69 protein-coding genes, 2 rRNA genes and 2 other annotated features (2 of these 73 running past the window's edge) are annotated in these 57,179 nt (G+C 39.9%); all 71 genes read right to left on the bottom strand.

Annotation, left to right across the window (positions count from 1 at the left end; genetic code table 11):
• Positions 1-752, bottom strand: the 5' portion of a protein-coding gene (locus NKR74_RS00855) for an Mrp/NBP35 family ATP-binding protein (protein WP_253628366.1). The gene continues 310 nt to the left of window position 1, outside the view; the window shows 752 of its 1,062 coding nt (coding positions 1-752); it begins with the start codon at positions 750-752; its stop codon lies beyond the left edge, outside the window.
• A 151-nt stretch (positions 753-903) separates the two neighbouring features.
• A complete protein-coding gene (gene cwlD / locus NKR74_RS00850) occupies positions 904-1,617 on the bottom strand; it encodes an N-acetylmuramoyl-L-alanine amidase CwlD (RefSeq protein WP_098310019.1) in 714 nt (237 codons plus the stop codon).
• Positions 1,618-1,683: 66 nt separating this feature from the next.
• On the bottom strand, positions 1,684-2,112 hold the full coding sequence (locus NKR74_RS00845; RefSeq protein ID WP_098310018.1) for a DUF2521 family protein: 429 nt from the start codon (positions 2,110-2,112) through the stop codon (positions 1,684-1,686).
• Positions 2,113-2,279: 167 nt separating this feature from the next.
• A complete protein-coding gene (gene rpsI, locus NKR74_RS00840) occupies positions 2,280-2,672 on the bottom strand; it encodes a 30S ribosomal protein S9 (RefSeq protein WP_020063209.1) in 393 nt (130 codons plus the stop codon).
• 21 nt (positions 2,673-2,693) lie between these two features.
• A complete protein-coding gene (gene rplM / locus NKR74_RS00835; protein ID WP_098310017.1) occupies positions 2,694-3,131 on the bottom strand; it encodes a 50S ribosomal protein L13 in 438 nt (145 codons plus the stop codon).
• A gap of 155 nt (positions 3,132-3,286) precedes the next feature.
• A complete protein-coding gene (truA, locus tag NKR74_RS00830; protein WP_098310016.1) occupies positions 3,287-4,030 on the bottom strand; it encodes a tRNA pseudouridine(38-40) synthase TruA in 744 nt (247 codons plus the stop codon).
• A gap of 14 nt (positions 4,031-4,044) precedes the next feature.
• Entirely contained in the window at positions 4,045-4,839 is a 795-nt protein-coding gene (locus tag NKR74_RS00825) for an energy-coupling factor transporter transmembrane component T family protein (protein WP_253628365.1), read from the bottom strand.
• A complete protein-coding gene (locus NKR74_RS00820; RefSeq protein WP_098310014.1) occupies positions 4,827-5,708 on the bottom strand; it encodes an energy-coupling factor ABC transporter ATP-binding protein in 882 nt (293 codons plus the stop codon). The genes NKR74_RS00825 and NKR74_RS00820 overlap by 13 nt, the downstream gene beginning before the upstream one ends.
• Positions 5,684-6,526, bottom strand: a complete 843-nt coding sequence (locus NKR74_RS00815) for an energy-coupling factor ABC transporter ATP-binding protein (RefSeq protein WP_098310013.1) — start codon at positions 6,524-6,526, stop codon at positions 5,684-5,686. The genes NKR74_RS00820 and NKR74_RS00815 overlap by 25 nt, the downstream gene beginning before the upstream one ends.
• A gap of 264 nt (positions 6,527-6,790) precedes the next feature.
• Positions 6,791-7,153, bottom strand: coding sequence for a 50S ribosomal protein L17 (gene rplQ, locus NKR74_RS00810; protein WP_098310011.1), 363 nt, complete (start codon positions 7,151-7,153; stop codon positions 6,791-6,793).
• Positions 7,154-7,188: 35 nt separating this feature from the next.
• Positions 7,189-8,133: a DNA-directed RNA polymerase subunit alpha gene (locus tag NKR74_RS00805; RefSeq protein WP_253628364.1), complete on the bottom strand. Its 945-nt coding sequence runs from the start codon at positions 8,131-8,133 to the stop codon at positions 7,189-7,191.
• Between the two features lie 181 nt (positions 8,134-8,314).
• Positions 8,315-8,704, bottom strand: coding sequence for a 30S ribosomal protein S11 (gene rpsK / locus NKR74_RS00800; protein ID WP_003194384.1), 390 nt, complete (start codon positions 8,702-8,704; stop codon positions 8,315-8,317).
• A gap of 24 nt (positions 8,705-8,728) precedes the next feature.
• A complete protein-coding gene (gene rpsM / locus NKR74_RS00795) occupies positions 8,729-9,094 on the bottom strand; it encodes a 30S ribosomal protein S13 (protein WP_035433696.1) in 366 nt (121 codons plus the stop codon).
• Between the two features lie 21 nt (positions 9,095-9,115).
• Positions 9,116-9,229, bottom strand: coding sequence for a 50S ribosomal protein L36 (gene rpmJ, locus NKR74_RS00790; RefSeq protein WP_000868344.1), 114 nt, complete (start codon positions 9,227-9,229; stop codon positions 9,116-9,118).
• A 35-nt stretch (positions 9,230-9,264) separates the two neighbouring features.
• Positions 9,265-9,483: a translation initiation factor IF-1 gene (gene infA / locus NKR74_RS00785; protein ID WP_020062312.1), complete on the bottom strand. Its 219-nt coding sequence runs from the start codon at positions 9,481-9,483 to the stop codon at positions 9,265-9,267.
• 67 nt (positions 9,484-9,550) lie between these two features.
• Complete coding sequence (gene map / locus NKR74_RS00780) at positions 9,551-10,297, bottom strand: type I methionyl aminopeptidase (protein ID WP_098310010.1); 747 nt, start codon at positions 10,295-10,297, stop codon at positions 9,551-9,553.
• Positions 10,297-10,947, bottom strand: a complete 651-nt coding sequence (locus NKR74_RS00775; protein ID WP_098310009.1) for an adenylate kinase — start codon at positions 10,945-10,947, stop codon at positions 10,297-10,299. The genes map and NKR74_RS00775 overlap by 1 nt, the downstream gene beginning before the upstream one ends.
• 53 nt (positions 10,948-11,000) lie before the next feature.
• On the bottom strand, positions 11,001-12,299 hold the full coding sequence (gene secY, locus NKR74_RS00770) for a preprotein translocase subunit SecY (RefSeq protein WP_098310008.1): 1,299 nt from the start codon (positions 12,297-12,299) through the stop codon (positions 11,001-11,003).
• A complete protein-coding gene (rplO, locus tag NKR74_RS00765; RefSeq protein ID WP_098310007.1) occupies positions 12,299-12,739 on the bottom strand; it encodes a 50S ribosomal protein L15 in 441 nt (146 codons plus the stop codon). Before rplO ends, secY begins: the two co-directional genes overlap by 1 nt.
• A 33-nt stretch (positions 12,740-12,772) precedes the next feature.
• Entirely contained in the window at positions 12,773-12,955 is a 183-nt protein-coding gene (gene rpmD / locus NKR74_RS00760; RefSeq protein ID WP_020062307.1) for a 50S ribosomal protein L30, read from the bottom strand.
• A gap of 17 nt (positions 12,956-12,972) precedes the next feature.
• Positions 12,973-13,473 (bottom strand): 30S ribosomal protein S5, encoded by a 501-nt coding sequence (rpsE, locus tag NKR74_RS00755; protein WP_154710862.1) that lies wholly within the window; start codon positions 13,471-13,473, stop codon positions 12,973-12,975.
• A 21-nt stretch (positions 13,474-13,494) separates the two neighbouring features.
• Complete coding sequence (gene rplR, locus NKR74_RS00750; protein ID WP_098310005.1) at positions 13,495-13,857, bottom strand: 50S ribosomal protein L18; 363 nt, start codon at positions 13,855-13,857, stop codon at positions 13,495-13,497.
• 31 nt (positions 13,858-13,888) lie between these two features.
• Entirely contained in the window at positions 13,889-14,428 is a 540-nt protein-coding gene (gene rplF / locus NKR74_RS00745; protein WP_154710860.1) for a 50S ribosomal protein L6, read from the bottom strand.
• 31 nt (positions 14,429-14,459) lie between these two features.
• Complete coding sequence (rpsH, locus tag NKR74_RS00740) at positions 14,460-14,858, bottom strand: 30S ribosomal protein S8 (protein ID WP_020062303.1); 399 nt, start codon at positions 14,856-14,858, stop codon at positions 14,460-14,462.
• Between the two features lie 29 nt (positions 14,859-14,887).
• Positions 14,888-15,073: a 30S ribosomal protein S14 gene (gene rpsN / locus NKR74_RS00735; RefSeq protein ID WP_020062302.1), complete on the bottom strand. Its 186-nt coding sequence runs from the start codon at positions 15,071-15,073 to the stop codon at positions 14,888-14,890.
• A 33-nt stretch (positions 15,074-15,106) separates the two neighbouring features.
• Positions 15,107-15,646 carry a 50S ribosomal protein L5 gene (rplE, locus tag NKR74_RS00730; protein WP_020062301.1) on the bottom strand — a complete coding sequence of 180 codons (540 nt, stop codon included), beginning with the start codon at positions 15,644-15,646 and terminating at the stop codon, positions 15,107-15,109.
• A 26-nt stretch (positions 15,647-15,672) separates the two neighbouring features.
• Positions 15,673-15,984, bottom strand: a complete 312-nt coding sequence (gene rplX / locus NKR74_RS00725) for a 50S ribosomal protein L24 (RefSeq protein ID WP_098310003.1) — start codon at positions 15,982-15,984, stop codon at positions 15,673-15,675.
• 38 nt (positions 15,985-16,022) lie between these two features.
• Positions 16,023-16,391, bottom strand: a complete 369-nt coding sequence (gene rplN, locus NKR74_RS00720; protein WP_035433708.1) for a 50S ribosomal protein L14 — start codon at positions 16,389-16,391, stop codon at positions 16,023-16,025.
• 43 nt (positions 16,392-16,434) lie between these two features.
• Positions 16,435-16,698, bottom strand: a complete 264-nt coding sequence (gene rpsQ / locus NKR74_RS00715; RefSeq protein ID WP_011983253.1) for a 30S ribosomal protein S17 — start codon at positions 16,696-16,698, stop codon at positions 16,435-16,437.
• Between the two features lie 20 nt (positions 16,699-16,718).
• Positions 16,719-16,919 (bottom strand): 50S ribosomal protein L29, encoded by a 201-nt coding sequence (rpmC, locus tag NKR74_RS00710; RefSeq protein ID WP_000855718.1) that lies wholly within the window; start codon positions 16,917-16,919, stop codon positions 16,719-16,721.
• Positions 16,909-17,343, bottom strand: coding sequence for a 50S ribosomal protein L16 (rplP, locus tag NKR74_RS00705; RefSeq protein ID WP_020062298.1), 435 nt, complete (start codon positions 17,341-17,343; stop codon positions 16,909-16,911). The genes rpmC and rplP overlap by 11 nt, the downstream gene beginning before the upstream one ends.
• Position 17,344: 1 nt before the next feature.
• On the bottom strand, positions 17,345-18,004 hold the full coding sequence (gene rpsC, locus NKR74_RS00700) for a 30S ribosomal protein S3 (RefSeq protein WP_020062297.1): 660 nt from the start codon (positions 18,002-18,004) through the stop codon (positions 17,345-17,347).
• Between the two features lie 3 nt (positions 18,005-18,007).
• Positions 18,008-18,349, bottom strand: a complete 342-nt coding sequence (rplV, locus tag NKR74_RS00695; RefSeq protein WP_001148024.1) for a 50S ribosomal protein L22 — start codon at positions 18,347-18,349, stop codon at positions 18,008-18,010.
• Positions 18,350-18,366: 17 nt separating this feature from the next.
• Complete coding sequence (gene rpsS, locus NKR74_RS00690; RefSeq protein ID WP_020062296.1) at positions 18,367-18,645, bottom strand: 30S ribosomal protein S19; 279 nt, start codon at positions 18,643-18,645, stop codon at positions 18,367-18,369.
• A 60-nt stretch (positions 18,646-18,705) separates the two neighbouring features.
• Positions 18,706-19,536, bottom strand: coding sequence for a 50S ribosomal protein L2 (gene rplB, locus NKR74_RS00685; protein WP_098310002.1), 831 nt, complete (start codon positions 19,534-19,536; stop codon positions 18,706-18,708).
• A 28-nt stretch (positions 19,537-19,564) separates the two neighbouring features.
• Positions 19,565-19,855, bottom strand: coding sequence for a 50S ribosomal protein L23 (rplW, locus tag NKR74_RS00680; protein ID WP_098310001.1), 291 nt, complete (start codon positions 19,853-19,855; stop codon positions 19,565-19,567).
• On the bottom strand, positions 19,855-20,478 hold the full coding sequence (gene rplD / locus NKR74_RS00675; protein ID WP_098310000.1) for a 50S ribosomal protein L4: 624 nt from the start codon (positions 20,476-20,478) through the stop codon (positions 19,855-19,857). Before rplD ends, rplW begins: the two co-directional genes overlap by 1 nt.
• 26 nt (positions 20,479-20,504) lie before the next feature.
• Positions 20,505-21,137 (bottom strand): 50S ribosomal protein L3, encoded by a 633-nt coding sequence (gene rplC, locus NKR74_RS00670; protein WP_253628363.1) that lies wholly within the window; start codon positions 21,135-21,137, stop codon positions 20,505-20,507.
• Positions 21,138-21,170: 33 nt separating this feature from the next.
• On the bottom strand, positions 21,171-21,479 hold the full coding sequence (rpsJ, locus tag NKR74_RS00665) for a 30S ribosomal protein S10 (protein WP_001040596.1): 309 nt from the start codon (positions 21,477-21,479) through the stop codon (positions 21,171-21,173).
• A 539-nt stretch (positions 21,480-22,018) separates the two neighbouring features.
• The gene (tuf, locus tag NKR74_RS00660) at positions 22,019-23,206 is read right to left on the bottom strand and encodes an elongation factor Tu (protein ID WP_098309998.1); all 1,188 of its coding nucleotides are present in this window, start codon (positions 23,204-23,206) and stop codon (positions 22,019-22,021) included.
• A gap of 121 nt (positions 23,207-23,327) precedes the next feature.
• Positions 23,328-25,406, bottom strand: coding sequence for an elongation factor G (fusA, locus tag NKR74_RS00655; protein ID WP_098309997.1), 2,079 nt, complete (start codon positions 25,404-25,406; stop codon positions 23,328-23,330).
• A 208-nt stretch (positions 25,407-25,614) separates the two neighbouring features.
• A complete protein-coding gene (gene rpsG, locus NKR74_RS00650; RefSeq protein ID WP_035433720.1) occupies positions 25,615-26,085 on the bottom strand; it encodes a 30S ribosomal protein S7 in 471 nt (156 codons plus the stop codon).
• Between the two features lie 29 nt (positions 26,086-26,114).
• Positions 26,115-26,537: a 30S ribosomal protein S12 gene (gene rpsL / locus NKR74_RS00645; protein WP_098309996.1), complete on the bottom strand. Its 423-nt coding sequence runs from the start codon at positions 26,535-26,537 to the stop codon at positions 26,115-26,117.
• 352 nt (positions 26,538-26,889) lie between these two features.
• On the bottom strand, positions 26,890-30,501 hold the full coding sequence (gene rpoC / locus NKR74_RS00640; RefSeq protein ID WP_253628362.1) for a DNA-directed RNA polymerase subunit beta': 3,612 nt from the start codon (positions 30,499-30,501) through the stop codon (positions 26,890-26,892).
• A gap of 37 nt (positions 30,502-30,538) precedes the next feature.
• Complete coding sequence (gene rpoB, locus NKR74_RS00635) at positions 30,539-34,069, bottom strand: DNA-directed RNA polymerase subunit beta (protein ID WP_098309994.1); 3,531 nt, start codon at positions 34,067-34,069, stop codon at positions 30,539-30,541.
• Between the two features lie 289 nt (positions 34,070-34,358).
• A complete protein-coding gene (locus NKR74_RS00630; protein ID WP_253628361.1) occupies positions 34,359-34,958 on the bottom strand; it encodes a class I SAM-dependent methyltransferase in 600 nt (199 codons plus the stop codon).
• 77 nt (positions 34,959-35,035) lie between these two features.
• A complete protein-coding gene (rplL, locus tag NKR74_RS00625; RefSeq protein ID WP_098309992.1) occupies positions 35,036-35,395 on the bottom strand; it encodes a 50S ribosomal protein L7/L12 in 360 nt (119 codons plus the stop codon).
• A gap of 67 nt (positions 35,396-35,462) precedes the next feature.
• Complete coding sequence (gene rplJ, locus NKR74_RS00620) at positions 35,463-35,963, bottom strand: 50S ribosomal protein L10 (RefSeq protein ID WP_098309991.1); 501 nt, start codon at positions 35,961-35,963, stop codon at positions 35,463-35,465.
• Positions 35,964-36,003: 40 nt separating this feature from the next.
• Positions 36,004-36,147 (bottom strand) — a sequence feature (ribosomal protein L10 leader region).
• 49 nt (positions 36,148-36,196) lie between these two features.
• Complete coding sequence (rplA, locus tag NKR74_RS00615; RefSeq protein ID WP_098309990.1) at positions 36,197-36,889, bottom strand: 50S ribosomal protein L1; 693 nt, start codon at positions 36,887-36,889, stop codon at positions 36,197-36,199.
• Positions 36,890-37,070: 181 nt separating this feature from the next.
• Complete coding sequence (gene rplK / locus NKR74_RS00610; RefSeq protein ID WP_001085872.1) at positions 37,071-37,496, bottom strand: 50S ribosomal protein L11; 426 nt, start codon at positions 37,494-37,496, stop codon at positions 37,071-37,073.
• A gap of 169 nt (positions 37,497-37,665) precedes the next feature.
• On the bottom strand, positions 37,666-38,199 hold the full coding sequence (gene nusG, locus NKR74_RS00605) for a transcription termination/antitermination protein NusG (RefSeq protein WP_253628360.1): 534 nt from the start codon (positions 38,197-38,199) through the stop codon (positions 37,666-37,668).
• Positions 38,200-38,325: 126 nt separating this feature from the next.
• Positions 38,326-38,505 carry a preprotein translocase subunit SecE gene (gene secE / locus NKR74_RS00600; protein ID WP_098309988.1) on the bottom strand — a complete coding sequence of 60 codons (180 nt, stop codon included), beginning with the start codon at positions 38,503-38,505 and terminating at the stop codon, positions 38,326-38,328.
• Between the two features lie 32 nt (positions 38,506-38,537).
• On the bottom strand, positions 38,538-38,684 hold the full coding sequence (rpmG, locus tag NKR74_RS00595; RefSeq protein WP_081625682.1) for a 50S ribosomal protein L33: 147 nt from the start codon (positions 38,682-38,684) through the stop codon (positions 38,538-38,540).
• A 172-nt stretch (positions 38,685-38,856) separates the two neighbouring features.
• The gene (locus tag NKR74_RS00590) at positions 38,857-39,531 is read right to left on the bottom strand and encodes an RNA polymerase factor sigma-70 (protein ID WP_098309987.1); all 675 of its coding nucleotides are present in this window, start codon (positions 39,529-39,531) and stop codon (positions 38,857-38,859) included.
• A gap of 67 nt (positions 39,532-39,598) precedes the next feature.
• Positions 39,599-40,111, bottom strand: a complete 513-nt coding sequence (locus NKR74_RS00585) for an NYN domain-containing protein (protein ID WP_098309986.1) — start codon at positions 40,109-40,111, stop codon at positions 39,599-39,601.
• Positions 40,112-40,113: 2 nt separating this feature from the next.
• A complete protein-coding gene (gene rlmB, locus NKR74_RS00580; RefSeq protein ID WP_098309985.1) occupies positions 40,114-40,857 on the bottom strand; it encodes a 23S rRNA (guanosine(2251)-2'-O)-methyltransferase RlmB in 744 nt (247 codons plus the stop codon).
• 2 nt (positions 40,858-40,859) lie between these two features.
• Positions 40,860-41,261, bottom strand: coding sequence for a Mini-ribonuclease 3 (locus NKR74_RS00575; RefSeq protein WP_098309984.1), 402 nt, complete (start codon positions 41,259-41,261; stop codon positions 40,860-40,862).
• A gap of 2 nt (positions 41,262-41,263) precedes the next feature.
• On the bottom strand, positions 41,264-42,661 hold the full coding sequence (gene cysS, locus NKR74_RS00570) for a cysteine--tRNA ligase (protein WP_253628359.1): 1,398 nt from the start codon (positions 42,659-42,661) through the stop codon (positions 41,264-41,266).
• Positions 42,642-43,307 carry a serine O-acetyltransferase gene (cysE, locus tag NKR74_RS00565; RefSeq protein WP_253628358.1) on the bottom strand — a complete coding sequence of 222 codons (666 nt, stop codon included), beginning with the start codon at positions 43,305-43,307 and terminating at the stop codon, positions 42,642-42,644. The genes cysS and cysE overlap by 20 nt, the downstream gene beginning before the upstream one ends.
• 178 nt (positions 43,308-43,485) lie before the next feature.
• Positions 43,486-43,734 (bottom strand) — a binding site (T-box leader).
• A 48-nt stretch (positions 43,735-43,782) separates the two neighbouring features.
• The gene (gene gltX, locus NKR74_RS00560; RefSeq protein ID WP_253628357.1) at positions 43,783-45,240 is read right to left on the bottom strand and encodes a glutamate--tRNA ligase; all 1,458 of its coding nucleotides are present in this window, start codon (positions 45,238-45,240) and stop codon (positions 43,783-43,785) included.
• A gap of 89 nt (positions 45,241-45,329) precedes the next feature.
• A complete protein-coding gene (gene ispF / locus NKR74_RS00555) occupies positions 45,330-45,806 on the bottom strand; it encodes a 2-C-methyl-D-erythritol 2,4-cyclodiphosphate synthase (RefSeq protein ID WP_098309980.1) in 477 nt (158 codons plus the stop codon).
• Positions 45,807-45,940: 134 nt separating this feature from the next.
• Positions 45,941-46,624 (bottom strand): 2-C-methyl-D-erythritol 4-phosphate cytidylyltransferase, encoded by a 684-nt coding sequence (gene ispD / locus NKR74_RS00550; protein ID WP_098310025.1) that lies wholly within the window; start codon positions 46,622-46,624, stop codon positions 45,941-45,943.
• A 16-nt stretch (positions 46,625-46,640) separates the two neighbouring features.
• Entirely contained in the window at positions 46,641-47,741 is a 1,101-nt protein-coding gene (locus NKR74_RS00545) for a PIN/TRAM domain-containing protein (RefSeq protein WP_253628356.1), read from the bottom strand.
• Positions 47,742-47,901: 160 nt separating this feature from the next.
• A complete protein-coding gene (gene disA, locus NKR74_RS00540; RefSeq protein ID WP_253628355.1) occupies positions 47,902-48,975 on the bottom strand; it encodes a DNA integrity scanning diadenylate cyclase DisA in 1,074 nt (357 codons plus the stop codon).
• Between the two features lie 3 nt (positions 48,976-48,978).
• Positions 48,979-50,355: a DNA repair protein RadA gene (gene radA / locus NKR74_RS00535; RefSeq protein WP_253628354.1), complete on the bottom strand. Its 1,377-nt coding sequence runs from the start codon at positions 50,353-50,355 to the stop codon at positions 48,979-48,981.
• 101 nt (positions 50,356-50,456) lie between these two features.
• Positions 50,457-52,892, bottom strand: coding sequence for an ATP-dependent protease ATP-binding subunit ClpC (clpC, locus tag NKR74_RS00530; RefSeq protein ID WP_098309976.1), 2,436 nt, complete (start codon positions 52,890-52,892; stop codon positions 50,457-50,459).
• 13 nt (positions 52,893-52,905) lie between these two features.
• Positions 52,906-53,979: a protein-arginine kinase McsB gene (gene mcsB, locus NKR74_RS00525; protein WP_253628353.1), complete on the bottom strand. Its 1,074-nt coding sequence runs from the start codon at positions 53,977-53,979 to the stop codon at positions 52,906-52,908.
• A gap of 4 nt (positions 53,980-53,983) precedes the next feature.
• Complete coding sequence (mcsA, locus tag NKR74_RS00520; protein WP_253628352.1) at positions 53,984-54,541, bottom strand: protein-arginine kinase activator protein McsA; 558 nt, start codon at positions 54,539-54,541, stop codon at positions 53,984-53,986.
• Between the two features lie 100 nt (positions 54,542-54,641).
• Positions 54,642-55,103, bottom strand: a complete 462-nt coding sequence (locus tag NKR74_RS00515; RefSeq protein ID WP_098309973.1) for a CtsR family transcriptional regulator — start codon at positions 55,101-55,103, stop codon at positions 54,642-54,644.
• 209 nt (positions 55,104-55,312) lie between these two features.
• Positions 55,313-55,428, bottom strand: a 5S ribosomal RNA gene (gene rrf / locus NKR74_RS00510).
• 50 nt (positions 55,429-55,478) lie between these two features.
• Positions 55,479-57,179, bottom strand: a 23S ribosomal RNA gene (locus NKR74_RS00505) (it continues 1,221 nt past the right edge of the window).

The following is a 57,179-nucleotide window of genomic DNA, read 5'->3' as shown; positions in this document are numbered from 1 at the left end:
GCCGCTGTTGGATGAGGCGTTGTCACAATAATTTCCTTACAAGACGGAAGCATAGAATGTACATCTAATGCTACATCACCTGTACCAGGAGGCAAATCTAACACTAAGTAATCTAAATCACCCCACTCTACTTCTGTGAAGAAATGATTTAACATTTTCCCAAGCATTGGGCCTCTCCAAATAACAGGTGCATTGTCTTCTACGAAAAATCCCATCGAAATAACTTTTACACCAAAACGCTCTACCGGAATGATTTTATCACCACGTACAACAGGCCGTTTTTCAATCCCCATCATATCCGGCACACTAAATCCGTATATATCAGCATCAACGATTCCAACCTTTTTTCCTAATCTAGCAAGAGAAATCGCTAAGTTTACAGAAACAGTCGATTTTCCAACTCCGCCTTTTCCACTTGCTACTGCTAGGAAAGTTGTTTTTGAATGCGGTGATAATAAAGATTCACTCTGCTCTTCTTGCGGAGCAAATTGCAATTGTTCCTCTTCGGTAAATTCCGTAAAGCGTAAACCAACTGTTGCTGCTCCTAGTTCTTTCACTAATTTCACAATTGCTCCTTGCAGCTGCATTTGTTCGGCTGTTCCTGTTTTCACAATTGCAATTTTAATACTCACATGTTCTTTTTCCGGTTTCACGGTGACTTCTTTAATAGCATTTGTTTCTTTTAATGTTTTATTTAGAAACGGATCTACAATCCCTTCAAGTGCTCCCACTACTTGTTCTTTCGTTACCATAACCTGTCCCGCCCCCTGTTATAAAAATAAGATAAAGTAATTTAAATTGAGTTCTTACAAGCGTGTAATAACTCATTAGAACAAAATAAATGCGTTTTCATTGTAAGTATAGCATATTTTCGGAAAACTCCGTTACAAAGAAGACCCTCCCTTAATCGGGAGGGTTTCCTTTCTCAGTAAAATATCGCAATATCCCACGATATATAGCAGCAGAAACTTTTTGCTGATATTTCTCTGAGTTTAATAAATATCTTTCGTTTACATTGGATAAAAAGCCAGCTTCAACTAATACACCCGGTGTTTTCGCATGCTTCAATAAATAAACACGAGAAATTGTTTTTGCCGAACGCTTCGTATTCTCGAGACTTGTTCGTAATTCAGCTTGAATAAATTTTGCTGCTCGCTCATTTTCTACTAAAGAACGATAATAAAATGTTTGTGCTCCTTTCGAATCACCACTTGGGAGGGCATTCAAATGCACACTAACAAAAAAGTCAACATCAGACTTATTAATGATATCAACACGTTTTTTTAAGTCCTCTGCTTTGCGGCGACTATATCCCTTGGTGCTTTTGTCTGCTAAATCATAGTCTCCATTGCGTGTCAAAATAACGAGCGCTCCTTGTTCTTGTAAATAATCTCGCACTTTTTTTGTAATTTCCAGTGTAATATCTTTTTCAACAATATCTCCCCCGCCAACTGCCCCTCCATCCGGGCCACCATGACCAGCGTCTAATACAATAATTTTTCCAGACAAAGGCAAGTTCCACGCTCTCCACGATTTTGTAATTTGAAAATCCTGCCTTACTAAGAAAAAGAGTACAACCGCTGCTAACATAAAAGAAATAATCCGAATTCTTTTCATACCTTTCCCCCTCTAGCTAGTCCCTCTACTTACTTATATGGGACAAGAGGAAAGTTTATGATTTTCTTAATGCAGCTTCATGCGATATCTTCTCTCACCCTTTTCATATCCTTGTTGCCACCAAGCATTAATAAAGCGCTGGCACAATTGATATAACTGCTCATCTTCATTTTCTTCTAAAGTATGCAAAAGAACACTTGTCAAAAAATGAAACAGCATTTCTGTTAATTGAACTTCTTCATGAGACGACCTGCTTTTCACATCTAAAAGTGATTCTCCATAATAACCAAACTTACTATACCTAGCTCCTAATAAATAGGACTCAATACCTACCTCTATACAATAATCCTCATAATGACGATGGAATGTATCCATAAAAAAGCAATCACGAATATTTTCTCTGAGTGTTTGTAAGGATAATTCTCGCAGTATTTTACGTTCATACTTCAGCTGCTTTTCTCTTTGTTTTTCTTTCAGGCTTACAATAACATTCATAGTACTTAAAACCTCCCTATGTACGTATTAGTCTAAACTTCTCAGTAGGAAGCATACACAAGAAGGCAACACTAAAATATTCCAAAGAAGAGGATGCTAATAAAAGATGTTTACGAACATAATAAAAAAACCCCAGCCAAAAGGCTGAGGTTTGAAGTTCGCAAAAATTAACGTTTTGAGAACTGAGGTGCACGACGAGCACCTTTAAGACCGTATTTTTTACGCTCTTTCATACGTGCGTCACGAGTTAATAGACCTGCACGTTTTAATGTTAAACGGTATTCTGGATCAGCTTTTAATAAAGCGCGAGAAATACCGTGACGGATAGCACCAGCTTGACCAGTGTATCCACCACCATGTACGTTTACAAGTACATCGTAGTTACCTAAAGTTTCTGTTGCAACTAGAGGTTGTTTCACTACTTCACGTAATGCAGCAAATGGGATATAGTTTTCAAAATCACGACCGTTAATGATAACGCGTCCTTCGCCTGGAACTAGGCGTACGCGTGCTACTGAACTCTTACGACGTCCAGTACCATTGTATTGTACCTGTGCCAAATTAAGCCCTCCTTTAATTAATTATCCGCGAAGTTCGTAAACTTCTGGTTTTTGTGCTTGGTGTGGATGCTCAGATCCAGCATACACATTTAACTTTTTAGACATTTGACGTCCTAAACGTCCTTTTGGAAGCATGCCTTTAATAGCAAGCTCTAACATTTGTACAGGGTAGTTTGTACGCATTTCTAGAGCTGTTCTTTGTTTAAGTCCACCTGGGTGATTTGTGTGACGGTAGTAAATTTTATCGTTTAATTTATTACCTGTTAAGTGAACTTTCTCAGCGTTAATAATAATTACATGATCACCAGTATCAATATGTGGTGTAAATGTTGGTTTGTTTTTACCGCGTAAAATGGATGCTACTTCAGTAGCAAGGCGACCTAAAGTTTTATCTTCAGCATCAACCACATACCATTTACGCTCAACTTCGTTAGCTTTTGCCATAAAAGTCGTACGCATTTGTTTCCCTCCTACTCAATATCTTTTCATAGAAAAAATTCTATTGTTTATCTTAAACACGATTTCCTTCCGGGGCTAATCGTGGTCTTAGAAACAATACCATATGTTATGATATCCTTTTGAGTTTCTAATGTCAAGCAAATGTTACACCAGGATTAGTTGTTATAGTTTACCTGCCATAAATAAAGGCCTTGCCCCGGTACCATCTTCCCAGCAAAACGGCGGTCTTGTTTTTTAAAAATATCTGGAATGCTTTCAGGAGCAATCTTTCCTTTACCGACGCTAAGCAGCGTACCAACAATAATTCGAACCATGTTATATAAAAAACCATTTCCAACAAAACGAAAGACTAGCTCATCACCTTGTTCTATTAAATCTATTTCATAAATTGTTCGCACTTTATCCTTTTTATCAGTTTTTGCCGAACAAAATGAAGTAAAATCATGCGTTCCAATAAAATAAGGAATTGCTTTTCGGATGGATTCTACTTCTAATGCATATGGATACTGATATACGTAATTTCTACGGAATACATCAGCTTTTTTAGATAATAATACACGATAGCGATATTCCTTTTTTACAACACCATATCGTGCGTGAAAATCTAAAGTTTTTTGCTCAGCCTGCTCCACAGCAATATCATCTGGCAGCATTGTATTTAAAGCTGCCATCCATTGCTCTCCTGTTAATGATAGTGGTGTATCAAAATGAATGACTTGGCCTTTGGCATGGACAGTGGAATCTGTTCTTCCTGACGCTTGTACACGAACAGCTTCCCCTTTATGCACCTTTTGCAAGGCTTTCTCTATTTCTTGTTGAACAGTACGTTGATTCGGTTGAATTTGATATCCGCAAAAGTTAATTCCATCATACGAAACTGTGCATTTTATTCTTTCCATATTCATACTCTCCATTACGATCGAACTAAAATTAAAATACACGCTAAACCAAATAGGCTTAAGAGTGTTAATGTATCGATCCATTTCCATTCTAGCTGCCGGAATTTCGTACGGTATCCGTTGCTTTGATAACCTCGTGCTTCCATAGCAATCGCTAAGTCTTCTGCACGTTTAAACGCACTAATAAATAGTGGTACAAGTAACGAGATAATCGCTTTCAACCTATCTTTCATTGGACCACCTGCAAAGTCTATACCACGAGAAGCTTGTGCTTTCATAATTTTACTCGTTTCATCCATCAAAGTTGGAATAAAGCGCAGTGAAATAGACATCATAAGTGCAATTTCATGAACAGGAACTTTTATACGTTTTAAAGGATGCAACAGCGTTTCCATACCATCTGTAATTTCAATTGGCGTTGTTGTTAACGTTAATAGAGTGGTCATTAAAATAATGACCAAAAAACGAATGGAAATATAAATTCCCTGCTCCAACCCTTTCTCATATATAGAAAACCATCCAAATTGAACGAGTACAGCACCTTCTTTTGTTGTAAAAATATGCAGAAAGAAAGTGAATAAGAAAATCCATAAAACAGGTTTTAATCCAGAAAGAACATAGCGAATCGGCACTTTTGCAAAGAACAAAGCAATGAGTGCATACAAAAATAGCAAGCCATATGAAATTGCATTATTTGCTAAAAATACAACAAATACATATAAAAAGACCATTAACAGTTTTGTTCGAGGATCCAGTCTATGAATGGCAGATTCTCCTGGAACATATCTTCCAATAATTAACTGCTGCATGATGAATCCCCACCTTTTCTAAACAGTTGTATGACTTCATCTGCTAAATCTTCTAAAGACAAGGTGGCTTTCGGGATAGAAATGCCTAATTTCTCTTCAATTTCTCGCTTATACTTCAGCGGCATCGGAAGAGACACACCAATTTGTTCAAGCTCATCTGCATACGTAAAGACTTCTTCTGATGTTCCTTGCAAAAAGACCGTTCCTTTATGCATGACAACAATGTTGTCTGCATATTTTGCAGCATCCTCCATATTATGTGTCACAAGAATCACCGTAAGATTGTTTTGCTTGTGAAGATGATAAAACATCTCCATAAGCTCATTCTGGCCCTTCGGATCAAGTCCTGCCGTTGGCTCATCTAATACTAATACCTCCGGCTCCATTGCTAATACACCAGCAATAGCAACACGTCTCATTTGTCCTCCGCTTAATTCAAACGGAGATCGTTCTAATAGTTCTTCTGATAGACCAACCAATCGAATGGCATCTTTTGCTTTTTGTTTCGCTGCTTCTTCAGATACACCAAAATTTGAAGGCCCAAAGCAAATATCTTTTTCTACCGTTTCTTCAAATAATTGATGTTCTGGAAATTGAAAAACAACCCCTACTTTTTTTCGAAGAGGTTTTAATTTCTTCGCTTTTTTTTGAGATGAAATTCTATATTCCCCAATTTGAACAGTACCACTCGTTGGTTGCAATAAGCCATTTAAATGTTGAATCATCGTTGACTTACCCGACCCTGTATGACCGATAATGGCATAATAGCCACCACTAGGAAGCGAAATATCTATATCGTAAAGGGCACGTTTTTCAAATGGGGTTTTATATTGATAACGATGCTCTACTTTTTGGAATGTAATCTCCAAAGTTCGCTCACCAAACTTTCCATTGTAAGATGCATTGATTGTAAAGGAATTTTATTGCTTTTCAATAATTCTGCCATTTTCACTGAAAATGGCACATCTAAACCGATTTCTTGCAGCATTTTCGGTGATTGAAAAATGTGCTCAGGTGTTCCTTCTTCTAATAGTTCTCCGCGATTTAAAATAATAATACGATCTGACTGCGCCGCTTCTTCTAAATCGTGAGTAATCGAAAGAACTGTAATTCCTTTCGTACGAACAAGATCTCTTACTGTTTCTACCACTTCTTTACGGCCTTGTGGGTCAAGCATAGATGTTGCCTCATCTAATACTAAAATAGACGGCTGAAGTGCTAATACACCTGCAATTGCAACGCGCTGCTTTTGTCCACCCGATAAGTAGTGAGGTTCTTCATTTTGAAAATCTTCCATTCGAACGAGCTCCAAAGCGTGCTTCATACGTTCTACCATTAGCTCCCTGGGTATTCCGGCATTCTCAAGTCCAAAGACAACATCATCCTGTACAGTTGTTCCGACAAATTGATTATCTGGGTTTTGAAAAACCATTCCAATCTGTTTTCGAATATCCCATACAGTTTCTTCAGATAAAACAAGAGTTTCATTTACAGTAATTGTTCCTGCTGATGGTAAAAACAAGCCATTTAATAACTTTGCAAGCGTGGATTTTCCTGACCCATTTTGCCCAATAACAGATACCCATTCTCCTTCATATAAAGAGAATGAAACGTCATGCAGGGCGTAAGAAGCAGCTTGAGGATATTGAAATGATATGTTCTCAGCACGAAGCTTCTCTTTTTTCACTCGTGGGCACCCTCTTCCATTATTCAGCCGAATAAAGTGAAACTTCTATCAGTGAGGGGTTTTTCATCCCCCACTGATGGTTAGTTGAACTAATCGGGCTTTTACGGGCAGTTATCTCCCGCCTAGCTTCCCCGCTTCTCTCTGATTCTTGAGGTGGGAGTCTTACTACCCGCAAATAGCGGGATAAGCGTTTTCTTCTATACTTAAAAAAAAAGGGCCATGACCAGTTACTTAAAAAGTACTGTCCTGCCCTTTTGCTTGTCATTATACTAACTCGATAATTACCATTGGTGCAGCGTCACCGCGACGTGGACCAATTTTTGCAATACGAGTGTATCCGCCTTGACGCTCAGCATAGCGTGGAGCTACATCAGCGAATAATTTTTGTAATGCATCTTGACCAGTCTCAGCATTAGCAACTTCATTACGAATGTAAGAAGCTGCTTGACGACGAGCATGAAGATCTCCGCGTTTACCTAAAGTGATCATTTTTTCCACTACAGAACGAAGTTCTTTTGCACGAGTTTCTGTCGTTTGGATGCGCTCGTTGATAATTAAATCAGTAGCTAAGTCACGTAACATAGCTTTACGCTGCGCACTTGTACGGCCTAATTTTCTGTATGCCATTCGTAGTTCCCTCCTTTGTTGATGAGTTTAAATCCTCAGTCGTCTTTACGTAAGCCTAAACCTAGTTCTTCTAGCTTATGCTTAACTTCTTCTAAGGATTTACGTCCTAAGTTACGAACTTTCATCATATCTTCTTCTGTTTTGTTCGCAAGCTCTTGTACAGTGTTAATACCTGCACGTTTTAAGCAATTATAAGAACGAACAGAAAGATCAAGTTCTTCAATTGTCATTTCTAGAACTTTTTCTTTTTGATCTTCTTCCTTCTCGACCATAATCTCAGCATTTTGCGCTTCGTCAGTTAAACCAACAAAGATGTTTAAATGCTCTGTTAAGATTTTGGCACCTAAAGAGATAGCTTCTTTTGGCCCGATGCTTCCATCCGTCCATACATCAAGCGTAAGCTTATCATAATTTGCCACTTGTCCAACACGTGTCTTTTCCACTTGGTAAGTCACACGTGATACTGGAGTATAAATAGAATCAATAGGAATTACACCTATTGGTTGATCCTCGCTCTTATTTGCATCAGCTGGCGTATACCCACGGCCACGCTTTGCAGTTAAACGCACGCGGAAATGCGTATCCTTTGCTAACGTTGCAATGTATAAATCTGGATTTAAGATTTCAACATCACTATCGTGAGTAATATCAGCAGCTGTGACAATACCTTCGCCCTGTACATCGATTTCGAGTGTCTTCTCTTCTTCAGAGTAGATTTTGAGAGCTAACTTTTTCAAGTTTAAGATGATCGTTGTAACATCTTCTACTACACCCTCAACTGTCGAAAATTCGTGTAATACGCCATCGATTTGGATGGCAGTAACAGCGGCACCAGGGAGTGAGGATAAAAGGATACGACGTAAGGAGTTACCCAAAGTAGTACCATATCCACGCTCAAGCGGTTCAATAACGAATTTACCATACTTAGCATCTTCGTTAAGCTCAACCGTTTCGATTTTCGGTTTTTCAATTTCAATCATTAACTAAACCCTCCTTCAAAACGTCGAAACCTCGGCTAAACAAAGGAAAAAACCTCTGTCTAACCGAAAGTCCCCCTTAGGCAGTTCCCGATTGTGCACAACAAGCGATGTTTCTGTACGAAATTTCTCGATAATGCATCATATCCATTATAGACAATAGGGAAAAATCTATACAGAAAAATTATACACGACGACGTTTTGGCGGACGACATCCATTATGAGGTACTGGAGTAACATCTCTAATTGCTGTTACTTCTAGACCTGCAGCTTGAAGCGCACGAATTGCAGCCTCACGACCAGCACCAGGGCCTTTTACAGTAACCTCTAAAGTTTTTAAACCATGCTCCATTGCAACTTTAGCAGCAGTTTCAGCAGCCATTTGTGCAGCGAATGGAGTAGATTTACGAGACCCACGGAAACCAAGTGCACCAGCACTAGACCAAGAAAGCGCGTTACCATGAGTATCTGTAAGAGTTACGATTGTGTTGTTGAAAGTAGAACGAATATGAGCGATACCAGCTTCAATATTCTTTTTCACACGTTTTTTACGAGTGTTTGTTTTACGTGCCATTGTTAGTTCAACCTCCTTTACTTATTATTTCTTTTTATTTGCTACTGTACGACGTGGACCTTTACGTGTACGAGCATTGTTTTTAGAGTTTTGACCACGAACTGGTAAACCACGACGGTGACGAAGACCACGGTAAGAACCGATCTCCATTAGACGTTTAATGTTAAGAGAAACTTCACGACGAAGGTCTCCTTCAACTTTGATACGATCGACGATATCACGGATACGTCCTAATTCGTCTTCAGTTAAATCGCGAACTCGTGTTTCTTCAGAAACACCAGCTTCAGCAAGAATTTTTTCAGCAGTTGTGCGACCAATGCCGAATACGTAAGTTAAAGAAATAACAACGCGTTTGTCACGAGGAATATCTACACCTGCGATACGTGCCATTCCGAATGCACCTCCTTCTGATTAACCTTGTTTTTGTTTATGTTTAGGGTTTTCACAAATAACCATTACTTTTCCACGTCTACGAATAACTTTACATTTTTCGCAGATCGGCTTAACTGACGGTCTTACTTTCATGTCTCGAACCTCCTTAAAGATTACGGAGTGCTATATTATTTAAAGCGGTACGTGATACGACCACGATTTAAATCGTACGGTGATAATTCTACCGTAACTTTATCTCCTGGTAAAATACGAATGAAGTTCATACGGATTTTACCAGAAACGTGAGCCAACACAACATGCCCATTCTCTAATTCTACTTTGAACATAGCATTTGGCAACGTTTCAATAACGGTACCTTCGACTTCAATTACATCATCTTTAGCCATTCAATGTTCTCCCTTCTTCAAATCAGTAACATTCTACACTGTTCTGAAATTCCGGAGAGCCAGCTACCTATAAAGTGGTAAGGATTTCGTATCCTGCTTCTGTAAGAGCAATCGTGTGCTCAAAATGCGCACACCATTTACCATCTACCGTTACCACTGTCCAGTCATCAGATAGTGTTTTTACATATCGTCTTCCTTGGTTCACCATCGGCTCAACACAAATGACCATTCCCGGTTTTAATCTAGGCCCTTGGTTTGGTGGACCATAGTGCGGGATTTGTGGGTCTTCATGTAAGTCTTGCCCGATTCCGTGACCGACATACTCCCTAACGATCGAGAATCCATTATCTTCGACATACGTTTGAATCGCATGTGAAACATTAGATAATCGTTCGCCCGGTTTTGCTTGTTCTAAACCAAGATACAACGATTTTTCTGTGACATCAAGTAGCTTTTGAACAGATTCGGAAATGTTTCCTACTGGATACGTCCATGCAGAATCTCCATGGTATCCATTATATTTCGCACCAATATCGATACTAATAATATCGCCTTCTTGGAGCTTGCGCTTTCCTGGAATCCCGTGTACAAGCTCTTCGTTTACCGAAGCACAAATGCTTCCCGGAAATCCGTTGTATCCTTTAAAAGATGGCGAACCGCCATATTTTAGAATCGTTTTTTCCGCTATTTGATCGAGCTCTTTCGTTGTAATTCCTGGGGCAATATGCTTTTTTAACTCTTGATGAGTTAAAGCAACAATCTTGCCAGCTTCTCGCATAATCTCGATTTCGCGAGGAGTTTTGCAAATAATCATTACGCTAAGCCTCCGATGAGAAGATCGACATCAGCAAATACTTTATCGATATCTTGCTCACCATTAATGCTTTTTAAGTAACCAAGCTCTTCGTAGAAATCAAGCAACGGCTTTGTTTGCTTAATATTCACTTCTAAACGATTTGCTACAGTTTCTTCATTGTCATCAGAACGCTGATATAACTCGCCACCACATTTATCACATACGCCCTCTTTTGCTGGCGGATTGAATTCTAAGTGGTAAGTCGCACCGCACTCTTTACAAATGCGACGACCTGTTAAACGTTTTAACAACAATCCTGAATCCACATTAATGTTTAAAACATAATTAATCTTTTTGCCAAGATCTTTCATGATTTCTTCAAGAGCTGAAGCTTGTGCAACTGTTCGCGGAAAACCATCTAATAAGAAGCCTTTTACGCAGTCTTCTTGACTCAAACGCTCACGCACGATTCCGATTGTAACTTCATCTGGTACAAGTGCTCCTTTATCAATAAAGGACTTCGCTTGTAAGCCAAGTTCAGTTTCATCTTTCATAGCAGCACGAAACATATCTCCTGTTGAAATGTGAGGGATGTCATACTTGGCAACAATCTTTTCGGCTTGTGTACCTTTACCAGCACCTGGAAGCCCCATTAAAATTAAGTTCATCTGTATTCCCCCTCATGAATGAGCATGTAGGGAAGATGCCTCTTCCCACTTACTCACTGTTTGATAAACCCTTTGTAATGGCGTCTCACTAATTGACTTTCGAGCTGTTTCATTGTCTCTAAAGCAACACCGACAACAATTAACAAACTTGTTCCACCAATCTGCGCAGATTGTGGCAGGTTTGCAAATTGAATAAATAAAACAGGTAGAATTGCAATTGCCGCTAAGAAAATTGCACCTACAAAGGTCAAACGATACAAGATTTTTGTTAAATATTGTTCTGTATTCTTACCCGGACGAATACCAGGAACATATCCACCTTGTTTATTCAAGTTTTCAGCCATCTGTTCAGGATTCACTTGAACAAATGCATAGAAATATGCAAAGGCAATAATTAGTGCAACATATATTGTCATACCCACTGGATGAGTATAGTTAAAGTTCTTAATAATCCACTGCGATATTTCATATTTCGGGAAAAACTGTGCAATAGTCGGAGGCGTAATCAAGAATGAAACAGCAAAAATTACTGGAATAACACCAGCACTATTTACCTTAAGTGGTAAATGAGTGTTTTGTGCTCCAGTATAACCACCATTTCCAGTTACGCGCTTCGCATATTGAATCGGGATCTTTCTAACAGCTTGTTGAATGTAAATAACACCAACAATAACCGCTAACACAGCTAACAAAATTAAACCAACTTTTACGATACTAATGAACAAGTCATCTCCGGCATTTTGGAACTGCTGTGCATACACTTGACTTATAGTATTTGGGATAGCTGCGGTAATACCTGCAAAGATAATAATAGAAATACCATTTCCTACTCCCTTTGCCGTAATCTGCTCACCTAACCACATTAGAAATGCAGTTCCGGCAGTCAGTACCGTAGCAATATATAAGTATGTTGACCAGCTAGGATCCGTAATTAACTGTCCACCTGCCATACCGTTAAAACCGATTGACATACCGAGTGCTTGAATAAAAGCAAGAACAATTGTAAAGTAGCGGGTAAACTGATTTAACTTACGACGACCCATTTCCCCTTGTTTTGACCATTCCGTAAATTTAGGAACAACATCCATCTGCAATAATTGCACGATGATGGATGCTGTAATGTACGGCATGATTCCCATCGCAAAGATGGAGAATTTTTTCAAGGCTCCGCCGCCAAATGTATTCAGAATACCCAATACATTCAACTGGTCTTGCGCTCTCAGTACATCTGCATTTGTATGAGGCACTGGGATGAACGTGCCAATCCGAAACACGATTAACATCGCTAAAGTGAACAATATTTTATTTCTTATCTCAGCAACGCGCATAAAGTTGGAGATTGTGCGAAACATTAGATCACCTCAACTGTTCCGCCAGCCGCTTCAATCGCTTCTTTTGCAGTTGAAGAGAACTTGTGAGCTTTAACAGTAAGCTTTTTCTCTACCGCACCGTTTGCAAGAATTTTAACACCGTCATTTAATTTGCTGATAACGCCAGTCTCAAGCAATAATTCAGGTGTTACTTCTGTACCGTCTTCAAAACGATTTAACGTTGTTAAGTTAACGATAGCAAACTCTTTACGGTTAATGTTTGTAAAGCCGCGTTTTGGTAAACGACGGAATAATGGAGTTTGACCGCCTTCAAAACCAAGACGAACACCGCCACCAGAACGTGCGTTTTGTCCTTTATGACCTTTTCCAGCAGTTTTACCGTTACCAGAACCGATACCACGACCTACACGGTTACGAACTTTACGAGAACCTTCTGCAGGTTGTAATTCATGAAGTTTCATTCCCAGGCACCTCCTTATATTGATGAGTTATCATTAAGCTTCTTTTACAGTTACAAGGTGAGAAACTTTGTTGATCATACCGCGAATAGCAGGAGTTTCTTCCTTAACTACAGTTGAATTCAACTTTTTAAGACCTAAAGCTTCTACAGTCGCACGTTGATCTTGTGGACGACCAATTACACTACGAGTGAGGGTAATTTCTAACTTTTTCGCCATTATGTTTTCCCTCCTTCTTAACCTAGTAGCTCTTCTACAGATTTACCGCGTAATTTTGCAACATCTTCAGCACGCTTAAGATCTTTTAATCCATTTACAGTAGCACGGATCATGTTAATTGGTGTGTTAGAACCAAGAGATTTAGAAAGAATATCTTGTACACCAGCTAATTCAAGAACCGCACGAACTGGACCACCAGCGATAACTCCAGTACCTTCTGCAGCAGGTTTTAAGAATACTTCACCCGCTCCAAATTGACCGATAATTTCGTGTGGAATTGTTGTACCAACTAATGGTACTTCGATTAAGTTTTTCTTAGCATCTTCGATAGCCTTGCGAATTGCATCTGGTACCTCTTGCGCTTTACCAGTACCGAATCCAACATGACCGTTTTTATCACCAACTACAACCAGTGCAGCGAAGCGGAAACGACGACCACCCTTAACAACTTTCGCAACACGGTTTATCGTAACTACACGTTCTTCAAGTTCAAATTTACTTGGGTCAATGCGACGCATCTATTTTCCCTCCTTTGACCATTAAAATTGTAAGCCAGCCTCACGAGCAGCTTCAGCTAAAGCTTTAACACGACCATGGTATAAGTAACCGCCGCGATCAAATACTACTTCTTTAACGCCTTTCTCTACAGCACGTTTAGCAACTAATTCGCCAACTTTAGTAGCAGCTTCAGTGTTGCCTGTACCGTTAAGAGTAAGTTCTTTATCAAGAGTAGACGCGCTTGCTAATGTTACACCGTTTACATCATCAATTACTTGAGCGTAAATGTGTTGATTAGAACGGAACACGTTTAAACGTGGACGCTCAGCAGTACCAGCAAGCTTTGCACGTACACGTGCATGTCTTTTCCTACGAACCGCATTTTTATCAGGTTTAGTGATCATTCTTGTCACTCCTTTCTTTCACCTAACGGGTTTACTTAGCAGTTTTACCTTCTTTACGACGTACAACTTCGCCTTCGTAACGAATACCTTTGCCTTTGTATGGCTCTGGAGCACGTACAGCGCGAACGTTAGCAGCGAATTCGCCAACACGTTGCTTGTCGATACCTTTGATTACGATCTTTGTAGGAGCAGGAACTTCAACTTCAAGACCAGCTTCTGGAGTCATCTCAACTGGGTGAGAGTAACCTACGTTTAATACAAGTTTGTCACCTTGTTTTTGTGCACGGTAACCAACACCGATTAATTCAAGTCCGCGAGCGAAACCTGTTGTTACACCTTCAACCATGTTTCCAAGAAGAGCACGAGTTGTTCCGTGTAATGCACGGTGTTCCTTCTGTTCAGAAGGGCGTTCTACTGTTAAGATATTTTCTTCAATCTTGATAGACATATCAGCATTGAAAGTACGAGTTAATTCACCTTTAGGTCCTTTTACAGTTACAGTATTATTTTCTGCTACTGTAACTGTAACACCTGCAGGGATTTCAAGAATCTTTTTACCAATACGAGACATGTGGTCACACCTCCGTTCGTTTAAATATTAATTACCAAACGTATGCTACTACTTCTCCACCAGTTTGTAATTGACGAGCGTCTTTGTCCGTCATTACTCCCTTAGATGTAGAAACAAGTGCAATACCTAATCCGTTAAGTACACGTGGTACTTCATCAGCTTTTGCATAAACGCGTAAGCCAGGCTTACTGATACGCTTTAATCCAGTGATTACACGCTCATTGTTTACACCGTATTTTAGGAAAATACGAAGGATGCCTTGCTTGTTATCCTCGATGTATTCCACATCACGAATGAAACCTTCACGTTTTAAGATTTCAGCGATTTCTTTTTTGATTTTAGAAGCAGGAACTTCTAATTTCTCATGACGTACCATGTTCGCATTACGGATGCGAGTAAGCATATCTGCAATTGGATCTGTCATCACCATGTGTTTTACCTCCTTCCCATTTGTGGGTATTACCAACTAGCTTTTTTAACGCCAGGAATTTGTCCTTTATATGCAAGTTCACGGAAACAAATACGGCAAAGTTTAAATTTGCGGTATACAGAATGCGGACGACCGCAGCGCTCGCAACGTGTATAATCTTGCACTTTAAACTTAGGAGTACGCTTTTGTTTCGCAATCATAGATTTTTTAGCCACGTTTTCGCCTCCTCTACTTAGCGTTGGCTTCCATTATTTTTGGAATGGCATACCGAATTGTGTTAATAGTTCACGAGCTTCTTCATCAGTTTTCGCTGTAGTAACGATTACGATGTCCATACCACGAACTTTGCTTACTTTATCATAATCAATCTCAGGGAAAATTAATTGCTCTTTAACACCTAATGTGTAGTTACCACGACCATCGAAAGATTTCTTAGAAACACCACGGAAATCACGTACACGTGGTAAAGAAACTGATACTAATTTGTCGAAGAACTCATACATTTGCTCGCCGCGTAAAGTAACCTTTGCACCGATAGGCATACCCTCACGAAGACGGAATCCTGCGATAGATTTTTTAGCGCGAGTTACAACAGGTTTTTGACCTGCGATTTGTGTTAACTCTTCTACAGCACTGTCTAATGCTTTAGAGTTGGATACCGCGTCACCAACACCAGTGTTGATTACGATCTTTTCGATCTTCGGTACTTCCATTACAGATTTATAGTTAAACTTGCTCATAAGAGCAGGAGTAATTTCTTTTTGGAATTTCTCTTTAAGGCGATTCAATGAAGGGACCTCCTTTCATATAGAACTTATTTATCTAACAATTCACCAGATTTTTTTGCAACACGAACTTTTTTACCATCTTCCACTTTGTAGCCTACGCGAGTAGGTACACCTGTTTTAGGATCTAATGGCATAACATTAGATACGTGGATAGCTGCTTCTTTCGTGATAATTCCACCTTGTGGATTTATTTGAGATGGCTTAGAGTGCTTCTTAACGATGTTAACACCCTCAACGATAACACGGTTTTCTTTTGGGAAAGCTGCAAGGACAACACCTTGTTTTCCTTTGTCTTTACCACTGATTACCTGTACTTTATCACCTTTTTTTACATGCATCTTACTTCTGCACCTCCTTAGCAAGGCAAGACCTTAAATTATAGAACTTCTGGAGCTAAAGAAACGATCTTCATGAAGTTGTTATCACGTAATTCACGAGCTACTGGTCCGAAGATACGAGTACCACGTGGGCTCTTATCATCTTTAATGATAACCGCTGCGTTTTCATCAAATTTGATATAAGAACCGTCTGGACGACGAGCACCGCTCTTCGTACGTACTACTACTGCTTTAACAACGTCACCTTTTTTAACAACGCCACCTGGTGTTGCTTGTTTTACCGTAGCAACGATAATATCACCGATGTTTGCGTATTTACGACCAGAGCCGCCTAATACTTTGATTGTTAAAAGTTCACGTGCGCCAGAGTTGTCAGCTACTTTTAAACGAGATTCTTGTTGGATCATGTTATGAAACCTCCCTTCGGACTTAAAATTCCGATTCGTCTATTTAGATAATAACCGCTTCTTCAACGATTTCAACTAAACGGAAACGCTTAGTAGCAGAAAGCGGGCGAGTTTCCATGATTTTTACGATATCGCCAACTTTTGCTTGGTTTTGCTCATCATGGGCTTTGTACTTCTTAGAATACTTAACGCGCTTTCCGTACAAGGAATGAGTTTTGTAAGTTTCAACTAAAACTGTAATCGTTTTGTCCATTTTGTCAGAAACAACACGACCAGTGTAAACTTTGCGTTGGTTACGTTCGCTCACTTTGCAAACCTCCCCTCAATTTATCGATTAATTCCGATCTCTCTTTCGCGAACTACAGTTTTCATACGAGCGATCGCTTTACGCACTTCACGGATGCGTGTTGGATTCTCTAATTGTCCTGTAGCAAGCTGGAAGCGAAGATTAAACAACTCTTCCTTTAAAGCTTTAACTTTTGTTTCGATTTCGGCAGTGGTTAATTCACGAATATCATTAGTTTTCATTAGATTCACCACCATTTTCTTCACGTTTTACGAATTTACATTTCACTGGTAATTTGTGAGCTGCAAGACGTAATGCTTCGCGTGCTACCTCTTCAGATACACCCGCAATTTCAAACATAACCTTTCCAGGTTTTACTACTGCTACCCAACCTTCTGGAGCCCCTTTACCGGAACCCATACGTACTTCTAGAGGTTTAGCAGTGTAAGGCTTAGAAGGGAAAATTTTAATCCAAACTTTACCGCCACGTTTCATATAACGAGTCATTGCACGACGAGCTGCTTCGATTTGACGGTTTGTAATCCAAGAAGCCTCTTGAGACTGTAAACCAAACTCACCAAAATGTACTTCAGCGCCACCTTTTGCACGACCACGCATTTTACCACGATGTTCTCTACGATATTTTACGCGTTTAGGCATTAACATATTATTTTCCTCCTTCCTCAGAAGCTTTCTTTTTTGTAGGAAGGACTTCTCCACGGTAGATCCATACTTTTACACCTAATTTACCGTACGTTGTATCAGCTTCAGCTGTTGCATAGTCAATATCAGCGCGAAGTGTATGAAGTGGAACAGTTCCTTCACTGTAAGATTCTGCACGAGCGATATCAGCTCCGCCAAGACGACCAGAAACCTGTGTTTTAATACCTTTAGCTCCTGCACGCATAGCACGTTGAATTGCTTGCTTCTGTGCACGACGGAAAGATACACGGTTTTCTAATTGACGAGCAATGTTTTCGCCTACTAATTTAGCGTCAAGATCAGCTCTCTTAACTTCTAAAATGTTGATGTGTACACGTTTACCCGTTAACTGGTTAAGAGCTTTACGAAGTGCTTCAACTTCTGTACCACCTTTACCAATTACCATACCAGGTTTTGCAGTGTGAATTGTAACATTTACACGATTTGCTGCACGCTCGATTTCTACTTTAGAAACAGCAGAATCTTTTAAGCGAACATTGATGTACTCACGAATTTTGATGTCTTCATGTAAGAATGTAGCATAATCTTTTTCAGCGTACCAACGAGATTCCCAATCACGAATGATACCGACACGAAGACCAACTGGACTAACCTTTTGACCCATCGATTATCCCTCCTTCTTTTCTGATACCACAACTGTGATGTGGCTTGTGCGTTTGTTAATTTGGCTTGCACGACCCATTGCACGTGGACGGAAACGTTTTAACGTTGGACCTTCGTCAACGAAAACTTTTTCAACAACTAAGTTGTTTATGTCCATTTCATAGTTATGTTCTGCATTTGCAATTGCAGATTTCAAAACTTTTTCTACAACTGGAGAAGCAGTTTTTGGCGTGTGGTTAAGGATAGCAATCGCTTCACCCACTTGCTTACCTCGGATTAAGTCTACTACTAAACGAACTTTACGAGGAGCAATACGAACTGTTCTCGCTACTGCTTTAGCTTGCATTGAAGTGCCTCCTCTCATTATCTTCTAGTTTTCTTATCGTCAGCATCATGACCTTTGTACGTACGAGTTGGTGCGAACTCACCTAACTTGTGGCCAACCATATCCTCAGTTACGTATACAGGAACGTGTTTACGACCATCATATACAGCGATTGTATGACCAATAAACTGTGGGAAGATCGTTGAACGACGAGACCAAGTTTTTACAACTTGTTTTTGCTCAGTTTCATTTAACTTTGCAATTTTGTTCATTAAATGATCATCAACAAATGGTCCTTTTTTCAAGCTACGAGCCATTTTGGTGCCTCCCTTCGTGATTGCCGTACGGCTCTAGAAATGAACCGTACTACAACCCCATTATTTTTTACGACGACGAACGATGAATTTGTCAGACGCTTTATTTTTCTTACGAGTTTTGAATCCAAGAGTTGGTTTACCCCATGGAGACATTGGAGACTTACGTCCGATTGGTGAGCGACCTTCACCACCACCGTGTGGGTGATCAACTGGGTTCATTACAGAACCACGAACAGTTGGGCGCTTGCCTAACCAGCGAGAACGACCCGCTTTACCAATTTTAATAAGTTCATGGTGCTCATTACCTACTTGACCTACTGTAGCGCGGCAAGTAGCTAGAACTAAGCGTACTTCACCAGAAGTTAAACGTACAAGTACGTATTTACCTTCTTTACCAAGTACTTGAGCAGATGTACCAGCAGAACGAACTAATTGTCCACCGCGACCTGGTTTAAGCTCGATGTTATGAACAACTGTACCTACTGGAATGTTGATTAATGGTAATGCGTTACCGATTTTAATGTCCGCTTCTGGGCCAGACATGATTTCCATACCTACTTCTAAGTTTTTAGGAGCAAGGATGTAACGTTTTTCACCGTCAACGTAGTTAATTAATGCGATATTCGCAGAGCGGTTCGGATCGTATTCGATCGTAGCAACGCGTCCAGGAATTCCATCTTTGTTACGTTTAAAGTCGATGATACGGTATTGACGCTTGTGTCCGCCACCTTGGTGACGTACAGTGATTTTACCTTGGTTATTACGTCCAGCCTTTTTACTTAAAGGCGCAAGTAATGATTTTTCCGGTCTATCAGTCGTGATTTCAGCGAAATCATTCGTAGTCATGTTACGACGACCGTTAGTAGTTGGATTATACTTTTTGATTGCCATCTGATTTTCCCTCCTTCTTTAGTAAGAATTAAACTCCTTGGAAGATCTCGATTTCTTTGCTGTCAGCAGTAAGCTTAACGATTGCCTTACGACGACGGTTAGTAAAACCAGCGTGACGACCAACACGTTTTGCTTTTGGCTTGTAGTTCATGATATTTACTTTATCAACTTCAACACCAAAGATAGCTTCTACAGCATCTTTAACTTCCGTTTTATTAGCTTTAACGTCCACATCGAACGTGTATTTTTTTTCAGCCATCATTTCCATAGAACGTTCAGTGACAACTGGGCGCTTAATAATATCACGAGGATCTTTCATTATGCAAGCACCTCCTCTACTTTTTCCACTGCCGCTTTTGTCATGATTAGCTTATCATGATGAAGCACGTCTAAAACGTTTACGCCATCAGCAGTGATTACTGTTACTCCAGGAATATTGCGAGCAGATAACTCAACTGCTTCGTTTACATCAGCAGTTACGATAAGAGCTTTCTTCTCAACAGTTAATCCTTTAAGAACTGCTACCATGTCTTTTGTTTTTGGTGCATTTAACACTAAGTCTTCAAGAACTACGATGTTGTTCTCAACTACTTTAGTAGCTAATGCAGATTTAATAGCTAAGCGACGAACTTTTTTAGGTAGTTTGTATGCATAGCTTCTTGGTGTAGGTCCGAATACCGTACCACCACCACGCCATTGAGGAGAGCGGATAGAACCTTGACGAGCACGTCCAGTTCCTTTTTGACGCCATGGTTTACGACCTCCACCGCGCACTTCAGAGCGAGTTTTTACTTTATGTGTACCTTGACGTAAAGATGCGCGTTGCATCATTACTGCTTCAAAAAGTACAGCTTCATTTGGTTCGATACCGAAAACAGTTTCAGCTAATTGGATTTCACCAACTTCAGAACCAGTTTGGTTAAATAACTTTACTATTGGCATTGGGGTTCCTCCTTTCTTATAGAGAATTATTTGCTAGCCTTAACAGCACTACGAACAACTACAAGAGATTTCTTAGCGCCAGGAACGTTGCCTTTTACTAACAGTAAGTTGCGTTCAACATCAACTTGAACGATTTCTAAGTTTTGAATAGTAACTTGGTCTCCACCCATACGTCCAGCAAGTTTTTTGCCTTTGAATACACGGTTCGGAGCAACAGGGCCCATTGAACCAGGACGACGATGATAACGAGAACCGTGAGACATAGGTCCGCGAGATTGTCCGTGGCGTTTAATAGCACCTTGGAAACCTTTACCTTTAGAAATACCTGTTACGTCTACAGTTTCACCTGCAGCGAAAACTTCTACTTTTACCTCTTGACCAACTTCTTGTCCTTCCACGTCTGCATCGCGAAGTTCGCGAATGAAGCGCTTAGGAGCAGTAGTTGCTTTAGCAACGTGACCTTGTTCAGGTTTGTTAGCTAATTTTTCGCGCTTGTCATCAAAACCTAACTGAATTGCATTGTAGCCATCAGTTTCAACAGTTTTCTTTTGAAGAACAACGTTTGGAGTTGCTTCGATAACAGTTACAGGAATTAGCTCGCCGTTTTCAGCAAATACTTGAGTCATACCGATCTTTTTTCCTAAGATTCCTTTGGTCATGAGTTACACCTCCTACATTTTAACTTATATAAATTATAGTTTGATTTCGATATCTACACCAGATGGTAAGTCTAAACGCATTAAAGAGTCTACTGTTTGTGGAGTAGGGCTCACGATGTCGATTAGACGTTTGTGCGTGCGCATTTCGAATTGCTCACGAGAATCTTTGTATTTATGAACCGCACGAAGAATCGTGTAAACAGTTTTTTCAGTTGGTAATGGGATTGGACCAGAAACTGTCGCCCCAGAACGCTTAGCTGTTTCTACAATTTTCTCAGCTGACTGATCAAGAATACGGTGATCGTAAGCTTTTAAACGAATACGAATTTTTTCTTTTGCCATTATTTTCCCTCCTTCGTTCGCCTATTTTAAAAATAGACATTCTCCATGGAAATTTCCACACACTCGCCATGGCAAAGCGGCCGGGTGTGTCAGCAACCTTCCACTTCATCGCAGTCAAAGACCAACATTGTTTATTATACAATGTTATTCGTCTAGATGCAAGCATCTTTTTGTTTTCTTCTGCTTTTCTCTACTTTTGCTATTATACATGGCACTTTAAAGAATTTCAAGTTTTCATCTGTTGTAATTACTTTTACAGTTTTTGGTTGAAGAGTTTTGTAGTTTATATACTATAGAAGAAACTCGTCAAAACTTAAAAATAGATTTTTATCTATTATAAATTGAAACTTCCATCAACGAGGTTTTTCCATCCCCCACTGATGGTTAGTTATACCGATCGGGCACATACCAGCGGCTATTCCCCACCTATCTTCCTCGCTTCTCTCTCAATCTTGAGATGGAGGGCTTACTGCCCACAAATAGCAGGATAAATAAAAAACCCAAGGGAAAATCCCTTGGGTCTCATATATCAGTTAAGATTACTCAACGATAGTTGCAACTACGCCGTAACCTACTGTACGTCCACCTTCACGAATAGAGAACTTAGTTCCTTCTTCGATCGCGATTGGAGCGATAAGCTCGATAGTCATTTCAATGTTATCGCCAGGCATTACCATTTCAGTACCTTCTGGTAATTGGATGATACCAGTTACGTCAGTTGTACGGAAATAGAATTGTGGGCGGTAGTTAGCGAAGAATGGAGTGTGACGTCCACCTTCTTCTTTAGATAAAACGAAAACTTCAGCTTTGAATTTAGCGTGAGCTTTTACAGAGCCAGTTTTAGCAAGAACTTGTCCACGTTGGATATCTTCACGAGCAACCCCACGAAGTAGAGCACCGATGTTGTCTCCAGCTTGAGCTTGGTCAAGAAGCTTACGGAACATTTCTACACCAGTTACAGTTGTAGATTTGTTTTCTTCAGTGAAACCGATGATTTCTACTACGTCACCAACTTTAACTACACCGCGCTCTACGCGACCAGTAGCAACTGTACCACGACCTGTGATAGAGAATACGTCCTCAACAGGCATTAAGAATGCTTTTTCAGTGTCACGTTCTGGAGTTGGGATGTAAGCATCAACTTCGTTCATTAATTCGATGATTTTTGCTTCCCACTCAGCATCTCCTTGAAGAGCTTTAAGAGCAGAACCTTTAATTACAGGGATATCATCGCCTGGGAAGTCGTATTCAGATAATAGATCGCGAACTTCCATTTCTACTAATTCTAATAACTCTTCGTCGTCAACCATGTCGCATTTGTTTAAGAATACAACGATGTAAGGAACACCTACTTGACGAGAAAGAAGGATGTGCTCACGAGTTTGAGGCATTGGGCCATCAGCAGCAGATACTACTAAGATACCGCCGTCCATTTGAGCAGCACCAGTGATCATGTTTTTAACATAGTCAGCGTGACCTGGGCAGTCAACGTGTGCATAGTGACGAGTTTCAGTTTCGTACTCAACGTGTGCAGTTGAGATTGTGATACCGCGCTCTCTTTCTTCTGGAGCAGCATCGATTTGGTCGTAACCTTTCGCTTCAGCACCACCAGCTTTTGCAAGAACTGTAGTGATAGCAGCAGTTAATGTAGTTTTACCATGGTCAACGTGGCCGATTGTACCAATGTTAACATGTGGTTTAGAACGTTCGAATTTAGCTTTTCCCATTCTAAATTCCTCCTTGGTTATATAGATTATTTTATATTCAGACTAGAAAGTAAGGGGCCTAAGCCCCGCTGCTTTCTAAGCTTACATAAGTAGTTATACTTGAACAATCGATAAAAATCAATTATTCACCTTTATTTTTTTTAATAATTTCTTCTGAAATAGACTTCGGTACTTCTTCATAATGATCAAATGTCATTGAGAATGTTCCGCGTCCTTGCGTGTTAGAACGTAAGGACGTTGCATAACCGAACATTTCAGAAAGTGGAACCATAGCGCGAACAACTTGCGCGTTACCGCGAGCTTCCATACCTTCTACACGTCCACGGCGAGATGTTACGTCACCCATAATGTCACCCATGTACTCTTCAGGAATTACAACTTCAACTTTCATCATTGGCTCAAGAATTACTGGGTTACATTTAGAAACCGCAGCTTTAAGTGCCATAGATGCAGCGATTTTGAACGCCATCTCAGAGGAGTCAACATCATGGTAAGATCCGTCAACTAATGCAGCTTTAATGTCTACTACAGGATATCCTGCAAGTACACCATTTTTAAGTGCATCTTCAAGACCTGCTCCAACAGCTGGGATGTATTCACGTGGAACTACACCACCGACGATCTTGTTTTGGAATTCAAATCCTTTACCTTCTTCGTTAGGTTCAAACTCAATCCAAACGTGACCGAATTGTCCACGACCACCAGATTGACGAGCGAACTTACCTTCAACTTTCGCAGAAGCGCGGAAAGTCTCACGGTATGCTACCTGAGGAGCACCAACGTTTGCTTCCACTTTGAATTCACGGCGCATACGGTCAACGATGATATCAAGGTGAAGTTCACCCATACCAGCGATGATTGTTTGGCCAGTTTCTTGGTCAGTGTGAGCACGGAATGTTGGATCTTCTTCAGAAAGCTTAGATAACGCTGTACCCATTTTATCTTGGTCAGCTTTAGATTTTGGTTCGATAGCTACAGAGATAACTGGCTCTGGGAATTCCATAGACTCAAGGATAACAAGGCTCTTCTCGTCACAAAGAGTATCACCAGTTGTAGTATCTTTTAAACCTACAGCAGCAGCGATGTCACCAGCATAAACTGTTGAAATCTCTTCACGGCTGTTTGCGTGCATTTGTAGGATACGACCTACACGCTCACGCTTACCTTTAGTTGAGTTTTTCACGTATGATCCAGAGTTTAACACACCAGAGTACACACGGAAGAATGTTAACTTACCAACATAAGGGTCAGTCATGATTTTGAATGCTAATGCTGCGAAAGGCTCTTCATCGCTAGAATGACGTTCTACTTCTTCCTCTGTATCCGGAAGAGTACCTTTAATAGCAGGTACGTCTAATGGAGATGGTAGGTAGTCGATAACTGCATCTAACAGAATTTGAACACCTTTATTTTTGAATGCAGAACCACAGATTACTGGGAAGAATTCTACAGAAGTTGTAGCCTTACGGATACCAGCTTTAAGCTCTTCTACAGTGATTTCTTCACCTTCTAGGTACTTCATCATCATTTCTTCATCAAGCTCTGCTACCGCTTCGATAAGTTTTCCACGGTATTCATCAGCTAGCTCTTTATGTTCTGCAGGAATTTCAATACGTTGAATATCTGTTCCTAAGTCGTTTGTGTACATGTATGCACACTCTTCTACTAGGTCGATAATTCCCGTAAACTGATCCTCAGCACCGATTGGTAACTGAATTGGATGCGCGTTTGCTTGTAAACGGTCATGAATTGTTCCTACAGAGTATAAGAAGTCTGCACCGATCTTGTCCATTTTGTTAACGAACACGATACGTGGTACACCGTAAGTAGTAGCCTGACGCCAAACAGTTTCTGTTTGTGGTTCTACACCAGATTGCGCGTCAAGTACCGCTACCGCACCGTCAAGTACGCGTAAAGAACGTTCTACTTCTACAGTGAAGTCTACGTGTCCTGGAGTGTCAATGATGTTTACACGGTGACCTTTCCATTGGGCAGTAGTTGCTGCAGAAGTAATTGTGATACCACGTTCTTGCTCTTGCTCCATCCAGTCCATCTGAGATGCACCTTCGTGAGTTTCACCGATTTTGTGAATGCGTCCTGTATAGTACAGGATACGCTCAGTTGCTGTTGTTTTACCAGCATCGATGTGAGCCATGATACCAATATTACGAGTGTTTTCTAAGGAGAACTCTCTTGTCATTTGGTGTCTTTCTCCTTCCTAATATGGATTGGATTTTTTTATTTTAAGTAGCAAAAAAGCCACTTTATTTTGTTACATATGTCAGTATGTCTAGTACCCTCATTATGTAAAACGAGCGCCCATTGAAAGGGAGAGGAATTCTCCCTCTCCACACTTCCATAAGCGACAAATAAAGCGGTTTATGCTTATAGTTATTTTTCGTTGAATCCTACCAACGGTAATGAGCAAATGCTTTGTTAGCTTCTGCCATTTTGTGAGTGTCTTCACGTTTCTTAACAGATGCACCACTGTTGTTAGCTGCATCTAAGATTTCGTAAGCTAGACGCTCTTCCATAGTTTTTTCACCACGAAGACGAGCGTAGTTTACTAACCAGCGAAGACCTAAAGTTGTACGGCGTTCTGGACGAACCTCAACTGGAACTTGGTAGTTAGCACCACCAACACGACGAGCGCGTACTTCAAGAACAGGCATGATGTTCTTAAGAGCTTGCTCGAATACTTCCATTGGTTCATTACCAGTACGTTCACGAACGATATCGAACGCATTATAAAGAATTGTTTGAGATTTACCTTTTTTACCGTCAACCATCATTTTGTTGATTAGGCGTGTTACAAGTTTAGAATTGTACATTGGATCTGGTAACACGTCACGTTTCGCAACAGGTCCTTTACGAGGCATATTGAGTTCCTCCTTTCAGTTCAGTTTTATTATTTCTTAGCAGCTTTTGGTCTCTTAGTACCATATTTAGAACGTCCTTGCATACGTTTGTCAACACCAGCTGTGTCAAGCGCACCACGAACGATGTGGTAACGTACCCCTGGTAAATCTTTTACACGACCACCGCGAATTAATACTACGCTGTGTTCTTGTAGGTTATGACCGATACCTGGGATGTAAGCAGTAACCTCGATACCATTTGTTAAACGTACACGAGCGTATTTACGTAACGCTGAGTTCGGTTTCTTTGGAGTCATTGTACCAACACGAGTACATACACCACGTTTTTGAGGTGCAGAGATATCAGTTGCTTTTTTCTTTAAAGAGTTGAAACCTTTGTTTAACGCAGGTGATTTAGATTTCCATACTTTATCAGTACGTCCATTTCTCACTAATTGGTTAATAGTAGGCATTAATTTATCCTCCCTTCGCATGTTTGTATGACCACATATCCAGGTGGTTCATTATTAGTTGAAAACAAAGTTTTTGCAAGGGAGAGCAAATGCTCTCTCCTCACAAAAACAGTTTTAACTTGTTATTCCTATTGCTGAAGCTCCTACCGTATCTCATTCATTTTCATGTTGAGATCCAGTTTTTAAAAAGTACGTTATGTTGCATCGCAAAAGCTACTGCAACGTTCTAACTATACCGTGTTGAATTACATTCAACGTTTATTTAGGAGCAACCTTGCTTATATTAACATTTCGCATTGCATAATGTCAACTAGGATTATCTGTTTTTATACAAAATTTACGACGGAAAATTTTAGTTTTCTACGTAAACCTCGTCATTTTCTACATTTATTTCTTCTTTTGCTGTTTTTACAAGATCTACTCTGCGGTAATGATTCATACCTGTACCAGCCGGAACAAGTTTACCGATAATAACATTTTCTTTCAGACCAAGAAGTTCATCGCGCTTACCTTTAATTGCCGCATCAGTTAACACACGAGTTGTTTCCTGGAATGATGCTGCAGATAAGAATGAATCTGTTTCAAGTGAAGCCTTTGTAATACCAAGAAGGATTGGACGTGCTGTTGCTGGTTGTTTACCTTTAAGCAACACTTTTGCATTTGCATCTGTGAACTGATGAATATCCAGTAATGTTCCTGGTAATACATCTGTTTCACCAGCATCGATTACACGAACTTTGCGAAGCATTTGACGAACCATTACTTCAACGTGTTTATCACCAATTTCTACCCCTTGCATACGGTATACTTTTTGTACTTCACGAAGCAGGTATTCTTGGACTGCTGTAATATCTGTTACTTTCAGTAATTCTTTCGGATCGATAGAACCTTCTGTAAGTTCTTTACCGTGTTCAATGCGATGTCCTGGAGCTACTTTTAGACGAGCACCATAAGGAATTGCATACGTACGAGCTTCTACATCACCTTGTACAACAACTTCTTGGCGATCTTTCACATCGTTAACCGCTGCAACAACACCGTCGATTTCACTGATAACCGCTTGACCTTTCGGATTACGCGCTTCGAAAATCTCTTGAATACGTGGTAAACCTTGTGTGATATCGTCTCCAGCAACCCCACCGGTATGGAATGTACGCATCGTTAACTGTGTACCTGGCTCACCGATAGATTGAGCTGCGATAATACCAACCGCTTCGCCCACTTCTACATCTGTGCCAGTAGCTAAGTTACGACCGTAACATTTCTTACATACGCCGTGGCGTGTGTTACATGTAAATGCAGAACGGATGTACAACTGTTCAACGCCTGCTTTTTCAATGATATGAGCAATATCTTCTGTAATTAATTCATTTTCACTAACTAACACTTCGCCTGTTTCTGGATGCTTCAAAGTTTTTCTTGCGAAACGTCCTACAAGACGATCGTATAAGGACTCGATAATTTCGTTTCCTTCTTTAATTGCACCGATTAATAAGCCGCGGTCTGTTCCACAATCGTCTTCACGAACGATAACATCTTGTGCAACGTCAACAAGACGACGAGTTAAGTAACCAGAGTCCGCAGTCTTAAGTGCTGTATCGGCAAGACCTTTACGCGCACCGTGTGTAGAGATGAAGTACTCGAGTACCGTTAAACCTTCGCGGAAACTTGATTTGATTGGAAGTTCGATAATACGACCAGATGGGTTAGCCATCAAACCACGCATACCAGCAAGCTGAGTAAAGTTCGATGCGTTACCACGGGCACCAGAGTCACTCATCATGAAGATCGGGTTGCGCTTATCTAAGGTTTTCATCAGTTTTCCTTGGATAACATCTTTTGCATTACTCCAAATAGAGATAACACGATCATAACGTTCTTCCTCTGTAATTAAACCGCGACGGAATTGCTTAATTACTGTATCTACTTTTGCTTGCGCTTCATGCAAGATTTCTTCTTTTTCACCTAATACAAGGATATCCGCCACACCAACTGTAATACCAGCTTTTGTAGAGTATTTAAATCCTAGATTTTTCATGCGGTCAAGCATGCGAGATGTTTCAGTAATTTTGAAACGTTTAAATACTTCAGCAATGATATTACCAAGAATTTTCTTGCTAAATGGTGCCACTTCTTCGCGACTAGCAATAATTTCTCTTACGTTAGCGCCTTTTTCAACAAAGTATTCCACTGGAGTTTCTTTCTCCAAGTTTGTTTTTGTTGGTTCGTTAATGTAAGGGAAAGATTTCGGTAAGATTTCATTGAATATTAACTTACCAACTGTTGTTAACAACAGCTTGCTGTTTTGCTCTTCTGTAAACGTTTCGTTGTTTACAGAGCTTGCCGCAACAGCAACACGAGTATGCAAGTGTACATATCCGTTTTGGTATGCAATTAATGCTTCGTTCGTATCTTTGAAAACCATACCTTCACCAATTGCATCTGCACGTTCAAGCGTTAGGTAGTAGTTACCTAATACCATATCCTGAGATGGTGTAACAACTGGTTTTCCGTCTTTCGGGTTCAAGATATTTTGTGCAGCTAACATAAGAAGACGAGCTTCTGCTTGTGCTTCTGATGATAACGGAACGTGAACCGCCATTTGGTCACCGTCAAAGTCCGCGTTGTATGCAGTACATACAAGTGGATGAAGACGAATTGCACGACCTTCTACTAATGTAGGTTCAAATGCTTGAATACCAAGACGGTGAAGCGTTGGAGCACGGTTTAGAAGTACAGGGTGTTCTTTAATTACAGACTCTAAAACATCCCAAACTTCAGGTTGTACTCGCTCGATTTTACGTTTAGCACTCTTAATGTTGTGTGCTAATCCTTTTCCTACTAACTCTTTCATTACAAAAGGTTTGAACAATTCAAGCGCCATTTCTTTTGGCAGACCGCATTGGTACATTTTTAAGTTCGGTCCTACAACGATAACGGAACGACCAGAGTAGTCAACACGTTTACCTAATAAGTTTTGACGGAAACGTCCTTGCTTACCTTTTAACATATGAGAAAGAGATTTTAATGGACGGTTACCAGGTCCAGTAACTGGACGGCCACGACGACCATTATCGATTAAAGCATCTACTGCTTCTTGTAACATACGCTTTTCGTTTTGGACGATGATGCTTGGTGCACCTAAGTCTAATAAACGTTTTAAACGATTGTTACGGTTAATTACACGACGGTATAAGTCGTTTAAGTCAGAAGTTGCAAAACGTCCACCATCCAACTGTACCATTGGGCGAAGTTCTGGTGGGATAACTGGAAGAACATCTAGAATCATCCAAGATGGTTCGTTTCCAGAGTTACGGAATGCTTCTAATACTTCTAGACGTTTAATAGCACGAGTACGACGTTGTCCTTGTGCTGTTTTTAACTCTTCTTTTAAGAAGTCTACTTCTTTATCTAAATCGATATCTTGTAATAACTTCTTAATCGCCTCTGCGCCCATAGAAGCTTGGAAAGAGTTTCCGTATCTGTCGCGATACGCACGGTATTCCTTCTCCGAAAGAAGTTGCTTCTTATCAAGCGGTGTATCACCGCTTTCTGTTACCACATAAGAAGCGAAATAAATTACTTCTTCAAGCGCGCGAGGGGACATGTCTAAGACAAGTCCCATGCGGCTTGGGATACCTTTGAAATACCAAATATGAGATACAGGAGCAGCTAATTCGATATGACCCATACGTTCACGACGAACTTTCGCACGCGTTACTTCAACGCCGCATCGATCACAAACTACACCTTTATAACGGACACGTTTATATTTACCACAATGACATTCCCAGTCTTTTGTTGGACCGAAAATACGCTCACAGAACAAACCGTCTTTCTCTGGTTTCAATGTACGATAGTTAATCGTCTCGGGTTTTTTAACTTCCCCATATGACCAAGAGCGAATTTTGTCTGGTGATGCAAGTCCAATCTTCATATATTCAAAGTTGTTTACATCTATCAAGGGGCCTACCTCCCTTTTAGTCTACAGGTTATCCCAATTATTCCTTCGTTGTCTCAACTTCGACATTTAATTTATCTGCAGATTGATGATCATCGTCATCAGTATCACGCATTTCAATTTCAGTATCGTCGCTAGACATCATCTTAACATCCATACCTAAGCTTTGTAATTCCTTAATCAATACTTTGAATGATTCAGGAACACCTGGTTCTGGAACATTTTCGCCTTTTACAATCGATTCGTACGTTTTCACACGACCAACAACATCATCGGACTTAACTGTTAAGATTTCTTGAAGAGTATAAGCAGCACCGTAAGCTTCAAGTGCCCAAACCTCCATCTCACCGAAACGTTGTCCACCGAACTGTGCTTTACCTCCAAGAGGTTGTTGCGTTACAAGTGAGTATGGTCCAGTAGAACGAGCATGAAGTTTATCATCAACCATGTGTGCAAGTTTAATCATGTACATGACACCAACAGATACACGGTTGTCGAATGGTTCACCAGTACGTCCATCGTATAGAATTGTCTTTGCATCACGTGCCATACCAGCTTCTTCGATTGTTCCCCATACATCTTCCTCGCGAGCGCCATCGAATACCGGTGTTGCAACGTGGATACCAAGATATCTTGCTGCCATACCAAGATGAAGCTCTAACACCTGACCGATATTCATACGAGATGGTACCCCTAATGGGTTTAACATGATGTCGATTGGTGTGCCATCTGGTAAATAAGGCATATCTTCTTCCGGTAAAATACGGGAGATAACACCTTTGTTACCGTGACGACCGGCCATCTTGTCGCCTTCAGAAATTTTACGTTTTTGAACGATATATACACGTACAAGTTGATTCACACCTGGTGGTAATTCATCGCCATCTTCACGGTTGAATACTTTTACGTCTAAGATAATACCGCCGCCACCGTGTGGTACGCGTAGTGATGTATCACGTACTTCACGAGCTTTCTCACCGAAGATTGCATGCAATAGACGCTCTTCTGCTGTTAATTCCGTTACACCTTTTGGCGTTACTTTACCAACAAGAAGGTCTCCGTCTTTTACTTCTGCACCGATGCGGATAATACCGCGCTCATCAAGGTTGCGAAGTGCATCTTCCCCTACGTTTGGAATGTCTCGTGTAATTTCTTCTGGTCCTAGCTTCGTATCACGAGCTTCAGATTCATATTCTTCAATATGAATAGAAGTATACACATCATCTTTTACAAGGCGCTCACTCATAATGATCGCATCCTCGTAGTTATAGCCATCCCATGTCATAAAGCCAACAAGCACGTTACGACCAAGTGCAAGTTCACCTTTTTCCATAGAAGGGCCGTCTGCAAGAATCTCACCTTTTACAACTTCATCGCCAACACTTACGATTGGACGTTGGTTGTAACAAGTTCCTTGGTTAGAACGGATGAATTTTAACATTTTATAGCGATCTAAATCACCTTTTACTTTTTGGCCGTCTACTTCGATGTAACGACGTACCCAAACTTCGCGAGCTTCTACGCGTTCAACGATACCAGGATGTTTACAGATTACCGCAGCACCTGAGTCCTTCGCTGATACGTACTCCATACCAGTACCTACAATTGGAGATTCTGGGTTCAGAAGTGGAACTGCTTGACGTTGCATGTTCGCACCCATTAGCGCACGGTTCGAGTCATCGTTTTCTAAGAACGGAATACAAGCTGTCGCAGCAGACACAACCTGTTTCGGAGAGATATCCATGTAGTCAATACGTTCGCGTTTTACTACAACGTTCTCATCGCGGAAACGCGCTACAACATCCTCATCAAGGAAATCTCCATCTTCAGATAAACGTGCGTTTGCTTGGGCAACAACATAGTTATCTTGTTCATCAGCTGTTAAATAATCTACACGTGTTGTTACACGTCCAGTTTCTGGATCAACACGACGGTATGGTGTTTCAATGAAGCCAAATTCATTTACTTTCGCAAATGAAGATAAAGAGTTAATCAAACCGATGTTTGGTCCCTCTGGCGTTTCAATTGGACACATACGACCATAGTGAGAGTAGTGAACGTCACGCACTTCAAAGCCAGCGCGCTCACGCGTTAAACCACCAGGTCCTAATGCAGATAGTCTTCGTTTATGCGTTAACTCTGCTAATGGGTTTGTTTGATCCATAAACTGAGATAACTGCGAGCTTCCGAAGAACTCTTTAATAGATGCAATAACCGGGCGAATGTTAATTAACGCTTGTGGTGTAATTGCATTTGTATCTTGAATCGACATTCTCTCACGAACAACACGCTCCATACGAGAAAGACCGATACGGAATTGGTTTTGTAACAATTCACCTACAGAACGTAGACGACGGTTTCCTAAATGGTCAATATCGTCTGTGTCTCCTACTTTGTATAGAAGGTTAAAGAAATAGCTAATAGATGCAATAATATCGCCTGGTGTAATATGTTTTACTTCGCGATCAATGTTCGCGTTACCAATGATATTGATGGAACGCTCTCCATCTGCATCCGGAGCATAAATTTTAATAGATTGTAATTCAACATTACCTTCTACCACTCCGCCTAACGGCTTCGCTGTTTTAAAACCAATGTTCTTTTCTAAGTAAGGTAAAATGCGATCTAATGTACGACGATCTAAGATTGTTCCTTCTGCCGCTAAAATTTCACCTGTTTCAGGATCCACTAAAGTTTCAGCTAAACGTTGGTTAAACAATCTGTTTTTAATGTGTAATTTCTTATTAATCTTGTAACGACCCACATTTGCTAGATCATAACGTTTTGGATCGAAGAAACGAGAAACAAGCAAGCTCTTCGCATTTTCTACTGTTGGCGGTTCACCTGGACGTAGACGCTCATAAATTTCAAGCAATGCTTTCTCTGTGCTATCCGTGTTATCTTTTTCTAGCGTATTGCTTAAGTACTCGTTATCACCTATAAGCTCGGTGATTTCTTGATCAGAGCCAAACCCTAATGCGCGTAACAAAACAGTTACAGGTAGTTTACGCGTACGGTCGATACGCACATAAACAACATCCTTAGCATCTGTTTCATATTCCAACCAAGCTCCGCGGTTTGGAATTACAGTAGCAGTAAATCCGCGTTTTCCGTTTTTGTCCACTTTGCCGCTGTAGTATACGCTTGGTGAACGAACTAACTGAGAAACAATAACGCGCTCTGCACCGTTAATTACGAATGTTCCTGTCTCTGTCATGAGCGGGAAATCCCCCATGAACACATCTTGTTCTTTCACTTCACCAGTTTCTTTATTGATTAGACGCACTTTTACACGAAGTGGTGCTGCATACGTCACATCACGCTCTTTACATTCTTCTACAGAATATTTCGGTTCGCCTAAACTGTAGTCGATAAACTCAAGCGATAGATTTCCCGTAAAGTCTTCAATCGGAGAAATGTCTTGGAACATTTCTCGCAAACCCTCATCAAGAAACCACTGATAAGAAGAGGTTTGAATTTCGATAAGATTTGGTAATTCTAAAACCTCACTAATACGGGCATAACTTCTTCGTTGGCGGTGTCGTCCGTATTGAACTAGTTGACCTGTCAACTGCTTCACCCCTCAAATCAAGAGTATTATAAATGCACAAAAATGTGCAAAATCACAACTAAATACGACTAACGCAAATTACGTAGCCTTTTTTCTCTAAAAAGATAGATACGTTGAGTATTTCCACCTACTCAAAAAAGAAAAATGGCTTCTAAAAGAAAACCATCATTCTGTTTCATAATCTGCTGATTTTACTATCTTTTCCAAGAAAAGCAAAAATATACATCGTTCTCAACGCAGAAAATCATATATTGGCATTTTATAATGTTAACACAACCAAAAATAACCGTCAACGTTTTTTTGATTTTATGATATAATACCCTTTTTTCTTTTCTGCGACTTCCACAAAATCGAACACTTTTTCTAATTTTTTCATTGCAGATGGTGCACCTTGTTTTTTCTGAATCACAATCCAAAGCTCGCCGCCTGGCACAAGATACTCCACTGCTTTTTCTAGAATTTCATGCACGACTTGTTTCCCTGCACGAATTGGCGGATTAGATAAAATAGCAGCGTATTGACCTTTTACATTTTCATATACACTACTTTGATAAATCTGGATATTTTCAATTCGGTTATTAGCGGCATTTTCTTTCGCAAGCCCAAGTGCCCTTTCATTCACATCCACCATGTGAACCACACGCTCTTGGAACTCCTTCGCTAGAGATAAACCAATCGGGCCATATCCACACCCAACATCTAATACATCACCTTGGGCATCTGGCATCTGAAACGCTTCAATTAAAAGACGAGAACCGAAGTCCACTTCGTTTTTCGAAAACACCCCACGGTCTGATAAGAAAACAAAACGCGATCCTCTCAATGTATATTCCCATTGTTTACGATCACTTTTACTAGAGGGGTCGTTAGAAAAATAATGGTCTGCCATATGGCCACCTCTTTTCTTTACGGTTAAAAAAAAAGCTCGCTTGAGAGCGAGCTTTTTTCAAAAGCCTCAAAAGTTAATTACTTAACTTCTACAGCAGCGCCAACTTCTTCAAGTTTAGCTTTGATTTCTTCAGCTTCTTCTTTAGAAACGCCTTCTTTAACTGCTTTTGGAGTGTTGTCAACTACTTCTTTAGCTTCTTTTAAGCCAAGACCAGTGATTTCACGAACAACTTTGATAACTTTGATTTTTTGTGCGCCTGCGTTAGCAAGTACAACATCAAATTCAGTTTGCTCAGCAGCAGCTTCACCAGCGCCACCAGCTACAGCTACAGGAGCAGCAGCAGTTACGCCGAATTCTTCCTCGATAGCTTTTACTAAGTCGTTAAGTTCTAATACAGTCATAGATTTAACTGCTTCAATGATTTGTTCTTTAGTCATTGTAAATATCCTCCCTTAAATAGGTTTGTATTGTTTTATCGATAACACGTAATTATCTTTTAAAAAATTAAGCGCCTTGCTCTTCTTTTTGATCTGCAACTGCTTTAGTAGCGATTGCAAGACCGCGCATTGGAGCTTGAAGAACGCTAAGAAGCATAGAAAGTAAGCCTTCACGTGATGGAAGAGTAGCGATAGCTTTAACCTCATCAAGTGATACAAGTTTACCTTCGATTACGCCTGCTTTAATTTCTAAAGCTTCATGATTTTTAGCGAAGTCGTTTAATACTTTCGCAGGAGCAATTACATCCTCGTTACTGAATGCGATTGCGTTTGGTCCTGTTAAGAATTCGTTTAACTCAGCCATTTCAGCAGATTCTGCAGCACGACGAGTTAAAGAGTTTTTGTAAACTTTGAACTCAACGCCAGCTTCACGTAAGTTTTTACGTAATTCAGTTGCTTCAGATACTGTTAAACCACGGTAGTCAACAACGATTGTAGATTTACTATCGCGAAGTTTTTCAGCGATTTCAGTTACAACTTGTTGTTTAGATTCGATTGCTTTGCTCATGTTATTACACCTCCTGTAGATTATATAGAAGATGTACCGAAAGTGCACTAAAAAGCCTCCATGCCCAATTGTAGACATGGAGGCATATAGTCACAGAAAAAAATTCCGTTTCGTATATTCACACCTAGGTAGGAAATTAAGCCACATTGGCACCTACTGTCTACGGTACACTATTTAAATTCACAACATAAATGATTATATTAAAACTTCTTCACGAAGTCAACTTCCAATTTTTACGCAATAGTAGAAACTTCAACGCGTACGCCAGGTCCCATTGTAGAAGCAACTGTTACGTTCTTCATGTAAGTACCTTTTGCAGCAGCTGGCTTAGCTTTTAAAAGAGCATCAGCTACCGTCTCTAAGTTTTCAACTAATTTTGCATCTTCGAAAGATACTTTACCGATTGGCACATGAATGTTACCAGCTTTATCAACGCGGTATTCTACTTTACCAGCTTTGATTTCGTTAACTGCTTTTGTTACGTCGAAAGTAACTGTTCCAGTTTTAGGGTTTGGCATTAAACCTTTAGGTCCTAATACACGACCAAGTTTACCAACTTCACCCATCATATCAGGAGTTGCTACTACTACGTCAAAGTCAAACCAACCTTGTTGGATTTTGTTGATGTAGTCTGTATCACCTACGAAGTCAGCTCCAGCAGCTTCAGCTTCTTTTAGTTTTTCGCCTTTAGCGAATACTAATACACGTTGTACTTTACCAGTACCGTGTGGAAGAACAACTGCACCACGAATTTGTTGGTCAGCTTTCTTAGGATCAACACCTAAACGAAATGCAGCTTCTACAGTTGCATCAAATTTAGCTGTGTTTGTTTTCTTTACTAATTCTACTGCCTCTGTTGCAGAGTAAGCAGTTGTACGATCAACAAGCTTCGCAGCTTCTACGTACTTTTTACCTCTTTTAGCCATTTTTATTTCCTCCTCAATGTGGTTTTAGCGGAATAACCTCCCACGTTTACGCCTTCTTTTCGATGTAATCGAGGATGTGCGCCCATCCTTTTATTTAAAAAATGACACTCATTTACGATAATAAAGGTTGCGAATTGGAATTCCAGACCCGCAACCTCTTTTACAAAAAAAACAAATCGAATTAGTCTTCGATAACAATGCCCATACTGCGTGCAGTACCTTCAACCATACGCATTGCAGCTTCTACGCTAGCAGCGTTTAGGTCAGGCATTTTAGTTTCAGCAATTTCGCGAACCTTATCACGCTTAACAGTTGCCACTTTATTACGGTTTGGTTCACCAGAACCAGACTCAATACCAGCTACTTTCTTAAGAAGAACAGCAGCAGGAGGAGTTTTAGTAATGAAAGTGAATGAACGGTCTTCAAATACTGTAATTTCAACAGGAATGATTAGACCAGCTTGATCTGCTGTACGAGCGTTGAACTCTTTACAGAAGCCCATGATGTTAACACCCGCTTGTCCTAATGCTGGACCAACTGGTGGAGCTGGGTTAGCTTTACCTGCAGGAATTTGAAGTTTTACCATTTTAATTACCTTTTTAGCCACGAGACACACCTCCTTAAGTCCGTGATGTGGTCAATTGGGCAGTGATTTGCCCTCCCACTTCATATTTTATCTTTAGCGATAAAATCTTTCTCAAAAAACGTCTCCGTTTCCGAAGACGTATTGACTTAAAAGATATTATCACTTTTTACAATTCATTTCAAGTTTCATTTTATAATTTTTCAATTTGGTGGAAATCTAGCTCAACTGAAGTTTCGCGACCAAACATATCAACAAGTACTGTTACTCTTTGTTTTTCTAGGTCAATTTCATTAATAGCACCTGTGTAATTCGCAAATGGGCCTTCGTTCACACGTACAGTCTCATGAAGTTCAAAGTCAAAGTCAACTACTTCATTTTCCATTCCCATGTGTTTTAAGATTGTAACTACTTCTTCTTCTAATAACGGAGATGGCTTCGAACCCGATCCAGAAGATCCAACAAATCCTGTTACACCCGGTGTATTGCGAACAACATACCAAGAATCATCTGTCATGATGATTTCTACCAACACGTAGCCAGGAAATACTTTCCTCTTTGTTACTTTTTCTTTTCCGTTTTTCATTTCTACTTCTGTTTCCTCTGGAACAATAACACGGAAAATTTTATCTTGCATAGCCATTGTTTCTACGCGTTTCTCTAGGTTTGTTTTTACTTTATTTTCATATCCAGAATAAGTATGGACAACATACCAACGTTTTTCCATTAATTTAGGACGACCGTCCTTCCCTCCCTGACGTACATTTTTTCGTGCAAATGAAAAAACCCGTTCACCGGGCTTTTACACAGTTCATATAAATAACATTAACATTATATCATGTATTAGCGCTTCTTATTCAAGAATTAAACGAATTAAAGAAGAAATCCCCATATCCACTACCGCAAAGAAAATTGCACAGAAAGCAACTGTTGCAATTACAGTAAGTGTCGAACGGATTAATTCATCTTTTTTCGGCCAGCTTACTTTTTTCATTTCACGACCTACGTCGCCAAAAAAGTTCGTCAAACGCATTTCCGGGACCTCCAGTGCATAATTACAATTATTTATTTTGTTTCCTTATGAATCATGTGCGCATTACACGTTTTGCAAAATTTCTTTATCTCAAGACGCTCTACTGAGCTTGTATCTTTCATTGTGGAATAGTTTCGATTATTGCACTTTTCACATGCGAGTACAACCTTTTTTCTCATCTGTTACACCAACCTTGTAACATTATTTCTTTAAAAATGTATCATACAATAAAAGGCAATGTCAATGACACTCCCCGCCTTACCGTAAAAAGAGAAGGAGAGGAAAAAAACCTCTCTTTTATATTTCTCTATTAACCTAATACATTTTTAAAAAACCAACTATTTAAACATCTTAACGTTTGAGTGAAGGTGAGTGAACAGTTGCCGTTTCCCTCATTTCCATATAACGCTCAAGCTTCCTTTTCACTCGTTGCAGAGCATTATCAATGGATTTTACATGGCGATTCAATTGCTCTGAAATCTCTTGATACGATCTTCCATCTAAATATAAAGAAAGCACCTTTCTTTCTAAATCGCTTAATAATTCAGATATTTTTAATTCTATATCAACATACTCTTCCTGACTAATAATCATTTCTTCAGGATCCGTCATCTTCGCTTCAGATATAACATCTAACAGAGTTCGATCAGATTCTTCATCATAAATTGGTTTATCTAAAGAAACATATGAATTTAAAGGGATATGTTTTTGTCTTGTCGCTGTTTTAATCGCGGTGATAATTTGACGTGTAATACACAATTCCGCAAAAGCTTTAAAGGAAGACAGCTTGTCCTCTTTATAATCACGAATCGCTTTAAATAATCCAATCATACCTTCTTGAATAATATCTTCACGATCAGCGCCAACCAAAAAGTAAGATCTTGATTTTGCACGAACAAAATTTTTGTACTTATGAATTAAATACTCTAGTGCATCAACATTACCTTGTCGTACTAATTCAACTATCTCTTCATCCTCTAAATCACTAAATGTAACATTGTTGCCGCTTACGAAGTCTGTTTCCAATCTGATCCCTCCGACCGCTAATTATTTAGCAATATTATACAGTAAACACTTGAAGAGCGTCAATGTTTCAACGCCCTCCTCGCCTTAATTTTTCTAATTTTTCTGTAACTTCTTCACTAAATATCGTCCGCATTGCCGGTTGTTCTTCTTTCGTTTTCTTCGTTTCATGACGTACTCTTCGTTCCATCGCCTGAACTTCTATCTCTAACTCACGCGCCGATTTACGCAGAGCACCCTGCCCAAAAATGGCCCACTGCTCTGTGTAATCAGACGTCGCAACATAAATACGTGTATTAATATTGCGCAACTCAATTGCGAGTTGCTCAATTTTTTCATCCGCCGTTTGGTTTTTCCTTGTAAAGATTACATCTACAGACGCTTGTTTCATCTTCTTTTCAATTCCATAAACAGAATACGCATCAAAAACAATCATTACTTTCGTGCCTGTATACCCTTGATAATCTGCCATTTTATCAATAAGCGAGTCTCGTGAAGCTTGTAAGTCTACATCCCGTAGTTTTTTCAAGTCTGCCCAAGCTCCGATAATATTGTAACCGTCAACGATTAAAATATCATTCATTTTTATTCACCGATTGGGTGACGTTTCCGATACACTTCATACATTAACAAGCTAGCAGCAACTGAAGCATTTAAGGATGTAACTTTACCAGCCATTGGTAGATGAATCAAGAAGTCACATTTCTCACCGATAAGACGGCTCATACCTTTCCCCTCACTACCAATCACTAAACCAATTGGCATCTTTCCATCTAAATTACGGTAGTCATCTTTCCCTTTTGCGTCTGTGCCTGCAATCCAAAGCCCGCGCTCTTTTAATTCATCAATCGTTCTCGATAAATTTGTAACACGAGCTACTGGAACATACTCAATCGCTCCTGTCGAAGCCTTTGCAACCGCCGCTGTTAAGCCAACCGCCCTGCGCTTTGGAATAATAATACCATGGGCTCCTACTGCATCTGCCGTACGCATAATAGAGCCTAAGTTGTGTGGATCTTCAATCTCATCAAGAATTAAGAAAAATGGGTCTTCATTCCGCTTAGCCGCCAACGCAAATAAATCCTCTAAGTCCGCATATTCATATGCTGCCACTTGTGCGATTACACCTTGATGATTCCCCTCTACAAGTTGATCTAATTTTTTCTTCGGTGAATTCTGCACTAAAACTTTGTTTTCTTTCGCTAATGCTAGTACAATTTGCACTTGTCCTTTCGCAGCACCTTCTGCAATCCAAATCTTATTAATATCACGACCTGCTCTTAATGCTTCAATTACAGGGTTACGTCCAATAATATATTCACTGTTCACGCTCACGCGCCTCCTTCCTTATCCTCTAACACACGAATTGCTTCAAATACAAGCTCTTCTATTCGTGTCTGATCATTTAATAAATAATGATATCCAATCAGCGCCTCAAAAGCAGTACTATATCGATATGTTTGTACATCTGTATTTTTCGGAACAGAACCTGATTTTGCATTGCGCCCTCTTCTTAATACAGCTTCCTCTTCTTCAGTAAGAAATGCAGCCTCTAGTAAATGATGAACAACTTTCGCTTGCGCTTTTGCAGAAACAAAGCTTGTCCCCAAACGATGTAATTGATGTGGACGAACTGTTCCTTTTTGAAGCAGGTGATAGCGGATATATTGTTCGTATACCGCATCACCCATATATGCTAACGCTAAGCTATTTAATTGCTTTGCATCAATCATGTTTAGCCTCTTTTCCATCTTGTACCTTGTGGTGTATCTTCTAAAATAATGTTACGCGCTTTTAATTCATCGCGAATTTGATCAGATAATGCAAAATCACGATTTTTACGAGCCTCAATACGCTTTTGAATTAGTGCTTCAATTTCTTCATCAAGCAATTCTTCTTTCGTTAATTCTAATCCTAAAATTCCAAATAGCGTTTCAAGCTGTTTTACATACGCCGCAATCACTGTTTTTGATGTATGCTCTTCTAATAAATATTGATTTGCATGATTTGCTAAGTTATATAACTCTGTTACTGCATTTGCCGTATTAAAGTCATCATCCATCGCTGCTTCAAATGCAGCTTGGAATTTTTTCATCTCATCTAACCATTTCTCGTTATGATCCGTTAAATCAGTACTACTTTCCATACGATGTTTTAAATTACCATAAGCTGTTTTAATGCGCTCTAATCCGTTATTTGTATGCTGTAATAATTCTTCACTAAAGTTAATTGGATGGCGATAGTGTACAGATAACATAAAGAAACGAATTAATTGTGGATCGTACTGCTTGATAATATCGTGAACTAGGACAAAGTTACCTAGTGATTTAGACATTTTCTCATTATTAATATTAATATATCCATTATGCATCCAATAGCGTGCAAATGGTTTCCCAGTCAATGCTTCTGATTGCGCAATTTCATTTTCATGATGCGGGAATGTTAAATCTTGACCGCCAGCATGAATATCAATTGTATCACCTAAATATTTACGTGCCATCGCAGAGCATTCAATATGCCAACCTGGGCGACCTTTTCCCCATGGACTATCCCAGAAAATTTCTCCTTCTTTAGCAGCTTTCCATAATGCGAAGTCTAGCGGATCTTGTTTCTTTTCACCAATCTCAATGCGGGCACCATGACGCAAATCTGCAATTGGTTGATGAGATAATTTACCGTATCCTTCAAATTCCTTCGTTCTGTAATACACATCCCCTTCAGATTCATATGCATATCCTTTATTCACAAGTTCCTGAATAAACTCAATAATGATATCCATATTTTCTGTTACACGAGGATGAACTGTCGCATGTTTGCAGCCTAGTGCCGTTACATCTTCAAAATACGCTTTGACAAAGCGATCTGCAATTGTTGGAACATCTTCTCCTAGCTCATTCGCCGCTTTAATTAATTTATCATCTACATCAGTAAAGTTAGAAACATATTGTACATCGTACCCTTTATGTTCTAAATAACGACGTACTGTGTCGAATACCATAGGTGGTCTTGCATTTCCAATATGGATGTAGTTGTATACTGTAGGACCGCATACATACATTTTCACTTTATTTTCCTCTAATGGAATAAACTCTTCTTTTTGACGCGTTAGCGTATTATAAATGTGAATAGTCATTTTTATCCTCCCTTTCTGTTTTCACTACCATTTGTTTTTTCAATTGTTCGAGCTCTTCTTCCACTGCTTTCAACTTATCAAAAATCGGATCCGGAAGATCACAATGATTTAATTCTTGACCTACTTTTATCCCATTTTGAATCACGACGCGACCAGGAATACCTACAACTGTAGAATGTGCAGGTACTTCCTTTAACACAACCGAACCAGCACCAACTTTAGAATTTTCTCCAACCGTAATCGATCCAAGCACTTTCGCACCTGTCGCAATCAACACATTGTCTTTAATTGTTGGATGACGTTTCCCTTTTTCTTTTCCCGTACCGCCTAACGTAACACCTTGATAAATTGTCACGTTATCTCCAATTTCACACGTTTCTCCAATTACAACTCCCATGCCATGATCAATAAAAAACTTACGACCAATTGTTGCCCCTGGATGAATTTCAATACCCGTAAAAAAACGACTCATTTGTGAGATAACACGAGCAAAAAAGAAAAACTTTCGTTTATAAAAGGCATGTGCAATACGATGCGCCCAAATTGCGTGCAATCCAGAGTAAGTTAAAATCACTTCGATGTAACTTCTCGCTGCTGGATCCTGTTCAAAGACGACTTCAATATCCTCCCGAAGCCTCTTAAACATTTTTGTTCCCCCTTTTTGTTTAAAGTGAAACTTCCATCAGTGGATCTCTTTACCACTAATAGTGAGTTGAACCAATAAGGTTTTTAATTTCTACTTCCTTACAAAGTTTTTCCGACTATTTATACCAAAAACTCTCCCCCATACCTGTAGGTATAGAAAAAAGGCGTCTCTGTCTATAGACAGAGACGCCTTACTAGCGCGGTTCCACTCTGTTTAGGCCTAAAAAAGCCTCAAACTCAAACATGATAACGGTGTATACCGCTTCTGCTTACTTTGCGTCATCATGACGCTTCTCGAAATACATTCGTTGTTCAGCAGAAGACTCAAAGGGGCACTTCAAAAATCTGCTTTTAAACCACTTCCAGCCAAATGGTGGTTTTCTCTGTGAAAAGCATGATTTTCTACTTCTCCTTCTCGTCGCTTTCGTTTATTTCATTTTGAAGTATTCTTATTATATTTCTAAATCCGTAAAAAGTTAACCAATTACTTTACGAACACGATTTAAAACTTTTTCTTTTCCAAGAAGCGCAATTGCATTTGGAAGTTCTGGTCCGTGTGTTTGGCCAGTTGTCGCAACGCGAATTGGCATAAATAAATTTTTCCCTTTTTGACCTGTTTGCTTTTGAACAGCTTTAATTGCCGCCTTAATTGCTGCAGGTTCTACTTCCTCTAATGCCTCTAGCTCTGCCGCAAACACGCGAAGAACTTCTGGCACTTGCTCGCCTTTTAATACTTCTTGTCCTTCTTCTTCATAATCCACATGATCTTTAAAGAACATATCAGATAGCTCAACAATCTCAGCCCCGAAGCTCATTTGATCATGATATAAAGCAATCACATCGCGAATCCAAGCTAGTTCTTGCTCACTTGGATTTTCACCTACACGACCAGCTTTTACTAAGTGCGGTAAGCTTAATTCCACAACGCAATCTAAGTCTTGCTTTTTCATATATTGGTTGTTCATCCATTTTAATTTTTGAGAATCGAATAATGCCGGTGATTTCGATAAACGAGCTGCATCAAACATTTCAATAAACTCATCCTTAGAGAAGATTTCTTCTTCTCCTACTGGTGACCAACCTAGTAATGCGATAAAGTTAAAGATTGCTTCTGGAAGATATCCCAGCGCTTCATATTGTTCAATAAATTGAATAATAGATTCGTCACGTTTACTTAACTTTTTACGGCTTTCATTTACAATTAACGTCATATGACCAAATTGTGGTATGTCCCAACCAAATGCTTCGTAAATCATCATTTGTTTTGGTGTATTAGAAATATGGTCATCACCACGAAGAACGTGTGAGATTTCCATGAAATGATCATCTGCCGCTACTGCAAAGTTGTAAGTTGGGATGCCATCTTTCTTCACGATAACGAAATCGCCGAAATCGTTTGAGTTGAAAGATACGTCTCCTTTTACAATATCATTAAATACATATTCACGGTTTTCAGGTACACGGAAACGAATACTTGGAATGCGTCCTTCTGCCTCGAATTGTTTTACTTGCTCATCTGTTAAATCACGGTGACAACCCGCATAACGAGGTGTTTCACCACGAGCGATTTGTCCTTCACGTTCTGCTTCTAACTCTTCTTCTGTCATATAGCACTTATACGCTAAGCCACGCTCTAATAAATCTTCATATAACTTTTTATAAATATCTAAACGCTCCATTTGACGGTACGGACCATATTCACCACCAACATCGATGCTTTCATCCCAGTCCATGCCAAGCCATTTTAAATACGTTAATTGGCTTTCTTCGCCGCCAGCAATATTACGCTTTACGTCTGTATCTTCAATACGGATAATAAATTTACCGTTTTGACTACGAGCGAATAAATAGTTAAATAATGCCGTACGTGCATTTCCGATATGTAAGTGTCCTGTTGGACTTGGCGCATAGCGCACTCTCACTTGCTTTTCCATAGTTGGTACACCTTCCATTCTTAATGTCAACAGATTCCTTAATTGTACACCAAAAAATTACGATTATCCATCTTACGAATCAAAAACGACTATTTTTTCTGTAATAATACAATAGCCTGTGAAGCAATTCCTTCTTCTCGCCCTGTAAATCCTAATTTTTCTGTCGTCGTTGCCTTTACATTGACATTCTCCATGTCTGTTTGTAACAGCTCGCTAATTCTCTTGCGCATACTTTCAATATGCGGTGCCATTTTGGGTTTTTGGGCAATAATTGTACAATCTAAGTTTCCGAGTACATACCCTTGCTCTGTAACAAACTCCCACACTTTCTGTAAAAGCACAGCTGAATCCGCATCTTTAAATGCAGGATCTGTATCTGGAAAGTGCTTACCGATGTCACCAGCAGCAATTGCACCTAAACAAGCATCAGCAATAGTATGTAAAAGGACATCCGCATCAGAGTGCCCAAGTAATCCTTTTTCATATGGAATTGTAATACCACCAATAATTAATGGTCTTCCTTCTGCAAATGCATGTACATCAAAACCTTGTCCAATTCGAAACATTTCCAATTCCTCCTCAAACTACACTAGTAAACTTTATATCATTCTTACGGACATATAAAAGCTCCGCCTGTTGAAGTTTCTGCCCTATATATAGAAAAGCTCGGTAGCTACCGAGCTTTTCTATTATAACATTGCTATTGTATTTTCAAAACTCTTAGAAAGCTTTCAGCAATCACTAAATCTTCAGGTGTTGTCACCTTTATATTGTGATAGCTTCCTCCTACAACTCCTACCTCTTTAGGAAGGCGTTCCACCAAACTAGCATCGTCAGTTCCGAGAAAGCTCGCTTGTTTTGCACTCTCATGTGCCTCTAACAGAATGGGAACATGAAATCCTTGCGGCGTTTGAACTGCTCGCAAATGAGAACGTTCTACTGTTTCAACCACAGTATCATGCGTCACTTTTTTAATTGTATCTTTCACAGGTACCGCACAAATGGACGCACCTTTTTCTTTAGCCATTTGCAATACATCTTCAATCATCTTTTTCGTTACAAATGGACGCGCCCCGTCGTGGACAAGTACATACTCTACATCTCTTACATACATAAGAGCATTGTATACACTATCCTGGCGCTCACTTCCACCTTGGATAAGTTGGATGTCTTTTTGAATATGATAAGTTTGGAGAAGTTCTTCAAAGTAAGAACGCTCTCCCTCATTAATCGCTAAAATAATCTGTTTACATTGTTCATCTTTTTCAAAGGCTCGTAATGTATGAATGATAATGGGAACAGAATCTATTTGTAAAAATAATTTATTTTTATCCGCTCCCATACGCTTACCTTGTCCTGCTGCAGGAATAATTAATGTATATATCATCGCAATCCTCTACTTATAACGCTTTCTCTAACAACTTACGCTTAGCAAAGATCATACGGCCCGCAGATGTTTGCAGTACACTTGTAACAAGTACATCAAGTTGGGAACCAACATGCTCTCTACCATCTTCGACTACGATCATTGTACCGTCGTCCAAATAAGCAACACCTTGATTCTGCTCTTTTCCATCCTTCACAACGTATACGCTTAACTCTTCACCTGGAAGTACAACAGGCTTAATGGCATTTGCTAAGTCATTAATGTTTAAAACTGTCACACCTTGCAATTCGGAAACTTTATTTAAGTTAAAATCATTCGTAACAACAGTGCCACCTGTTAACTTCGCTAACTTCACAAGCTTACTATCGACTTCTTGAATATCTTCAAAATCACCTTCATAAATCTCTACTGGAATAGATAACTCTTTTTGAATACGATTTAAAATATCCAAACCTCTTCGCCCGCGATTACGCTTTAATGCATCCGAAGAATCAGCAATATGCTGTAGTTCTTCTAACACAAATTGCGGAATGACAATTGTGCCTTCCAAAAATTTTGTTTGGCAAATATCCGCAATACGCCCATCAATAATAACACTAGTATCCAATATTTTCCATCTAGAAGTTAACGTTTCTACTTCCTCATTTTCATTGTTCGTATTTTTTTTCTTTCCTCCGCGTTGCGGCAATGTAAACAATCCTAACAATTCATTCCTCTTTTTAAACCCTACTTGGAACCCTAAGTAACCAAGTAATAGCGTGAAAAAGATTTGCAATACTGTACTAATGACTTGAATGGTAAATTCGCGAATCGGAATCAAGATCAAATACGCAACAATTAGTCCTGAGATTAATCCTAATGTTCCAAATAACACATCTGTAACAGGTGCTTTTACAAGCGCTTCCTCAATATGTTTAATAAGCTGAACAATATAATCTACAAGCCAAAATGTTGTTAAAAATAAAATGATTGCACCAATAATTGCACGAATATAAGAACCTTCAAGCCAAGGAACTGCACCTATATCCAACATATCGATTACTTTTGGAATAAGAAAAATTCCCAATGCTCCTCCAATAACTAAAAAGAAAAGCTGTACGATTCGTTTTAACATTCAACCACCTCCTACTCATTATTAACCATTACTTCGTCACTCAAAACGTCGAGTGCAAAAGTGGACGTGTTTTTTTATAATTTGTTTTATTTACCAATATATCATATCATATATGAAAAATCTTTGAGTGTCGCTATATTGTGAAATCAATGTAATATTCTTAATTGTGCCTGCTCATATACAAGTGTTCTTGAATTCGTTTTAAACCCTCTCGTATCTTTTTCGCCCGTACTTCTCCAATTCCTTCCACATCATCCAAATCAGCAATTGTTGCACGGCAAATTCCTTGTAAGTTCTTAAAACGATTAATTAAGTTCTCAATAATAAGAGGCGGAACTCTAGAAATTTTACTCGCGATCCGATAACCTCTTGGTGTAATGCTTTCTTCTAATTTCATTTGTCCGGAATATCCAAGTAATTTCACTAAATCGCTATCTTCTAGAAGTTGTGCATTTGCAAGCTCTTGTAATTTTTTTAAAACTTGATAGTGCTCTTGTGTTTTTTCATGATAGTAGTCTTTAATTAATAGTGCAGCCTCCGCTTCCACGTCAGCAAGCACTTCTGTCAATTGTAAACGAATAAGTCTTCCTTCTGTTCCTAATTCATGAATGTAACTGTAGATTTCATTTTTAATCCGTAGCATCATTTCAACACTATGTAGTACATGCACAACTTCAGACATTGTAACCACTTCTTCAAACTCTAAAATACCAAGGTTCGTTATACCCTCATTCCATACAGCTTTATATTTTTCTAATGTTTGAATCGCTTGGTTTGCCTTTGTTAAAATAACCCCAATATCTTTTAATGTATAACGTAAGTTTCCTTGATATAACGTAATTACATTTCGCCTTTGTGAAATAGCAACAACAAGACTACCCGTTTGCTTCGCCACTCGCTCTGCTGTTCGGTGGCGCATACCTGTTTCAATAGAGTCGATAGATGAATCAGGAACCAACTGTCCATTAGCGATTAAAATTTTACTTCCTGTTTCATTTAAAATAAGAGCACCATCCATTTTTGCTAGTTCGTATAGACTAGCAGGAGAAAAAGCACAATTAATATGAAATCCTCCATCAACAATACTTTTAATTTGCTCGTTGTATCCGAGTACAATAAGGCCACCTGTTTGCGCACGGAGCACATTATCAATTCCTTCTCTTAGCGGTGTCCCCGGTGCAACAAGCTGCAAAATATTAATAATACTTTTGGAACGTTGCTTGTTTTCTTCCATATCTTATCCTCCTAGTGCAAATCGAAGAGCCTCTCCTATATTCGATACTCCAACTACTTCAATACCTTCTGGAATCGTCCATCCACCCAAATTTTTCCTTGGGATAATAACACGCTGAAATCCTAATTTTGCTGCTTCTTGTACACGCTGTTCGATACGAGAAACACGGCGAACTTCTCCCGTTAAACCAACTTCACCAATGACTGCATCACCCGGAAAAGTCGGTTTATCGCGAAAACTTGATGCGATACTTAAAGCAACTGCCAAATCAACTGCTGGTTCATCTAATTTAATTCCCCCAGCAACTTTTAAATAAGCATCTTGGTTCTGGAGCAATAACCCTGCTCTTTTTTCTAGTACCGCCATAATAAGAGAAACACGGTTATGGTCAATTCCTGTTGCCATTCTTCTTGGATTCCCAAAACTTGTAGGGGAAATTAATGCTTGTATTTCTACTAGAACAGGCCTTGTTCCTTCCATAGAAGCAACAACCGTTGAACCAGCAGCACCCACAGGTCTTTCTTCTAGAAAAATTTCAGAAGGATTCAATACCTCTGAAAGGCCAAGCTCCTTCATTTCAAAAATCCCCATCTCATTGGTTGAACCAAAACGGTTTTTTACCGCTCGTAAAATTCGATATGTATGATGACGATCTCCTTCAAAATAAAGAACAGCATCCACCATATGCTCTAACATACGTGGACCAGCTATAGCTCCTTCTTTCGTTACATGCCCTACAATAAAAATAGGGATTCCTTTCGTTTTTGCAAGCTTCATAAGTTCTGCTGTACATTCACGTACTTGCGCTACGCTTCCTGGCGCTGAAGTTACTTCCGGTAAATGAATGGTTTGAATAGAATCAATTACTACAAATGATGGATTCATTTCATCTATATATGCTGCGATTCGTTGTAAATCTGTTTCTGATACAACAAATAAATTATCTCCATTTACATGAAGACGATCTGCTCTAAGTTTAATTTGTTTTGCAGATTCCTCACCTGATATGTATAAAACATCATAAGCACGATCTGCTAGTTGTGATGATATTTGCAATAATAATGTTGATTTCCCAATACCAGGATCTCCCCCTATGAGCACGAGAGAGCCATCTACAATTCCACCACCAAGCACCCGGTTAAATTCTTGAAAACTCGTTTCAATACGCGCCTCTGTTTTCGTTTCCACTTCTTTCAGGCGGCGAGGCTTCGTTAATTCAGTTTGGATTGCACTTGCATAGTTCAGGCGGCGTGATGATACAACTGGTTCCATCTCTTCCACTAGTGTATTCCATTGTCCGCACCCCGGACACTTTCCCATATACTTTGGTGACTGATAACCACATTCTTGACATGTAAATTTCGTTTTCTTTTTAGCCATCGTTTTTTACACTTCACTTCGCTTTCATATGAAACAAAAATATTTCTTTTTTGTACAAGAAAGAGGGCTATTGTTTAGCCCCCCCCTTTGTTTGTCTATACTTATTTTACCTTTTCTGCACTACGAATGACAAATGATTCTCCTTCTGCATCAAAAACAACTTTTTGACCTTTCTCAATAACCCCTTTAAGAAGTTCCTCTGATAATCGATCTTCTACATGTTTTTGAATTGCACGGCGTAGTGGACGAGCACCATACTCTGGGTCAAATCCTTTATCCGCAATCGCTTCAATTGCTGCATCCGTTAACTCTAACTCAATGTCTTGTTCTTTTAAACGTTTAACCAACAGTTCTACCATAAGTGTAACAATTTCTTTAATATGTTTCTTCTCTAATGTATGGAAAACAATAATTTCGTCAATACGGTTTAAAAACTCAGGGCGGAATGCTTTTTTCAACTCATCCATTACTTTACCCTTCATATCTGCATAATCACGACTTTCATCTTGTACATTAAATCCAAGATGTTTGTTTCGTTTTAATGCATCTGCACCTACGTTAGAAGTCATAATAACAATTGTATTACGGAAATCAACTGTACGACCTTTTGAATCTGTTAAACGACCATCTTCTAGCACTTGCAGTAAAATATTGAATACATCTGGATGTGCCTTTTCCACCTCGTCAAGTAAGACAACGGAGTACGGTTTGCGACGGACCTTTTCTGTTAACTGGCCACCTTCTTCATATCCAACATATCCTGGAGGAGAACCAACTAAACGAGAAGTAGAATGTTTCTCCATGTACTCCGACATATCAATACGAATCATTGCATCTTCGTCACCAAACATAGATTCCGCTAATGCGCGTGCAAGTTCCGTTTTACCAACACCAGTTGGTCCTAAGAAAATAAAAGAACCGATTGGACGTTTTGGATCTTTTAAACCTGCTCTTGCGCGGCGCACTGCTTTTGCAACCGCAACAACCGCTTCATCTTGCCCAATTAAACGATCATGTAAAATATTTTCTAAGTTCAATAGTTTGTCTGTTTCTGTTTGAGCTAGCTTAGAAACCGGAATACGCGTCCACGTTGAAACAACATTTGCAATATCCTCTACTGTTACTTCCGAATTCTCTTTACCTTGTTGCTCTTTCCATTGACGCTTCGTATCTTCTAATTTTTCACGTAGGCGCTGTTCCATATCACGCAAAGAAGCTGCTTTCTCAAATTCTTGACTTTGTACTGCCGCATCTTTTTCTTTTCTTACTTCTTCTAGCTTCGATTCAAGTTCTTTTAAGTTTGGTGGTGTTGTATAAGAACGTAAACGAACTTTTGAAGCTGCTTCATCAATTAAGTCAATCGCTTTATCAGGTAAGAAACGATCCGTAATGTAACGATCAGATAATTTTACAGCGGCGTCAATTGCATCGTCTGAGATAGAAACACGGTGATGTGCTTCATAACGGTCACGTAATCCTTTTAAAATTTGAATCGATTCTTCTAAGCTTGGTTCATCAACGTGAATCGGTTGAAAACGTCGCTCTAATGCCGCATCTTTTTCAATATATTTACGATACTCATCTAGCGTTGTCGCCCCAATACATTGTAGTTCCCCGCGCGCTAATGATGGCTTTAAAATATTCGATGCGTCAATCGCCCCTTCTGCACCTCCCGCACCAATTAATGTATGAAGCTCATCAATGAATAAAATAATATTAGCAGCTTGACGAATTTCATCCATGACTTTCTTTAAACGGTCTTCAAATTCACCGCGATATTTCGTACCAGCAACTACAGTCCCCATATCTAATGTCATAACACGCTTATCGCGTAAAGTCTCTGGAACTTCGTTGTTTACAATTTGTTGTGCTAGCCCTTCAGCAATTGCTGTTTTACCAACACCAGGTTCTCCAATTAACACAGGATTATTTTTTGTTCTTCTACTTAATACTTCAATTACACGTTGAATCTCTTTGCTACGACCAATTACTGGATCTAAACGCCCTTCACGTGCTACAGCTGTTAAATCGCGAGCTAAACTATCAAGCGTCGGTGTATTTGCATTAGCCGAACCACCACCTTGATGACCCGAAGCCGTCTCGTTACTACCAAGAAGCTGCAGTACTTGTTGACGCGCTTTATTTAAACTTACACCTAAATTATTTAAAACACGGGCCGCAACGCCTTCTCCTTCACGAATAAGCCCAAGTAAAATATGCTCTGTTCCCACGTAAGAATGACCAAGTTTACGCGCTTCATCCATTGATAACTCTATTACTTTTTTTGCACGCGGTGTGTAGTGAACCGTTTGGGACATCTCCGTGCCGCGCCCAATTAGTGCTTCTACTTCTTTTTGAACTTTCTCTGGGCTTAATCCAAGTGCGACCAATGCTTTTGCAGCAATCCCTTCTCCTTCGCGTACAAGGCCGAGTAAAATATGCTCCGTGCCGATATTATTATGGCCAATACGAATTGCTTCTTCTTGGGATAACGCTAATACCTTTTGTGCTCGCTCTGTAAATCTTCCAAACATCATATGAATCACACTCCTACTTCGCTCGATTTTGTTCAATTCGTAATCTTTCACGAATAAGTGCTGCTCTGCGATAATCTCTTTCATCAGGTTGTAAGGGGCCTCCAGCATATTGCTGCAAGATTCCAGGCTGTGTAAGTACCATTAACTCCGTTAAAATATTCCTAGATATATTTTCGATATAACCAAGATCAATACCAAGTCGAACATCCGATAAACACGTTGCTGCCTCAGCAGATTCAATTAAACGGCTATTCGCTAATACACCATAAGAACGATACACCTTATCTTCAAGCTCAATACTTGAATTTTTCATAATTGATTCTCTTGCTGTTCGTTCTTGTTGAATGAGTTGCTGAACAACACTCTTTAAATCTTCTACAATATCTTCTTCAGGTTTTCCCAATGTCATTTGATTAGAAAGTTGAAATATATTCCCTAACACTTCGCTACCTTCACCATATATCCCTCTCACAACTAAACCAAGTTGATTAATTGCTTGAACGATACGGTTCATTTGTCCTGTTAAAACGAGAGCTGGCAAATGTATCATCACTGAGGCTCGTAAACCTGTTCCTATATTTGAAGGACAGCTCGTTATATAACCAACTTGTTCATCAAATGCATATTCAACCTGATTTTCTATCCAATCATCAATTCGATTTGCACTATGCAACGCTTCTGATAATTGTAATCCCGGAAATAAACATTGAATCCGAATATGATCTTCCTCATTAAGCATAATACTTACTTGTTCATTCTCAGATAATAAACAAGCACCATATTCTGTTCCCACTAAATCCGGACTTACAAGGTGCTTTTCTACTAATACTCTGCGCTGCAAAGGTTCAATCCTATTCATTTGTAAAAGTTCAAGTACCCCGAAAGGTGCAACTGCTTGATTAGCAAATTTTTCTTGAAATACATGAATCATTTGCTCCGCTTCCTTATTTGTTAACATAGTCGGGAACTGATAGTCTCGTAAATTCCGAGCCAATCGAACACGACTGCTTAAAACAATATCGGAATCAGGACCGTCTTCCCTCATCCATGGACTAATTGCTTCGTTCATAATACGATCGAGTGACATAGAATTATTCCCCCTCTCTATGCTCACGAAGCTGACTTTCTATGCTGCGAATTTTATCTCGTACTTCAGCAGCCTGCTCAAACTCTTCTTGTTGTATGCACTCCTGCAATTTTAGTTTTAACTCATCTAATTCTTTTTTTAGATGAATATTTCCTCCTATACGGTTAGGAATTTTTCCGTGATGCTTTGTATGCCCACCATGAAGCCGTTTTAGCATTGGTTGTAATTGTTCTTTAAATGTTTCATAACAAGACGAACAACCAAACCTTCCGACCTTTGCAAATTGTGGATATGTCATATTACATTTCGGACATTGCAACGGCTGCACATTCGAAACATTATTTGTTTCTTTCTCAGATGCAGGTTGCTCAACATGTAGCAGCCCTGCTAATAAATTATGAAATGACAAACTAGGCTTATTAGACTTATTTGATTGAAAGAAAGACGTATATCCATTTTCTTGGGCACATTGCTCGCAAAGATGAATCTCCGTCTTTTTTCCATTGATTGCTTTTGTAAAATGCAGCGTTGCTGATCGTGAACTACAGTTTTGACAAATCAACGTATTCCCCACCTTTACAATAGGAAAGAATTATTAATTTACAATCTTATTCGTTCAATTAATCCTTAAGAGACAAAGCATTCCTAAGGGAAGTTTCACTTTACTTATACTTCAATGTTCTAAGCATCGCTCGAAGCATACGTGCTCGTAATTCATCTCGAAATGGTAAATCTGTTAGTAAAACAGATCGATCTAACACACTAAACATAAGCTTTGCTTCCCTACTGGTAACAATACCTTCTTCTGCTAAACGCCTTATTATACTCTCAGCGCTTGATTGAGTAATGCTATACTGAATCATTTGTAACATTTGGTTAATAATGTCTATATCATCATGCAATTTGACCTTTATAATGCGAATATAACCTCCGCCACCTCGTTTACTTTCTACTATGAATCCTCTTTCTAGAGTAAAACGAGTATTAATAACGTAGTTAATTTGAGATGGCACACAATCAAACTTATCAGCAATTTCATTTCTTTTAATTTCAATTGCATCATTATTACTTAAGTCAATAACTTGCTTTAGATATTGTTCAATAATATCAGATATATTTCTCATTTATCCTCCACCTTTATTGACTTTGACTATCTTTGACTTTAATTATATACGTATTAAAAAATTTTGCAACTCTTTTGCTTCCCTCTCTATCCTATCCATATTTTCTCTCATTTAATCAACCGTTCTTTATTTTATGAATAAAGAATATAAAGTTTCCTATATAAAAAAGAACACAAAAAAAGACGAGTTCAATGACTCGTCTTTCGTTTGCCTGGCAACGTCCTACTCTCACAGGGACAAAGTCCCAACTACCATCGGCGCTAGAGAGCTTAACTTCCGTGTTCGGTATGGGAACGGGTGTGACCTCTCTGCCATCATTACCAGACTTATGAAGGTATATTCCTTCAAAACTAGATAACATTTGCTTCATATTATATGGTTAAGTCCTCGATCTATTAGTATTCGTCAGCTCCACATGTCACCATGCTTCCACCTCGAACCTATCAACCTGATCATCTTTCAGGGATCTTACTAGCTTACGCTATGGGAAATCTCATCTTGAGGGGGGCTTCATGCTTAGATGCTTTCAGCACTTATCCCTTCCGCACATAGCTACCCAGCTATGCCCTTGGCAGAACAACTGGTACACCAGCGGTGCGTCCATCCCGGTCCTCTCGTACTAAGGACAGCTCCTCTCAAATTTCCTACGCCCACGACGGATAGGGACCGAACTGTCTCACGACGTTCTGAACCCAGCTCGCGTACCGCTTTAATGGGCGAACAGCCCAACCCTTGGGACCGACTACAGCCCCAGGATGCGATGAGCCGACATCGAGGTGCCAAACCTCCCCGTCGATGTGGACTCTTGGGGGAGATAAGCCTGTTATCCCCGGGGTAGCTTTTATCCGTTGAGCGATGGCCCTTCCATGCGGAACCACCGGATCACTAAGCCCGACTTTCGTCCCTGCTCGACTTGTAGGTCTCGCAGTCAAGCTCCCTTATGCCTTTGCACTCTACGAATGATTTCCAACCATTCTGAGGGAACCTTTGGGCGCCTCCGTTACTTTTTAGGAGGCGACCGCCCCAGTCAAACTGCCCACCTGACACTGTCTCCCGGGTCGATAAGACCCGTAGGTTAGAATTTCAATACAGCCAGGGCGGTATCCCACCAGCGCCTCCACCGAAGCTAGCGCTCCGGCTTCAAAGGCTCCCGCCTATCCTGTACAAGCTGTACCAAAATTCAATATCAGGCTACAGTAAAGCTCCACGGGGTCTTTCCGTCCTGTCGCGGGTAACCTGCATCTTCACAGGTACTATAATTTCACCGAGTCTCTGGTTGAGACAGTGCCCAAATCGTTACACCTTTCGTGCGGGTCGGAACTTACCCGACAAGGAATTTCGCTACCTTAGGACCGTTATAGTTACGGCCGCCGTTTACTGGGGCTTCAGTTCAGAGCTTCGCTTGCGCTAACCCCTCTCCTTAACCTTCCAGCACCGGGCAGGTGTCAGCCCCTATACTTCGCCTTACGGCTTCGCAGAGACCTGTGTTTTTGCTAAACAGTCGCTTGGGCCTATTCACTGCGGCTTTCCGTTAAGAAAGCACCCCTTCTCCCGAAGTTACGGGGTCATTTTGCCGAGTTCCTTAACCAGAGTTCTCTCGCACACCTTAGGATTCTCTCCTCGCCTACCTGTGTCGGTTTGCGGTACAGGCACCTTTTATCTCGCTAGAAGCTTTTCTTGGCAGCGGGGAATCAAAGACTTCGCTCCATAAGGAGCTTCCCCATCACAGCTCAGCCTTTGCGGTAAGCGGATTTGCCTACTTACCAGCCTAACTGCTTGGACGTGCACAACCAATCGCACGCTTCTTCTATCCTTCTGCGTCCCTCCATTGCTCAAACGATAAAGAGGTGGTACAGGAATATCAACCTGTTGTCCATCGCCTACGCCTGTCGGCCTCGGCTTAGGTCCTGACTAACCCTGAGCGGACGAGCCTTCCTCAGGAAACCTTAGGCATTCGGTGGACGGGATTCTCACCCGTCTTTCGCTACTCATACCGGCATTCTCACTTCTAAGCGCTCCACCAGTCCTTACGATCTGACTTCACAGCACTTAGAACGCTCCCCTACCACTGATACC

This window comes from Bacillus sp. 3103sda1, assembly GCF_024159135.1.
Lineage (GTDB): Bacteria > Bacillota > Bacilli > Bacillales > Bacillaceae_G > Bacillus_A > Bacillus_A rhizoplanae.
The sequence above is the reverse complement of the archived record's forward strand: the minus strand, read 5'-3'. Positions and strand labels throughout refer to the sequence as shown.

Excerpts from the sequence above, each read along its gene's own strand:
- cwlD (WP_098310019.1), bottom strand. The coding sequence starts at position 1,617 with ATGAAAAGAATTCGGATTATTTCTTTTATGTTAGCAGCGGTTGTACTC.
- NKR74_RS00845 (WP_098310018.1), bottom strand. The coding sequence starts at position 2,112 with ATGAATGTTATTGTAAGCCTGAAAGAAAAACAAAGAGAAAAGCAGCTG.
- rplM (WP_098310017.1), bottom strand. The coding sequence starts at position 3,131 with ATGCGTACGACTTTTATGGCAAAAGCTAACGAAGTTGAGCGTAAATGG.
- truA (WP_098310016.1), bottom strand. The coding sequence starts at position 4,030 with ATGGAAAGAATAAAATGCACAGTTTCGTATGATGGAATTAACTTTTGC.
- NKR74_RS00825 (WP_253628365.1), bottom strand. The coding sequence starts at position 4,839 with ATGCAGCAGTTAATTATTGGAAGATATGTTCCAGGAGAATCTGCCATT.
- rplQ (WP_098310011.1), bottom strand. The coding sequence starts at position 7,153 with ATGGCATACAGAAAATTAGGCCGTACAAGTGCGCAGCGTAAAGCTATG.
- NKR74_RS00805 (WP_253628364.1), bottom strand. The coding sequence starts at position 8,133 with ATGATTGAAATTGAAAAACCGAAAATCGAAACGGTTGAGCTTAACGAA.
- rpsK (WP_003194384.1), bottom strand. The coding sequence starts at position 8,704 with ATGGCACGTAAAACAAACACTCGTAAAAAACGTGTGAAAAAGAATATT.
- rpsM (WP_035433696.1), bottom strand. The coding sequence starts at position 9,094 with ATGGCACGTATCGCAGGTGTAGATATTCCTCGTGACAAACGCGTTGTT.
- rpmJ (WP_000868344.1), bottom strand. The coding sequence starts at position 9,229 with ATGAAAGTAAGACCGTCAGTTAAGCCGATCTGCGAAAAATGTAAAGTT.
- infA (WP_020062312.1), bottom strand. The coding sequence starts at position 9,483 with ATGGCTAAAGATGATGTAATTGAAGTCGAAGGTACCGTTATTGAAACG.
- map (WP_098310010.1), bottom strand. The coding sequence starts at position 10,297 with ATGATTATTTGCAAAACTCCTCGCGAAATCGAGATTATGCGAGAAGCT.
- NKR74_RS00775 (WP_098310009.1), bottom strand. The coding sequence starts at position 10,947 with ATGAACTTAATTTTAATGGGGCTTCCAGGTGCTGGTAAAGGTACACAA.
- secY (WP_098310008.1), bottom strand. The coding sequence starts at position 12,299 with ATGTTTCGCACAATCTCCAACTTTATGCGCGTTGCTGAGATAAGAAAT.
- rplO (WP_098310007.1), bottom strand. The coding sequence starts at position 12,739 with ATGAAACTTCATGAATTACAACCTGCAGAAGGTTCTCGTAAAGTTCGT.
- rpmD (WP_020062307.1), bottom strand. The coding sequence starts at position 12,955 with ATGGCGAAAAAGTTAGAAATTACCCTCACTCGTAGTGTAATTGGTCGT.
- rpsE (WP_154710862.1), bottom strand. The coding sequence starts at position 13,473 with ATGCGTCGCATTGACCCAAGTAAATTTGAACTTGAAGAACGTGTAGTT.
- rplR (WP_098310005.1), bottom strand. The coding sequence starts at position 13,857 with ATGATCACTAAACCTGATAAAAATGCGGTTCGTAGGAAAAGACATGCA.
- rplF (WP_154710860.1), bottom strand. The coding sequence starts at position 14,428 with ATGTCTCGTATTGGTAAAAAGATTCTTGAAATCCCTGCAGGTGTTACA.
- rpsH (WP_020062303.1), bottom strand. The coding sequence starts at position 14,858 with ATGGTGATGACAGATCCAATTGCAGATATGCTTACTCGCATCCGTAAT.
- rplX (WP_098310003.1), bottom strand. The coding sequence starts at position 15,984 with ATGCATGTAAAAAAAGGTGATAAAGTACAGGTAATCAGTGGTAAAGAC.
- rplN (WP_035433708.1), bottom strand. The coding sequence starts at position 16,391 with ATGATCCAACAAGAATCTCGTTTAAAAGTAGCTGACAACTCTGGCGCA.
- rpmC (WP_000855718.1), bottom strand. The coding sequence starts at position 16,919 with ATGAAAACTAATGATATTCGTGAATTAACCACTGCCGAAATCGAAACA.
- rplP (WP_020062298.1), bottom strand. The coding sequence starts at position 17,343 with ATGTTAATGCCTAAACGCGTAAAATATCGTAGAGAACATCGTGGTAAA.
- rpsC (WP_020062297.1), bottom strand. The coding sequence starts at position 18,004 with ATGGGTCAAAAGGTTAGTCCAGTTGGTCTTCGTGTCGGTATCATTCGT.
- rplV (WP_001148024.1), bottom strand. The coding sequence starts at position 18,349 with ATGCAAGCTAAAGCAGTAGCGAGAACAGTTCGTATTGCTCCTCGTAAA.
- rpsS (WP_020062296.1), bottom strand. The coding sequence starts at position 18,645 with ATGGCTCGTAGCTTGAAAAAAGGACCATTTGTTGATGATCATTTAATG.
- rplB (WP_098310002.1), bottom strand. The coding sequence starts at position 19,536 with ATGGCAATCAAAAAGTATAATCCAACTACTAACGGTCGTCGTAACATG.
- rplW (WP_098310001.1), bottom strand. The coding sequence starts at position 19,855 with ATGAAAGATCCTCGTGATATTATTAAGCGCCCAGTTGTCACTGAACGT.
- rplD (WP_098310000.1), bottom strand. The coding sequence starts at position 20,478 with ATGCCAATAGTAAAGTTATTTAACCAAACTGGTTCTGAAGTTGGTGAA.
- rplC (WP_253628363.1), bottom strand. The coding sequence starts at position 21,137 with ATGACCAAAGGAATCTTAGGAAAAAAGATCGGTATGACTCAAGTATTT.
- rpsJ (WP_001040596.1), bottom strand. The coding sequence starts at position 21,479 with ATGGCAAAAGAAAAAATTCGTATTCGTTTAAAAGCTTACGATCACCGT.
- tuf (WP_098309998.1), bottom strand. The coding sequence starts at position 23,206 with ATGGGAAAAGCTAAATTCGAACGTTCTAAACCACATGTTAACATTGGT.
- fusA (WP_098309997.1), bottom strand. The coding sequence starts at position 25,406 with ATGACAAGAGAGTTCTCCTTAGAAAACACTCGTAATATTGGTATCATG.
- rpsG (WP_035433720.1), bottom strand. The coding sequence starts at position 26,085 with ATGCCTCGTAAAGGACCTGTTGCGAAACGTGACGTGTTACCAGATCCA.
- rpsL (WP_098309996.1), bottom strand. The coding sequence starts at position 26,537 with ATGCCTACTATTAACCAATTAGTGAGAAATGGACGTACTGATAAAGTA.
- NKR74_RS00630 (WP_253628361.1), bottom strand. The coding sequence starts at position 34,958 with ATGGCAGACCATTATTTTTCTAACGACCCCTCTAGTAAAAGTGATCGT.
- rplL (WP_098309992.1), bottom strand. The coding sequence starts at position 35,395 with ATGACTAAAGAACAAATCATTGAAGCAGTTAAATCTATGACTGTATTA.
- rplJ (WP_098309991.1), bottom strand. The coding sequence starts at position 35,963 with ATGAGCAAAGCAATCGAATCTAAACAACAAGTTGTAACTGAAATCGCT.
- rplA (WP_098309990.1), bottom strand. The coding sequence starts at position 36,889 with ATGGCTAAAAGAGGTAAAAAGTACGTAGAAGCTGCGAAGCTTGTTGAT.
- nusG (WP_253628360.1), bottom strand. The coding sequence starts at position 38,199 with ATGGAAAAACGTTGGTATGTTGTCCATACTTATTCTGGATATGAAAAT.
- secE (WP_098309988.1), bottom strand. The coding sequence starts at position 38,505 with ATGCGTTTGACGAACTTTTTTGGCGACGTAGGTCGTGAAATGAAAAAA.
- rpmG (WP_081625682.1), bottom strand. The coding sequence starts at position 38,684 with ATGAGAAAAAAGGTTGTACTCGCATGTGAAAAGTGCAATAATCGAAAC.
- NKR74_RS00585 (WP_098309986.1), bottom strand. The coding sequence starts at position 40,111 with ATGAATGATATTTTAATCGTTGACGGTTACAATATTATCGGAGCTTGG.
- NKR74_RS00575 (WP_098309984.1), bottom strand. The coding sequence starts at position 41,261 with ATGATTGATGCAAAGCAATTAAATAGCTTAGCGTTAGCATATATGGGT.
- cysS (WP_253628359.1), bottom strand. The coding sequence starts at position 42,661 with ATGACTATTCACATTTATAATACGCTAACGCGTCAAAAAGAAGAGTTT.
- cysE (WP_253628358.1), bottom strand. The coding sequence starts at position 43,307 with ATGTTTAAGAGGCTTCGGGAGGATATTGAAGTCGTCTTTGAACAGGAT.
- gltX (WP_253628357.1), bottom strand. The coding sequence starts at position 45,240 with ATGGAAAAGCAAGTGAGAGTGCGCTATGCGCCAAGTCCAACAGGACAC.
- ispF (WP_098309980.1), bottom strand. The coding sequence starts at position 45,806 with ATGTTTCGAATTGGACAAGGTTTTGATGTACATGCATTTGCAGAAGGA.
- NKR74_RS00545 (WP_253628356.1), bottom strand. The coding sequence starts at position 47,741 with ATGTTAAAACGAATCGTACAGCTTTTCTTTTTAGTTATTGGAGGAGCA.
- disA (WP_253628355.1), bottom strand. The coding sequence starts at position 48,975 with ATGGAAGAAAACAAGCAACGTTCCAAAAGTATTATTAATATTTTGCAG.
- radA (WP_253628354.1), bottom strand. The coding sequence starts at position 50,355 with ATGGCTAAAAAGAAAACGAAATTTACATGTCAAGAATGTGGTTATCAG.
- clpC (WP_098309976.1), bottom strand. The coding sequence starts at position 52,892 with ATGATGTTTGGAAGATTTACAGAGCGAGCACAAAAGGTATTAGCGTTA.
- mcsB (WP_253628353.1), bottom strand. The coding sequence starts at position 53,979 with ATGTCACTCGATCGTATTATGAACGAAGCAATTAGTCCATGGATGAGG.
- NKR74_RS00515 (WP_098309973.1), bottom strand. The coding sequence starts at position 55,103 with ATGAGAAATATATCTGATATTATTGAACAATATCTAAAGCAAGTTATT.